Source organism: Catalinimonas alkaloidigena, assembly GCF_029504655.1.
In the GTDB taxonomy this organism is placed as follows: Bacteria; Bacteroidota; Bacteroidia; order Cytophagales; family Cyclobacteriaceae; genus Catalinimonas; species Catalinimonas alkaloidigena.
Window position 1 is genome coordinate 1,273,771 of record NZ_JAQFIL010000001.1, and the last position, 57,671, is coordinate 1,331,441.

53 protein-coding genes and 2 tRNA genes (2 of these 55 only partly in view) are annotated in these 57,671 nt (G+C 40.8%); 30 read left to right on the plus strand and 25 right to left on the minus strand.

Annotated features, from left to right (window positions below):
* The 5 genes from OKW21_RS05380 to OKW21_RS05400 all read left to right on the plus strand — a co-directional run.
* Positions 1-1,615, plus strand: partial view of a hypothetical protein gene (locus OKW21_RS05380; protein WP_277478019.1) — the 3' portion only. It extends 584 nt beyond the left edge of the window; 1,615 of the gene's 2,199 nt are visible here — the last part of the coding sequence; the start codon falls outside the window, past its left edge; its stop codon occupies positions 1,613-1,615.
* Positions 1,608-2,981 (plus strand): histidine--tRNA ligase, encoded by a 1,374-nt coding sequence (gene hisS / locus OKW21_RS05385; RefSeq protein WP_277478022.1) that lies wholly within the window; start codon positions 1,608-1,610, stop codon positions 2,979-2,981. Before OKW21_RS05380 ends, hisS begins: the two co-directional genes overlap by 8 nt.
* 52 nt (positions 2,982-3,033) lie before the next feature.
* Complete coding sequence (locus OKW21_RS05390; protein WP_277478024.1) at positions 3,034-4,713, plus strand: T9SS type B sorting domain-containing protein; 1,680 nt, start codon at positions 3,034-3,036, stop codon at positions 4,711-4,713.
* 77 nt (positions 4,714-4,790) lie between these two features.
* A complete protein-coding gene (locus OKW21_RS05395; RefSeq protein WP_277478026.1) occupies positions 4,791-5,123 on the plus strand; it encodes a YbaB/EbfC family nucleoid-associated protein in 333 nt (110 codons plus the stop codon).
* On the plus strand, positions 5,123-6,139 hold the full coding sequence (locus tag OKW21_RS05400; protein ID WP_277478030.1) for a glycosyltransferase family 2 protein: 1,017 nt from the start codon (positions 5,123-5,125) through the stop codon (positions 6,137-6,139). Before OKW21_RS05395 ends, OKW21_RS05400 begins: the two co-directional genes overlap by 1 nt.
* Here OKW21_RS05400 and OKW21_RS05405 read toward each other — a convergent pair.
* A complete protein-coding gene (locus OKW21_RS05405; protein WP_277478032.1) occupies positions 6,136-6,351 on the minus strand; it encodes a PspC domain-containing protein in 216 nt (71 codons plus the stop codon). The two genes, OKW21_RS05400 and OKW21_RS05405, sit on opposite strands and share 4 nt — an antisense overlap.
* Positions 6,352-6,487: 136 nt before the next feature.
* Between OKW21_RS05405 and OKW21_RS05410 the strand changes: the two genes are divergently transcribed.
* Together OKW21_RS05410 and OKW21_RS05415 are read left to right on the plus strand one after the other, a co-directional pair.
* Positions 6,488-8,296 carry a tetratricopeptide repeat protein gene (locus OKW21_RS05410; protein ID WP_277478035.1) on the plus strand — a complete coding sequence of 603 codons (1,809 nt, stop codon included), beginning with the start codon at positions 6,488-6,490 and terminating at the stop codon, positions 8,294-8,296.
* A 151-nt stretch (positions 8,297-8,447) separates the two neighbouring features.
* Positions 8,448-9,431 carry a pyruvate dehydrogenase complex E1 component subunit beta gene (locus OKW21_RS05415; RefSeq protein ID WP_277478037.1) on the plus strand — a complete coding sequence of 328 codons (984 nt, stop codon included), beginning with the start codon at positions 8,448-8,450 and terminating at the stop codon, positions 9,429-9,431.
* Positions 9,432-9,511: 80 nt separating this feature from the next.
* Here the strand turns inward: OKW21_RS05415 and ffh are convergent, their stop codons facing one another.
* A complete protein-coding gene (gene ffh / locus OKW21_RS05420; RefSeq protein ID WP_277478039.1) occupies positions 9,512-10,837 on the minus strand; it encodes a signal recognition particle protein in 1,326 nt (441 codons plus the stop codon).
* A 737-nt stretch (positions 10,838-11,574) separates the two neighbouring features.
* On the opposite strand from ffh, the gene OKW21_RS05425 reads away from it, so the two are divergent.
* Both OKW21_RS05425 and OKW21_RS05430 read left to right on the plus strand, forming a co-directional pair.
* On the plus strand, positions 11,575-12,021 hold the full coding sequence (locus tag OKW21_RS05425; protein ID WP_277478041.1) for a tellurite resistance TerB family protein: 447 nt from the start codon (positions 11,575-11,577) through the stop codon (positions 12,019-12,021).
* A gap of 140 nt (positions 12,022-12,161) precedes the next feature.
* Positions 12,162-13,367, plus strand: a complete 1,206-nt coding sequence (locus OKW21_RS05430; RefSeq protein WP_277478042.1) for a DEAD/DEAH box helicase — start codon at positions 12,162-12,164, stop codon at positions 13,365-13,367.
* Positions 13,368-13,370: 3 nt separating this feature from the next.
* On the opposite strand, the gene OKW21_RS05435 is transcribed toward OKW21_RS05430, so the two are convergent.
* On the minus strand, positions 13,371-14,582 hold the full coding sequence (locus OKW21_RS05435) for a bifunctional alpha/beta hydrolase/OsmC family protein (protein WP_277478044.1): 1,212 nt from the start codon (positions 14,580-14,582) through the stop codon (positions 13,371-13,373).
* Positions 14,583-14,746: 164 nt separating this feature from the next.
* Positions 14,747-14,820 (minus strand) — tRNA-Met (locus OKW21_RS05440).
* Positions 14,821-15,046: 226 nt separating this feature from the next.
* On the opposite strand from OKW21_RS05440, the gene OKW21_RS05445 reads away from it, so the two are divergent.
* From OKW21_RS05445 to trxB, 6 genes are all read left to right on the plus strand, one after another.
* Entirely contained in the window at positions 15,047-15,463 is a 417-nt protein-coding gene (locus OKW21_RS05445; protein WP_277478046.1) for an START-like domain-containing protein, read from the plus strand.
* Between the two features lie 86 nt (positions 15,464-15,549).
* Positions 15,550-17,241, plus strand: coding sequence for an LptF/LptG family permease (locus OKW21_RS05450; protein WP_277478048.1), 1,692 nt, complete (start codon positions 15,550-15,552; stop codon positions 17,239-17,241).
* Between the two features lie 163 nt (positions 17,242-17,404).
* Positions 17,405-17,680, plus strand: coding sequence for a 30S ribosomal protein S15 (rpsO, locus tag OKW21_RS05455; protein WP_277478050.1), 276 nt, complete (start codon positions 17,405-17,407; stop codon positions 17,678-17,680).
* Positions 17,681-17,858: 178 nt separating this feature from the next.
* On the plus strand, positions 17,859-19,988 hold the full coding sequence (gene pnp / locus OKW21_RS05460; protein WP_277478052.1) for a polyribonucleotide nucleotidyltransferase: 2,130 nt from the start codon (positions 17,859-17,861) through the stop codon (positions 19,986-19,988).
* A 138-nt stretch (positions 19,989-20,126) separates the two neighbouring features.
* Positions 20,127-20,990, plus strand: a complete 864-nt coding sequence (locus tag OKW21_RS05465) for a sigma-70 family RNA polymerase sigma factor (protein WP_277478054.1) — start codon at positions 20,127-20,129, stop codon at positions 20,988-20,990.
* Positions 20,991-21,132: 142 nt separating this feature from the next.
* Complete coding sequence (gene trxB, locus OKW21_RS05470; RefSeq protein ID WP_277478056.1) at positions 21,133-22,107, plus strand: thioredoxin-disulfide reductase; 975 nt, start codon at positions 21,133-21,135, stop codon at positions 22,105-22,107.
* A 52-nt stretch (positions 22,108-22,159) separates the two neighbouring features.
* Here trxB and OKW21_RS05475 read toward each other — a convergent pair whose 3' ends face one another.
* Both OKW21_RS05475 and OKW21_RS05480 read right to left on the minus strand, forming a co-directional pair.
* Entirely contained in the window at positions 22,160-22,591 is a 432-nt protein-coding gene (locus OKW21_RS05475) for a GNAT family N-acetyltransferase (RefSeq protein ID WP_277478058.1), read from the minus strand.
* 51 nt (positions 22,592-22,642) lie between these two features.
* Complete coding sequence (locus tag OKW21_RS05480; RefSeq protein WP_277478060.1) at positions 22,643-23,599, minus strand: PhoH family protein; 957 nt, start codon at positions 23,597-23,599, stop codon at positions 22,643-22,645.
* Between the two features lie 103 nt (positions 23,600-23,702).
* Here OKW21_RS05480 and OKW21_RS05485 point away from each other — a divergent pair, with 103 nt between their 5' ends.
* From OKW21_RS05485 to OKW21_RS05530, 10 genes are all read left to right on the plus strand, one after another.
* Positions 23,703-24,467: an SAM hydrolase/SAM-dependent halogenase family protein gene (locus OKW21_RS05485; RefSeq protein WP_277478061.1), complete on the plus strand. Its 765-nt coding sequence runs from the start codon at positions 23,703-23,705 to the stop codon at positions 24,465-24,467.
* A 64-nt stretch (positions 24,468-24,531) separates the two neighbouring features.
* Positions 24,532-24,615, plus strand: a tRNA-Leu gene (locus OKW21_RS05490).
* Between the two features lie 147 nt (positions 24,616-24,762).
* Positions 24,763-25,929: an endo-1,4-beta-xylanase gene (locus tag OKW21_RS05495; protein WP_277478063.1), complete on the plus strand. Its 1,167-nt coding sequence runs from the start codon at positions 24,763-24,765 to the stop codon at positions 25,927-25,929.
* Between the two features lie 131 nt (positions 25,930-26,060).
* Positions 26,061-26,477 carry an Ohr family peroxiredoxin gene (locus tag OKW21_RS05500; protein ID WP_277478065.1) on the plus strand — a complete coding sequence of 139 codons (417 nt, stop codon included), beginning with the start codon at positions 26,061-26,063 and terminating at the stop codon, positions 26,475-26,477.
* Positions 26,478-26,628: 151 nt separating this feature from the next.
* Positions 26,629-27,861, plus strand: coding sequence for a metallophosphoesterase family protein (locus OKW21_RS05505; RefSeq protein WP_277478067.1), 1,233 nt, complete (start codon positions 26,629-26,631; stop codon positions 27,859-27,861).
* Positions 27,862-27,864: 3 nt separating this feature from the next.
* Positions 27,865-30,942, plus strand: a complete 3,078-nt coding sequence (locus tag OKW21_RS05510; protein ID WP_277478069.1) for an SbcC/MukB-like Walker B domain-containing protein — start codon at positions 27,865-27,867, stop codon at positions 30,940-30,942.
* A 174-nt stretch (positions 30,943-31,116) separates the two neighbouring features.
* Positions 31,117-32,235, plus strand: coding sequence for an alanine/glycine:cation symporter family protein (locus tag OKW21_RS05515; RefSeq protein ID WP_277478071.1), 1,119 nt, complete (start codon positions 31,117-31,119; stop codon positions 32,233-32,235).
* Complete coding sequence (locus OKW21_RS05520; RefSeq protein WP_277478073.1) at positions 32,225-32,815, plus strand: alanine:cation symporter family protein; 591 nt, start codon at positions 32,225-32,227, stop codon at positions 32,813-32,815. The genes OKW21_RS05515 and OKW21_RS05520 overlap by 11 nt, the downstream gene beginning before the upstream one ends.
* Positions 32,816-32,990: 175 nt before the next feature.
* Positions 32,991-33,983, plus strand: coding sequence for an NAD-dependent epimerase/dehydratase family protein (locus tag OKW21_RS05525; protein WP_277478075.1), 993 nt, complete (start codon positions 32,991-32,993; stop codon positions 33,981-33,983).
* Positions 33,946-35,205, plus strand: a complete 1,260-nt coding sequence (locus OKW21_RS05530) for a hypothetical protein (protein ID WP_277478077.1) — start codon at positions 33,946-33,948, stop codon at positions 35,203-35,205. The genes OKW21_RS05525 and OKW21_RS05530 overlap by 38 nt, the downstream gene beginning before the upstream one ends.
* A 15-nt stretch (positions 35,206-35,220) precedes the next feature.
* Here OKW21_RS05530 and OKW21_RS05535 read toward each other — a convergent pair whose 3' ends face one another.
* From OKW21_RS05535 to OKW21_RS05580, 10 genes are all read right to left on the minus strand, one after another.
* A complete protein-coding gene (locus OKW21_RS05535; RefSeq protein WP_277478079.1) occupies positions 35,221-36,231 on the minus strand; it encodes an ABC transporter ATP-binding protein in 1,011 nt (336 codons plus the stop codon).
* Between the two features lie 144 nt (positions 36,232-36,375).
* Positions 36,376-37,029 (minus strand): hypothetical protein, encoded by a 654-nt coding sequence (locus tag OKW21_RS05540; RefSeq protein WP_277478081.1) that lies wholly within the window; start codon positions 37,027-37,029, stop codon positions 36,376-36,378.
* 435 nt (positions 37,030-37,464) lie between these two features.
* Positions 37,465-37,869: an Hsp20/alpha crystallin family protein gene (locus tag OKW21_RS05545; protein WP_277478083.1), complete on the minus strand. Its 405-nt coding sequence runs from the start codon at positions 37,867-37,869 to the stop codon at positions 37,465-37,467.
* Positions 37,870-37,988: 119 nt separating this feature from the next.
* The gene (locus OKW21_RS05550; protein ID WP_277478085.1) at positions 37,989-39,377 is read right to left on the minus strand and encodes a sodium:solute symporter family protein; all 1,389 of its coding nucleotides are present in this window, start codon (positions 39,375-39,377) and stop codon (positions 37,989-37,991) included.
* A 2-nt stretch (positions 39,378-39,379) separates the two neighbouring features.
* Positions 39,380-39,604 carry a hypothetical protein gene (locus OKW21_RS05555; protein ID WP_277478087.1) on the minus strand — a complete coding sequence of 75 codons (225 nt, stop codon included), beginning with the start codon at positions 39,602-39,604 and terminating at the stop codon, positions 39,380-39,382.
* Between the two features lie 76 nt (positions 39,605-39,680).
* Positions 39,681-40,451, minus strand: a complete 771-nt coding sequence (locus OKW21_RS05560) for a 3-ketoacyl-ACP reductase (RefSeq protein WP_277478089.1) — start codon at positions 40,449-40,451, stop codon at positions 39,681-39,683.
* A gap of 94 nt (positions 40,452-40,545) precedes the next feature.
* Positions 40,546-41,709 (minus strand): Gfo/Idh/MocA family protein, encoded by a 1,164-nt coding sequence (locus OKW21_RS05565; protein ID WP_277478091.1) that lies wholly within the window; start codon positions 41,707-41,709, stop codon positions 40,546-40,548.
* A gap of 39 nt (positions 41,710-41,748) precedes the next feature.
* Positions 41,749-42,567, minus strand: coding sequence for a sugar phosphate isomerase/epimerase family protein (locus OKW21_RS05570; protein ID WP_277478093.1), 819 nt, complete (start codon positions 42,565-42,567; stop codon positions 41,749-41,751).
* 141 nt (positions 42,568-42,708) lie between these two features.
* Positions 42,709-43,089, minus strand: a complete 381-nt coding sequence (locus tag OKW21_RS05575; protein WP_277478095.1) for a hypothetical protein — start codon at positions 43,087-43,089, stop codon at positions 42,709-42,711.
* 1 nt (position 43,090) lies between these two features.
* Positions 43,091-43,576, minus strand: coding sequence for a GNAT family N-acetyltransferase (locus tag OKW21_RS05580; RefSeq protein ID WP_277478098.1), 486 nt, complete (start codon positions 43,574-43,576; stop codon positions 43,091-43,093).
* A 148-nt stretch (positions 43,577-43,724) separates the two neighbouring features.
* Between OKW21_RS05580 and OKW21_RS05585 the strand changes: the two genes are divergently transcribed.
* Positions 43,725-44,282: a hypothetical protein gene (locus tag OKW21_RS05585; RefSeq protein WP_277478100.1), complete on the plus strand. Its 558-nt coding sequence runs from the start codon at positions 43,725-43,727 to the stop codon at positions 44,280-44,282.
* Here the strand turns inward: OKW21_RS05585 and OKW21_RS05590 are convergent.
* Positions 44,250-44,402: a hypothetical protein gene (locus OKW21_RS05590; RefSeq protein ID WP_277478102.1), complete on the minus strand. Its 153-nt coding sequence runs from the start codon at positions 44,400-44,402 to the stop codon at positions 44,250-44,252. The genes OKW21_RS05585 and OKW21_RS05590 overlap by 33 nt on opposite strands.
* 188 nt (positions 44,403-44,590) lie before the next feature.
* On the opposite strand from OKW21_RS05590, the gene OKW21_RS05595 reads away from it, so the two are divergent.
* Positions 44,591-44,986, plus strand: a complete 396-nt coding sequence (locus OKW21_RS05595) for a single-stranded DNA-binding protein (protein WP_277478104.1) — start codon at positions 44,591-44,593, stop codon at positions 44,984-44,986.
* Positions 44,987-45,098: 112 nt separating this feature from the next.
* Here the strand turns inward: OKW21_RS05595 and OKW21_RS05600 are convergent, their stop codons facing one another.
* Positions 45,099-46,481, minus strand: coding sequence for a glycoside hydrolase family 88 protein (locus OKW21_RS05600; RefSeq protein ID WP_277478106.1), 1,383 nt, complete (start codon positions 46,479-46,481; stop codon positions 45,099-45,101).
* Between the two features lie 181 nt (positions 46,482-46,662).
* Positions 46,663-48,381, minus strand: coding sequence for a M61 family metallopeptidase (locus OKW21_RS05605; RefSeq protein ID WP_277478108.1), 1,719 nt, complete (start codon positions 48,379-48,381; stop codon positions 46,663-46,665).
* A 127-nt stretch (positions 48,382-48,508) separates the two neighbouring features.
* On the opposite strand from OKW21_RS05605, the gene OKW21_RS05610 reads away from it, so the two are divergent.
* Both OKW21_RS05610 and crcB read left to right on the plus strand, forming a co-directional pair.
* Positions 48,509-48,964 (plus strand): hypothetical protein, encoded by a 456-nt coding sequence (locus OKW21_RS05610; RefSeq protein WP_277478110.1) that lies wholly within the window; start codon positions 48,509-48,511, stop codon positions 48,962-48,964.
* 33 nt (positions 48,965-48,997) lie between these two features.
* Positions 48,998-49,372 (plus strand): fluoride efflux transporter CrcB, encoded by a 375-nt coding sequence (crcB, locus tag OKW21_RS05615; RefSeq protein WP_277478112.1) that lies wholly within the window; start codon positions 48,998-49,000, stop codon positions 49,370-49,372.
* A 161-nt stretch (positions 49,373-49,533) separates the two neighbouring features.
* Here the strand turns inward: crcB and OKW21_RS05620 are convergent, their stop codons facing one another.
* From OKW21_RS05620 to OKW21_RS05630, 3 genes are all read right to left on the minus strand, one after another.
* Positions 49,534-49,689 (minus strand): hypothetical protein, encoded by a 156-nt coding sequence (locus tag OKW21_RS05620; protein ID WP_277478114.1) that lies wholly within the window; start codon positions 49,687-49,689, stop codon positions 49,534-49,536.
* A 75-nt stretch (positions 49,690-49,764) separates the two neighbouring features.
* Entirely contained in the window at positions 49,765-50,019 is a 255-nt protein-coding gene (locus tag OKW21_RS05625; protein WP_277478116.1) for a peptidase associated/transthyretin-like domain-containing protein, read from the minus strand.
* A gap of 10 nt (positions 50,020-50,029) precedes the next feature.
* A complete protein-coding gene (locus OKW21_RS05630; protein ID WP_277478118.1) occupies positions 50,030-50,530 on the minus strand; it encodes a DUF4864 domain-containing protein in 501 nt (166 codons plus the stop codon).
* Positions 50,531-50,841: 311 nt separating this feature from the next.
* Between OKW21_RS05630 and OKW21_RS05635 the strand changes: the two genes are divergently transcribed.
* Positions 50,842-53,445: a hybrid sensor histidine kinase/response regulator gene (locus OKW21_RS05635; RefSeq protein WP_277478120.1), complete on the plus strand. Its 2,604-nt coding sequence runs from the start codon at positions 50,842-50,844 to the stop codon at positions 53,443-53,445.
* Here the strand turns inward: OKW21_RS05635 and OKW21_RS05640 are convergent.
* From OKW21_RS05640 to OKW21_RS05650, 3 genes are all read right to left on the minus strand, one after another.
* Positions 53,442-54,836, minus strand: a complete 1,395-nt coding sequence (locus OKW21_RS05640; protein ID WP_277478122.1) for a sigma-54-dependent transcriptional regulator — start codon at positions 54,834-54,836, stop codon at positions 53,442-53,444. The genes OKW21_RS05635 and OKW21_RS05640 overlap by 4 nt on opposite strands.
* A gap of 170 nt (positions 54,837-55,006) precedes the next feature.
* Positions 55,007-55,840 carry a 3-methyl-2-oxobutanoate hydroxymethyltransferase gene (gene panB, locus OKW21_RS05645; protein ID WP_277478124.1) on the minus strand — a complete coding sequence of 278 codons (834 nt, stop codon included), beginning with the start codon at positions 55,838-55,840 and terminating at the stop codon, positions 55,007-55,009.
* 812 nt (positions 55,841-56,652) lie between these two features.
* Positions 56,653-57,671: the 3' portion of a P1 family peptidase gene (locus OKW21_RS05650; protein ID WP_277478126.1), read on the minus strand. It continues 115 nt past the right edge of the window; only the last 1,019 of its 1,134 coding nucleotides appear in the window; its start codon lies off the right edge, out of view; its stop codon occupies positions 56,653-56,655.

Below are 57,671 nucleotides of genomic sequence, written 5' to 3' on the forward strand. Positions count from 1 at the left end.
GTTTATGCTTGAAGATAAACAGTACGGAGATAAAATCCCCGGTAAACTGGAAGTCGCAGCTTCTCCCGAAGCTGCTCAGCCCGTGGCACAAACGCCTGAACTTAAGTTGGTATTACCGAAGGGTAAAAGCTGGAACGTGGTTAGCGAAGGCAATACACTTACTTTCCAACTGAGTGCCAGTGGAGGTAAAGACAAGCAGTATACTTTCAATATGATTCAGGGGTCTTCCGAAGATGTGGGTATAATCTTTGACGAGCAGGGGAATTTTTATTGGACCCCCTCCTTTGATTTAGTAGACAGGTTGGAAGAAACGAAGACGTTTCAGGTTATTTTTGAGGTAAATAATAGTAGCGGTGAAAGTGACCGCCAACAGGTGAACCTGCTGGTATACCATACCAATCGTGCTCCCGAGATTGCGGACCTGAAGACATTCTATGTGCAGTATAATGTGCAGAATGTATATCAGTTAGGTACTGCCAATGCAATCACTGACCCTGACAATGACCCTCTGGTGTTCAAGCCTATTTTGGCACAGATGCCTCAGGGAATGACACTTTCAGGACAGGGAGAATTAAGCTGGAAACCTTCCTATGGGCAATATACTCGTCTGCAGAAAGAACCTATGGAGTTGGAGTACATTGTGGAGGATCAACCGTATAAAGCACAGACAAAAGGCAAGATTCGCATAGCTGTTACGCAACAGGATCATCCACCAGAAATTTCAATGGTGCCTAATGAGGATGCGTTTAGTATTCGTGAAGATGAAGCATTGAATCTCAAATTTTACCTTTCTGATCCTAATGGGGATCAGGATATTGCGAGCTTTGATTTCGTATCTGAGACCAACAGAATCCCTAAAAGCTCATTAATCAAAAATGACATGACCCAGTGGGAATTCATCTGGAGTCCGGGCTACGATTTCTTTTTGGAACCTGGTATGAAAGATACTTACGAAATTACTTTCTTTGTGGTGGATCAAACCAATCAGCGAGCGCAGCGTTCGGTAAGCGTAACGGTAGAGGATGCTGAAAACCTGGAGGAGAAAGACAGACTTCTCTATAACCAGTATCGTACCAGCCTCGTCAGAATCTGGAATTTGATGGAACAGCTTAAGGAGAAACAAAAAGAGTTGCAGAAAGAGTACAAGAAGGCCAAAAAAACCAAGAAACATCGGGCGGTGACAACCGCCTCCCTGGGGGCTATCACCGGACTTTCTCCGGTAGTACTATCTGATAATCAGGATACCCAAAAATATGTGAGCGGTGTGGGAGGAACCACCTCCATGACGCTTGGCAGTCTGGAAGCCAGCAATGTGATTGGTCAGGACCCCAGCGGCGTATTTGAAAAGCTGAGCTACATTACCCAGAAGCTCAACGCGCTGGAAACCCAGGGCAATGTATTCGCTGGAAAATACGCGCTGTCAAATACGCGAAGACAAGGCTCTTTCAATGAGGATTTGAAAAAGATTATAGAAATGATCAGCCTTAAAGATGTGACTACGTTGGAGTTAGACCCTACATGGGAAAACCCTAAAAATCCTTCTGATAAAAACATTCAGGATACTTTCAAAGATTTTAATCCTGACCCTGAGAAATCATCAATCATTAATGAGTAAACAAAAACCAAGTATACCTAAAGGTACCCGGGATTTCGGGCCGGCCGAAATGGCCAAACGTAACTATATTCTAGATCATATTCGTGAAGTATACCGTCGCTACGGCTATCAGCAACTGGAAACCCCCAGCATGGAAAACTTATCCGTACTCACCGGTAAGTATGGAGATGAAGGGGATCAATTGCTGTTTAAAATTCTGAATTCAGGAGATTTTCTCTCTAAGACCGAACCCACTGACTACAATAATGGTTCGGCTGGTTTACTTCCCAAAATTGCAGAAAAAGGCCTCCGTTATGATCTTACTGTGCCTTTTGCCCGTTATGTGGTGATGAACCAGAGCCAGCTTACTTTTCCTTTTCGCCGCTTTCAGATACAGCCGGTTTGGCGGGCTGATCGGCCTCAGAAAGGACGTTACCGTGAATTTTATCAGTGCGATGCCGATGTAGTGGGCACGGATTCCCTTACCAGCGAAGCTGAGATTGTGCTGATGATTGAAGAGGTTTTTGAGCGTTTAGGCATCAAAGACATAAGCATCAAAGTCAATAATCGTAAAATTCTGGCAGGTTTGGTAGAAGCAGTAGGGGCACAGGGTAAAGAAAGTGACCTTTTGATTGCGATTGACAAACTGGATAAAATAGGGCAGGAGAAAGTTATCGCCGAACTGCAAGAGAAAAGTTTCGGTCAGGAGGCTATAGATAAGCTGATGCCCATTTTCAATGTTGAAGGGAGTAATCAAAGCCGGCTGGATAGCATACGTACCTTACTTGCTGGTTCTGAGACTGGCTTACAAGGGGTAAGTGAAATTGAGGAAGTCATTGAAAGAGTACAAATGATGGGTTCAGAGGCTGCTTCTCTGGAATTTGATATCACATTGGCCAGAGGTTTATCGTACTATACCGGGGCTATTTTTGAGGTAAAAGCCAATCATGCGGTGATTAGCAGTAGCATCAGCGGAGGAGGACGTTATGATGATCTTACCGGTGTTTTTGGCTTGCCCAATGTCTCCGGTGTAGGCATTTCATTTGGGGTGGACCGTATTTATGATGTAATGGAAGGTTTAGGACTTTTTCCCGAAGAAAACCTTGCCGCGACGCAGGTCTTATTCATTTGCTTTGATGAGGAGACCGAAAAACATGCGCTTGCTTTGCTTAGCCAGGTTCGTAAAGCAGGTATAAGCGCTGAGATTTATCCCGATAGGGTAAAACTCAAGAAGCAGTTTGCTTATGCTGATAAGAAGGGAATTCCCTATACCATCGTAGTAGGTGTGGAAGAAATACAGCAAAAAGCTTACGGGCTAAAAAATCTTAAAAGTGGAGAACAGGAAAACTTAAGCATTGAAGAGATCATTGAGAGGCTCAAACAATGAATGTTGATCATCTGCGTTTCATATAACAAACCGAAGCCCAACCATCACTGCATTGCGAATTTGTAAACTCTTAAGCTTAATCCTATGCTGCTGTAGCCTGGCATTCACTGCTTATGGGCAGACATTAAGTACCAAGGAACGCTTTGAAGTAAATGTCACCCAGGGTTGCGCTCCCCTTACTGTCACTGCCAGCAACCTTTTTACTGCTATACCAGATGTGCCTATCGTATGGAACTTTGATTGGGATGGAGATGAGGGCAACATTACGGTTGATCCCGACGCCTCTCCTCAAAGTGCAAGTTTTGAATATACTGAGCCAGGTACATACAAACTTTTGCAGGTGATAGGAAACATCAATGATCCTATTGATACGATTATTATCGAGGTGATGGAACCCAGAGAACCCAGGTATAAAGTATATAACTGTATTAACAATACGGTTTTTATTGACTTTAGCGAAGAGGACTATTATGACCAATTATTTTTTGATTTTGGCGACGGGGGCATCCAGACCGTCTCCACAGATCAGGAATCTATATCCTACCAATATTATGATCAGGGGGAATATACCATAGCTGCAGAGGGGCTTTTTGATGATGCGGCTCCTAATTGCGGATTGGCTGATACAACGATTAATACCGTTGAAAACCTGGATATCGCAACCCTCTCACGAGTACAGGTAGAAAATGAGCAGGAAATTCAACTGGCTTTTGAACTTGCTGATAATGACGTGTCATACCGGCTGGAAGTAGCTGAAAATGGAAGTAGTGATTTTAGTTTTGCTTCACTTGATTTGGATGGTAAGGCTACTACTTTTATCTGGAATGATCCTGATGTCAATGCCCGAGATACCTATTACTGTTTTCGTATAGTGGCGGTAAATCGCTGTGATGAAAGTCTTAACCAATTTTCAAACATGGTTTGCAGTATAGCTTTACAAGCCACAGCAGAAGATCTTCAGAACCAACTGGAATGGCAAAGCGATGGGTTTGATCAATATCAGGTTATTCGGGATGGAAATCAGATTGATGAGATCAACGCTACATTATATACCGACACTGAGGTCACGTGTCAGGAAGATTATACATATAGTATTGTAGCTGAACAAAACGGAGCAGTGAGTATTTCTCTAGGAGAAGATATTACCGCTATTTCAACCACTGTTCCTCCTGCGCCTGATAATCTGGATGCAAGCCTAGCGGGCACTGGCGCTGATTTACAATGGCCGGCAGAAAATGAAGCGGTTCAGTATTATATTTATAGAGCTGAAGATGGAGGCAGCAGCCAATTGTATGACTCTCTCTTACAGAGCACTTCTGTAAATCTTAGGTACACTGACCCACAGGAGCTTACAGTAGATATTGAATATTGTTATCAAATAACATATGTCAACGATTGTGGAAACGAGTCTGAGCGGAGCGAAGAAGTATGTGTTACACTTCCAAGACAGGCCAGGGTATTCTTTCCCAATGCTTTTACTCCCAATGGAGACGGGCTGAATGATATTTTTGTTTATAAGGCTGAGCTTCTGGAAACTGTACAATTTCAGGTGTATAATCGCTGGGGCGAACTCTTATTTTCAACCACGGACATAGGAGAGGGGTGGGATGGAACATATAAGGGGGGACTTGCTCCGCAGGGCACATATATGTATGTACTTCAGGTGGTTGATCAGTTGGGAAACGCTTTCAGCAGATCAGGAAATTTTACATTGCTCAATGCTGCGCCCTGACTAAACAACAGGCTGTAAATTACGTTGAATAAATTCTATATTTGCGAAGTCTTAGTTTACACAAAATCGACAAAGCTATGTTTGACATGAATAAAATGATGGAGAAGGTAAAAGAAGTGCAGGAGAAGATGAAAGAAGCACAGGAAAAGCTGGAGGAGATCACCGCCACAGCGGAAGCTGGCGCAGGTATGGTGAAGGCTACTGTAAACGGTAAAAAAGAAGTGATAGATATTGAGATTGACAATGATATAATAAAGCCAGAAGACAAAGAGATCATTCAGGATTTGGTAGTAGCGGCAGTCAACAAAGCATTAGCAGAAGTTGATCTTAAAGCCAAAGAAGAAATGAAAAAATCAACTCAAGGTTTTATGCCTAATATACCGGGCTTTGATTTTGGTAATATGGCCTGATGGAACAGGCGGCAGTAATAATATTAAATTATAATGGGCTTCATTTTCTGAAGCAGTTTTTACCCTCAGTTATCAAATACAGCCGGGGGCACCGGCTTATCGTAGCGGATAATGGTTCCACTGACGATTCACTTACCTATTTAAAAGCACATTTTCCGGAAGTAGAAATTATTGCTTTTCAAGAGAACCATGGTTTTGCTAAGGGTTATGATTTAGCTCTTAGCCAGATTAGCAATAAGTACAGTATACTCCTGAACTCAGATGTAGAGGTTACAGAAAACTGGATTAACCCGATTATAGAGTTCATGGAGTCAGATGAAAAAATTGCTGCCTGTCAGCCAAAGATCAGGGCTTATCATCAGAAAGACTCTTTTGAGCATGCTGGTGCTGCGGGTGGGTTTATAGATCTTATCGCTTATCCATTTTGCCGAGGTCGTATATTGGATACGCTGGAAAAAGACCACGGACAGTACGATGATGTCAAACAGATTTTTTGGGCGACAGGAGCCTGCTTTTTTGCCAGAACTGAAGTTTATAAACAGTTAGGTGGTTTTGACGATATTTTCCATGCTCATATGGAAGAGATTGATTTATGCTGGAGGATAAACGCCTCTGGATATAAGATTTTTTACCATCCTGCAAGTACAGTTTATCATGTGGGCGGAGGGACGATGCCAGTAACAAATCCTAAGAAGACTTATCTGAACTTTAGAAATAGCACTGGAATGTTGTTTAAGAATACACCATTATCAAGAGTTTGGTGGAAAATTCCGGTTAAAATTATGGTGGATACTGTGGCAGCCTTAAAGTTTTTTCTGGATGGAAAAATAAAAGATGGGAAAGCAGTTATGCTGGCAAATGCGCATTTTCTTCTTAACTTGAAGCGCTGGAACAAAAGGCGTGCAATAGTTAAGAAATTACATTCAGTAGAGACAAAAGAAATCGTTTACCCCAGACTACTGGTTTTTGAGAGGTATCTGAAAAAGAAAAAATTGTTTAGCCAACTTAATTTTTAGTTCCAGATCTGATTATACTGTTTCCTGAGGTGTCTCCTTAAATTCATGATAAAAGCTAATCCCATATAAATAATCAATGGAGAACCAAAGGTGAGAAATGAGGCATAAATAAAGAATAGTCTGATGCTTGAAGTTGAAATACTCAGTATTTCGCCCAGGCGAGTACATACACCAAACGCCTGTTCTTCAAAGAAATGCTGTAACTTTCTCATATTCATAGGTAAAAACTAAACAAAAATGTTATCATTTTGTTCAAATCTTATCAAAAATAACTATTTTTTCGCCAAAATTGTAATATTGGTAATAACCTAATAATTTCGCATCACCAACTAACCAAACTTTTAAATTATGAATCAAGTGAAAAATTTACTATTTACTTTTATACTTCTTGGCTTGGTCGCTTTTTCGGGCTGTAACTCCCTTAAAAAGATGGTTAAGATGGCTGAAGATCAGGAACTGACTGTGGAACCTTCTCCTTTAGAAGTTCATGCAGATCAGGTTGATTTTGAAATGTCAGCTGTACTACCGGTCAAAATGCTTAAAAAAGAGAAAGTTTACACTGTTAATACTTTCTATAAATATGGTACTGATAGCGTAGAAGTAGGAAGTATTGAGTTCCGTGCAGAGGATTTCCCTAACGGAGCAGAACAACAGCCTAGAAAATCCGAATCTTTTTCTTTTGCTTACGATGGTGAAGCTATGGATGATGGATATCTTATGGTACAAGGTGTAGCATCAGATCCTAATTCAGGTAAAACTGCTTCAACTCCTATGTTACAAGTAGCTGAAGGTTTAATTACTACTTCACAACTTGTTCAAGTCCCTTCAGGATTAGATGGCGTTTTGTATGCAGATCATGGATACAATACAGCAGAAGAATTAGAGCCAACTTATGTAAACTTCTATTTTGCTCAAGGTAGCTCTTACCTGAGACCTTCTGAAGTGCGCAGCGACCGCGGTGAAAGATTCAGAAACTTTATTGCTGAGAAAAATGTGACCCGTTCAGTTACTATCACAGGTACTCACTCACCTGAAGGACCTGAAAGAGTAAACGAAAACTTATCAAATGATCGTGCCGCTCGTATTGAGGAGTATTACAGAACTCAAATGGACCGTTACGACTATTCTGATGCTGCCGATGAAATCAACTTCATCCTGAAGCCAGTAGTAGAAGACTGGAGTGGCTTAAGAGAAGCTCTTCAGGAGTATGATGGCTTAGACCAGTCTGAAAAGCAGGCTTATTATGATATAATTGATGGTTCTGGTTCTTTTGAGGAAAAAGAAGATCAGATGCATCAGTTGCCTACTTATAATGAAGTATTCAGAGAATTGTATCCTGATTTAAGAGCTGCCAAAACAGAGGTATTAACAGTAAAAGAAAAGAAAACTGAATCTCAGATCTCTGTGCTTTCAAAGCAGGTTTCTGAAGATGCAGTAAAATCTGATACGCTTTCTGAGCAGGAACTTCTTTATGGTGCTACTTTAACGCCATCATTGGATGAGAAAGCTGCTATCTACGAAAAAGCAATTGAGTTGCACAACAGTTGGGTTGCTCATAATAACCTCGGCGCAGTTTACTTGCAACAGGCTATGGAAGCTAGTAGCTCTCAAATGGAAGACTATCTCGGACAAGCTCAGACTCAACTTGAGACCGCAGCACGTATGAATGATAATGCGGAAGCACATGCTAACCTTGCTATTATCTATGCGCTTCAAGGAAACAAAGAGAAAGCAATGGATGAAATCTCTAGCGCCAGCGGCATGCAACCTACTATGCAGGGAGCTACTGCTTCTATCAACGGAATTAAAGGCGCGGTAGAGATCATGCTAGCTGAGTACGACCAGGCAGTTTCTTCTCTTTCTAATGCTTCTGAAAGTGCAGTAAACCTATTTAATTTAGGCTTAGCTCAGGTGCTTTCTGAGAACTATGAAAATGCGATTACCAGCTTTGAAGAAGCGCTGAACGAAGATAGCGAGATGGGATTAGCGAGCTACGGTATTGCGATAGCTAATGCCAGACTTCAGAATGAAAGTGCTGTTTATGAAGCCTTAGGTAATGCTGTAAGTGCTACATCTGATCTGAGAGAAAAAGCAGTTACAGATCTTGAATTTGTAAATTATAATGAATCTGAGCAATTCAGAGAAGCACTTCAATAGTTCAAGTTTAAGATTTGGTGATGAATTTATTAAGCCTTCCTGCGTTAGGAAGGCTTTTTTCTTAATATTCATGCCTTCAAGCTACTTGTTATTTTGTTAATTAGTAGTTGAAATACTAATTTTAGGCTCTTTATACAACTAAGCATAAAGCATGAGAGAAATACAATTCAGAGAGGCCGTACAGGAGGCCATGTCAGAAGAAATGCGCAGGGATAAAAATGTGTTCCTGATGGGTGAAGAAGTAGCAGAATATAATGGCGCATATAAGGCCAGTCAGGGAATGCTGGACGAGTTTGGGCCTGAGCGAGTAATAGATACACCCATTGCAGAATTAGGCTTTACCGGTATTGGTATTGGGGCCGCAATGAACGGCCTAAGACCGATAATTGAATTTATGACATTCAATTTCTCGCTGGTAGCTATTGACCAGATAATCAATGGCGCTGCAAAAATGATGTCAATGTCAGGTGGCCAATTGCCTGTGCCTATAGTATTCCGTGGTCCCACTGGTAACGCGGGGCAGCTTAGCTCTCAACACTCTCAAAACTTTGATAACTGGTATGCTAATACGCCGGGACTTAAAGTTGTAGTTCCCAGCTCACCCAAACAGGCTAAAGGCTTGTTGAAAGCTTCAGTCCGCGACAATGACCCGGTTATTTTCATGGAGTCTGAGTTGATGTATGGTGATAAGGGTGATGTTCCTGAAGATAATGAGTTTTTACTTCCTTTAGGTAAGGCTGAGGTAGTTCGTGAGGGCAGTGATGTTACAATCGTCTCTTTTGGAAAAATGATGAAAGTTGCATTTGAATCGGCTGAAGAGCTGGCAAAAGATAATGTAAATGCTGAAGTCATAGATTTGATGACAATTCGCCCGATTGACTATCAAACTGTTGTTGATTCTGTTAAGAAAACCAACCGATTGGTCATAGTAGAAGAAGCATGGCCCTTGGGAGCTATATCATCCGAAATTACTTACCATATTCAACGTCATGCTTTTGATTATTTAGATGCTCCGATCAGAAGAATTAATAACTGGGATGTGCCTCTACCTTATGCCCCAACTTTGATTGAAGAAATTTTACCAAATGCCAAAAAAACTGTGCAAGCTTGCAAAGATGTTATGTACATCTCTTAGACTTGTTACGTATATACAAAAGCAGAAAAGAGCAGCTTAACAACTGCTCTTTTTTTATGTTTTTTTTTAACCTTTAATTTTTAAGAAAATGGATTGATGTTCGCTAAACCTTTGTTTTTGCCCATCTTATTCATTTTCTTCATCATTTTACGCATTTCCTCAAACTGCTTTAGCAGGTTATTAACTTCCTGTACAGAGGTACCACTTCCACTAGCTATCCTTTTTTTACGGCTACCATTAATTACACTGGGCGTGCCTCTTTCTTCAAGGGTCATTGATCGGATTATTGCTTCAATGGGCTTAAAGGAATCATCATCAATATCAATATTTTTAAGGGCTTTATTCATCCCAGGCAGCAAACCCAATAAGTCTTTGATGTTACCCATCTTTTTGATTTGCTGAAGTTGAGATAGAAAGTCGTCAAAATCAAATTGATTTTTGCGGATCTTTTTGTTTAGACGCTCTGCTTCTTCTTCATCAAAAGCCTGCTGAGCTTTCTCCACCAATGTAGTAACGTCACCCATGTCCAAAATACGGCGAGCCATACGGTCCGGGTAAAAAATGTCAATAGCGTCCATTTTTTCACCATTACTCACAAACTTGATAGGCTTCTCTACTACCTTTCTGATGGAAAGAGCAGCACCGCCTCTTGTATCTCCATCAAGTTTAGTCAATACTACACCATCAAAATCAATCTGCTCATCAAAGGCTTTGGCAGTATTAACCGCATCCTGACCAGTCATGGAGTCAACCACAAAAAGTGTCTCGGAAGGCTTTAATGTTTGCTTGAGAGAGGAAATTTCATTCATCATTGCCTCATCAATAGCCAAACGCCCGGCAGTATCTACAATCACGATTTTTTTGTGATTCTGCTTAGCATAAGCAATAGCATCCTGAGCTATTTTTAAGGGGTCTTTTGTATCCTTATCTGCATAAACCTCAACACCTACCTGCTCACCTAGTACTTTTAACTGATCAATGGCGGCGGGGCGATATACATCACAGGCAGTAAGCAATACTTCGCGATTTTGTTTTTTTAAGTGATTCGCGAGCTTACCCGAAAAAGTAGTTTTTCCAGAACCTTGCAAACCAGAAATTAATATAATAGCGGGTTCGCCACTCACTTCAATACTACTCTGGGAGCCACCCATCAGGTCAGTCAGCTCCTCCTCTACAATTTTGGTAAGTAACTGTCCGGGAGAAACAGAGATTAACACTTTGCGGCCAATTGCCTTTTCTTTAATGGAATCAGTGACTTCTTTAGCTACCTTAAAATTAACGTCGGCATCAATAAGAGCCCTTCGTATTTCTTTTACGGTGGTGGCTACGTTTACTTCAGTAATGGCCCCCTGCCCCTTGAGAGTTTTAAATGCCCTATCTAATCGTGTACTTAAACTATCAAACATATATTTTTCTCTTTTATAGTTTGTTCTATCAGGAGTTTGCTACCCAAGGATAACAATTAAGAACGCTTTTCCAGTAAATATGAAAAACATAAACTAAAACAAGTGCTATTATTGAAGTCAATAACACCTCATTTTAACAAACTCCAAAGTTAATCAACTTTCAAAGTTCGTGAAAAAATAGGCGCGATAAAAGACTCAAAAGAACGAATAATAAGAATTATAGGCTTTCTTTTTAGTATGATACGAGTAGAATAGGCTGGTGTTCTTTGCCTTGAAGAGAGAAGCTTTATCACATCTGCATGTTGAAAAATGCACTATGCAGTAAAGTGAGGGCTATGCCTTTGAACAGTACATGTGTATTTTATATCCCTACCTGTTGACAGTATTTGTGTGTTGACTTCCGTACAAATAGCAAAGAGAGTTTGGCCATAGGTTCAGAGCAATTCTTTTTATTTAATATTATCCCTCCTGAGTAAGAAAGTGATACTTTTCTAAAAGATAAGTTTCAGTAAATCATGTTTTTTTGTTGTGTTAGCTGTTTTACAATTTTTTATATGGGTAATGCAGACCCATATGACTGTAATGCACATATGTAAAATGTGAAGCTTTATGTGAAATTATTTCCGTGTTCTATAAATAAAACAACCATAAAATTCATTTTATGAATATTTATTATTAATAAAACAATATATTACTATATTTGTTATAATAATATTTATAAAAAATAAAAATTATCTATGAGTATCCTAGAACTTCTTACTGGCAAAAAGAAAAAAAGAGCTAAGGGTCACCTGAGTAATCTTTTTGCTGTTGCTGCCTCCGACGGGTCATTTGATGGAATGGAGATAGATTATTTACTGTCTATGGCTCAGAGATATAATATTTCGGAAGAAGAAGTAAAACTTATAAAAGATAATCCTCAGGCATTTGAGTATGAACCTCCGGTAAATGACCGTGAGCGATTTGATCATTTACATCATTTAGTTTGTATGATGATGATAGATGGTGAGGTGCATGTCAATGAACTGGAAATCTGCAAAAGACTAGCATCTACACTAGGATTGAAAAAAGAATTCGTTGATGATTTTATTCAAGTGATTCAGGAAGACCACAAAAGAGAAGCGCCAACAGAAGTCATTATAGGAAAATTACTCAAATTGGCTCAGGAAAGAGAGAGTAATTAAGTTATACTAGTGTAATTCAAAAGATTAATTGGAAGATACGGTTGCTTCGCTCTACAATAGCGAAAATAGCCGTATTTTTTTTTATATATTTGTTGAACTGTAAAATCAAAGTTTTAAAAAATACCAATTAATCAGAAAATTTGAGTTTCAAGAATTTTAAATTTCAAGCTGAACTTCAGGAAGGAATAAGTGCGATGGGTTTTGAAGAACCAACACCTGTTCAGCAACAAGCCATCCCTCCCATATTATCAGGAAAAGACGTAATTGCCTGTGCACAAACAGGTACAGGAAAAACGGCGGCATACCTTTTACCCATCCTTAACGATCTGGTTATGCAGCCGACAGAATATATAAGCTCCCTAATAATTGTTCCCACACGTGAGTTAGCTGTTCAGATTGATCAACAGCTTGAGGGGTTTTCATATTTTACGTCTGTAAGTTCAATTACTATATACGGTGGAAGTGATGGGGCTACTTTTGACAGGCAGAAATCAGCTCTTAAGAAAGGTACAGGTATCATTGTTGCAACGCCAGGTAAGTTGATGTCTCATTTAAATCTAGGTTATGTTGACCTGAAGCACCTTCGGCATTTTATATTGGATGAAGCTGATCGCATGCTGGATATGGGTTTCTATGAAGATATTATGCGTATTGCCAGCTACCTGCCCGAGAAAAAACAGACATTGATGTTTTCAGCGACTATGCCTCCAAAAATAAGGCAGTTGGCTAAAAATGTTCAAGTAGATCCTGAAGAGATCAACATTGCCATCTCCAAAACCGCATCAGGAATACTCCAAGCAGCTTTTATATTGTATGATAATCAAAAACTACCATTACTTGAACACCTGCTAAAAGCTAAAAAAATAGGCTCACTTATCGTTTTTTGCGCTCGTAAAGTAACTGTAAAAGAAATTAGTAAGGCATTAGACAAACTTGATTATCAAATTTCTGCCATTCACTCTGATCTAGAACAAAGTGAAAGAGAAGAGATTATGCGCAAGTTTCGTAATAAACAGATACAGGTGCTTGTCGCTACGGATATTCTGTCCAGAGGGATTGATGTTGAGGGAATTGAGCTTGTTATCAATTATGATGTTCCAAATGACGCTGAGGATTACGTGCATCGTGTAGGGAGAACAGCTCGCGCTGATAAAAAAGGAGCTGCTTTTACGTTTGTAGGACCTAAAGAACAGCGTTCTTTTAGTCAGATTGAAAGTCTGATAGAAAAAGAGATCACTAAAGCAAAATTACCCGATTATATCGGTGATGGACCTGCTTATAACCCCGGCTCTTTTGGAAAAGGAAAAGGTAAGAGCTTTAAAAAAGGCAGGAAAAAGAATAAATAAATTTTAGCGTTCCCTTAGTTTGGTAACAACCTCAGTTGGAGTATGCAGAGTTTTATGAACCGGGCATTTGTTCGCGATTTCTATCAATCTCTCTTTTTGCTTTCTACTGAGATCTCCTTCTAATTCAATTACTCTTTCAATCTGATCTATTTTTTTTGCGTCATCTTCGCAAGCTTCACAGTCTTTTGAATGAATTTTCTGATGTTGCAAGTGTACTCTAACTTCTCTGAGCGGCCATTTTTTATGATCAGCATACATCCTGAGTGTCATACCCGTACAGGCTCCCAAGCTAGCAGACAACAATTCGTAAGGAGAGGGCCCTAGATCGCTTCCTCCTGCATCAATTGGTTCATCTGCAATAAGCGCGTGCTCATCAGTCATAATCTCAGTGACGAAGCTTTCCTGGGTTCTGGCGACTACCTGCTTATCAGAGGTTAAACGGCTAGCGTTTTGTGTTCGGATGTAGCGACTCACCCAGCTTGCAATCATACTTCCTGCATATAAGGAATCTTCCTTATTAGTAAGTAAATGGTCAGCCTGATCTAAGGAAACAAATGATTTGGGGTGGAATGTATGTCTGTAAATGTCAGACGCATTGTCAATAGAAACAATGTTGTCAATTGGCGAATGCATAATTAATAAAGGCTTTCTGATATTTTTTAACTCATGGCCTTCTTGGAACTTACTTATATCATCAAGAAATTGCTTTTTTATAAGAAATGGTCGCCCTCCAATATCTACTTCGGCCTTACCTTCTCTTTCGATGACAGCTTTATCTTCACGAAAAAGTTTTGTGACATGAGTAGGAGAAGAGGGAGAGCCAATGGTAACAAGTGCTTCTGCTGATTTAATGTGTAAGCTGGCAATTAGTACCGCAGTACCTCCCAGAGAATGGCCTACCAGTAATTTTGGTGCTTCGTAGTTTTCATTCAAATAATCAGATGCAGTTATCAAGTCCTGAATGTTAGAGGAGAAGTTAGTATCAGCGAAATCCCCTTCACTTTCACCCAGGCCTGTAAAATCAAAGCGGAGCACCGCAAACCCCCTTTGCACCAATGCGCGGCTGATGTTGCTAATAGCAGTAAGGTTTTTTCCACAGGTAAAACAGTGTGCAAGAATAGCATACGCCTTGGGATGACCATTGGCAGGTTTCTCTAAACGGGCAGATAGTTCCTGGCCTTGTGGGTTTTCAAACGTAATTTTAATAGCGGTCATGGTGTTTTATTTTGGATAAGGTAAGCAGATTAGGCTCATTTAAAAAGTCCGGGGAATGACAAAATTAAGAGAGAGCTGAAGTATGAGTTTCATGCTCTACTGATCCTGAAAAAATTGCATAAAAAAAGACAGATCAATTACTGATCTGTCTTATTCAAGGGTAGTAGCGAAGACGGGAATCGAACCCGTGACCTCAGGGTTATGAATCCTGCGCTCTAACCATCTGAGCTACCTCGCCATACGGTATCATTCACTTTCAGCAGCATAACAATAAAGCTGAATTGCTAATGTGTATGCTACCTGTTGCGAAATGAGTTGCAAAATTACGAACTTACATTTTAAGTACAAGTTTCTTAAGGATAAAAATTTGTCTGGTAAATAAATTTTGGTTGTTGGTCTAATAAAATAATTATACATTGCATAAAGGCGTATCTGCGCAAGACAGGCCTATAACCGTATTCTATATGGAAAATGACCATTTTACGGCCGAATTTGAATTTAAAGCATCTCAAAAAATGCTTTATCCTTATCTGAACACCCCAGGGGGATTGGCACAGTGGTTTGCTGATGATGTTATAGTCAATGATGACAAAGTGCTTATATTCTTTTGGGATGAAGAGCAACATAAAGCTCGCATTGCTTCTCAACGTTTGAATAAGTCAATTAAGTTTGAGTTTTTAGATGGTGAAGAAGGAGCTGCAAATAATACGAGTAATGGATTAACTGATTCTCCTTTCATTGAAATAGACCTAGATTCCAATGAGCTTACGGGTACAGTATTTATGCGCATTACTGATACTGCTACTTCTGATGACTCAGAGGAACTCCATGAAATTTGGCAGCAGCTTACCGACAGCCTTAAGGAAATAGTAGGTGGGTAATAAAATTACACCTGGGTTTTATCTTTTCTTTGCCAAATCTTTTGCAAAGTGAATATTTGCGCAACTTCTTGCGTTAAATGATAAGAATGAAAAAACTCGATAAATTTATCATATCGTCATTTGTTGGGCCATTTCTGCTCACCTTTGTGGTGGTAGTCTTTATACTGCTGACGCAGTATATGCTCAAGTACTTTGATGATTTTGTAGGCAAAGATTTAGGAATGGACGTTTTTGCCGAACTCATCATGTATTTTAGCATTAATATGACCCCTGTAGCCTTGCCATTGGCAGTACTTTTGTCATCCTTGATGACGTTCGGGAACATGGGAGAACATTTTGAGCTGACTGCGATCAAAGGTGCAGGGATTTCTTTGACCCGTGCGGTAAAACCTCTTTTCTTTTTTGTGCTATTGATATCATTTCTAGGCTTCCTTTCCAATAATTACGTAGTTCCAAAGGCTAACCTCAAAGCATATAGCTTACTTTATGATATCAAGCAGAAAAAACCAGCCTTAGATATTCGTGAGGGAGTTTTTTATGGTGGTATACCCCAATATGAGATTAAGGTAAATAAAAAATACCCAGACGGGGAAACGCTAAAGGAAATTATCATTTACGACCACCGAAACGGCCTGGGTAATAAAAACGTGATCCTGGCCGACTCCGGACGTATGTATACCGTAAATAACGATCGTTTTCTAAAACTTGAGTTGTATAATGGAAATCGTTACTCTGAAGAAAATATGCCGGGAACGAGGGGGAGCGTGAGCAATGACACCCGCTTTACACGCAATAGTTTTGAGGCTACTACAATGGTGTTCAGTCTCGCTTCTTTTGATATGCAGAGAACAAAAGAAGAATACTTTGCTCAGCATAGAAGAATGAAAACCATGGGGGAACTCGCTACAGCTATAGACTCACTTTCAGGAGAGAAACTAGCCATAGAATATCAGGCATTTGTAAGCTCTCCCACATTCTATACGTACCATTTACGTTATGATTCCCTTATGCCTGAGAATATTCGCCAGAAAGCATTGGCGATGGCTGAAAGTGATACCAGTTTGCTTACTTACGAAACTGACACAATAGCAGATGATAGTCTCCGTGTGAGTATTGAACGCCATCAACAGGAAATGAACGAAGTTTCTAATTCTGCCCGTCAGCGTATGCTTCGTCAGGTAAAAGAACAGGCTAGACAGCAAAGGCTAAGAAATAGCGGCAGCCCACTTAAAAAAGAAAAATATATCCCAAGCGTAGTAGATTCAAGTCTTATTCAGCGGGCTGATACCTTTATTTCAGATACAGAATACAGCTCTGTAATTGCCAAGGCATTAAACCAAAGCAAAACAATCAATAATACATTACAAATAAATACTTCCAAAATTCAGAAACTTGAACGGGAGGTTAATAAAGATCTATACGAAAGCCGCAAAAAAATTGCCCAGGCTATATCTTGTATTATCATGTTTTTGATAGGAGCACCTTTGGGAGCTATTATCAAAAAAGGGGGCTTAGGCTTTCCGGTGTTGATTTCTATTTGCTTTTTTATTGCTTTTTATGTGCTGACTGAAATGAGCAGGAAATGGGCGGATGAACTGTTGATGGATGCGGAAGTCGCGGTGTGGTTTCCAAATATTGTACTGTTGCCTTTTGGCATTCTGTTTATGCTTCAGGCAAGGCTGGATACGCGTATATTAGAACCAGACTTTTATAAAGTTTGGCTGGATAAACTGAGCAAAAGGTTTCAGTTGGTTCGCAAAAAAGTCTCTTTGCAGTAAAAGTATGCCGGAAAAGATAAATACGTTTATCTGAACTAGTTAAAAGAAGGGGCAGTTTATTATGCATAAAAAAAAATAATATTAAATTGCGGGCTATTTTGAAAAAATACTTAATAGTCTCTACCTTTGTGCAAATTTTTGAAGAACCATACTTTATATAGGCATGTATTTAACCAATGAAAAAAAGCAGGAGATATTTGAAAAGCACGGCATTGATAAGTCGAAGACTGACACTGGCTCTCCTGAATCTCAAATAGCGCTTTTTACGCACAGGATTAATCACCTGACTGAGCACCTTAAAATTAACAAGAAAGATCACTCTTCTCGTCTGGGTTTATTGAAGTTGGTAGGTAAGAGAAGAAGACTGCTCGAGTATCTTCAAGCAAATGATATTGAGCGTTATAGAGCAACTTTAGCTGATTTGAATCTGAGAAAATAATAACATCTGGGGAATCTTTGAACGATTCCCCTTCTGCATTCCATTCGTTCCCTTTTTTTTTTCTTATCTTTTGTTGATAACTCTTTTTTAGCTTGCCAAGCGGTTTTTAACCATTTCAGCTTACCGTAGTTATCATCTTCACTAGATGGAATCACTTTTAGAAATTTAGATTTTAGATATGCACCTTAACGCAATTACAAAAGAAATTACACTTGCTGACGGCAGAACGATTACCATAGAAACAGGTAAATTGGCAAGACAGGCTGATGGGGCCGTAGTAGTACGTATGGGCGATACGATGTTGCTCGCTACTGTGGTAGCTAACCGTGAAGCCAGAGAGGGCGTAGATTTTCTTCCTTTATCAGTAGATTATCAGGAAAAATTTGCCGCTGCAGGTAGAATTCCTGGGGGATTTATCAAGCGGGAAGGAAGGCTCTCTGAACATGAAATTCTGGTAAGCCGACTGGTTGACAGGGCTTTGCGCCCCATTTTTCCTGAGGATTTTCATGCTGAAGTGCAGGTAAATATTAACCTGATCTCAGCTGACAAAGAAGTGATGCCTGATGCACTGGCAGCGCTGGCTGCATCTTCAGCAATCGCGGTTTCTGATATACCTTTTGGTGAACCAATTTCAGAAGTTAGGGTAGTAAAATTTAATGGTGCTTATATAATTAACCCAAATGCCCAGCAAACTGAAGAAGCTGAGCTTGATATGATAGTTGCTGGATCCAGCAAAAATATTATCATGGTAGAGGGGGAGATGAACGAGGTGAGTGAAGCTGAAATGCTAGAAGCTATCAATGCTGCACATGAGGCTATTAAAATTCAGTGCCAGGCTCAAAAAGAGCTTTCCGATCAACTTAACCCCAACAAGCGTGAGTATGAGCATGAAGTGCATGATGAGGAGTTAAAGAAAGAGCTTTTTGAAAAATATTATGACCAGGTATATGCTATCTATGCAGAAGGTATACCCAGTAAGGATGTGCGCAGAGAGCGTTTTAAAGAAATTAAAGACAGCTATACCGAAAGTCTGCCTGAAGAGCACGAAATAGATTTAGGACTGGTAAGCAAGTATTTTGGAGAGATCCAGAAAAAAGCTGCCCGCAACCTGGTACTAGACGAACAGAAAAGATTGGATGGACGTAAATTAGATGAGGTTCGTCCTATTTTCTCAGAAGTAGGATACCTACCTACTGCACATGGCTCAGCGGTTTTTACCAGAGGAGAAACGCAGTCACTTACCACAGTAACTTTAGGTACCAAACTGGATGAGCAGATGATTGATGGTGCTATGGTTTCGGGAAGTAATAAGTTTATTCTACATTATAACTTTCCTGCCTTTTCTACAGGTGAGGTTAGACCCAACCGTGGTCCTGGCCGACGCGAAATTGGTCATGGAAACCTTGCTTTTAGAGCACTGAAAAAAGTTTTACCTAAAGATGAGGATAATCCTTACACCATTAGAGTCGTATCAGATATTCTAGAATCCAACGGCTCTTCATCAATGGCTACTGTATGTGCAGGATCGCTGGCACTTATGGATACTGGTATACCCATAACTGCTTCAGTATCAGGTATTGCCATGGGCCTAATTACGGATAATGAATCAGGGAAATATGCCGTATTATCTGATATTTTAGGTGATGAAGATCACTTGGGCGATATGGACTTCAAGGTCGCTGGTACGAGCAAAGGTATTACTGCCTGCCAGATGGATATCAAAATAGACGGACTTTCATTCCAAGTATTGGAAGAGGCACTGAAGCAAGCCAATCAAGGGCGACTGCATATCTTAAATGAGATGGACAAAACCATTTCAGCTCCCAACGAAAGTCTTAAACCAAATGCTCCACGCTCGGCATCTCTTAAAATTGAGCGAGACATGATTGGTGCCTTAATAGGCCCCGGTGGTAAGGTAGTACAGGAAATTCAAAAAGAAACCAACACAACTATAGTTATCGAAGAAGTGGGTGACAAAGGGCATGTAAACATATTTGCTTCCGATGAGCAGGATATGAACAAAGCACTTTCTCGAGTAAAAGCGATCGTTGCTGTACCTACCGTAGGTGAAACTTATGATGGTACTGTGAAGTCAATTATGCCATTTGGTGCATTCGTTGAGTTTATGCCTGGTAAAGACGGTCTGCTACATATATCAGAAATTAAGTGGGAGCGCGTTGAAAGTATGGATGGGGTAATGGAAGTAGGAGAGGAAGTAAGAGTTAAGCTGGTAGATGTAGATAAAAAGACTGGAAAGTATCGTTTGTCAAGAAAGGTACTTCTCCCAAAACCAGAAAAAAAGCAATAGCACAGAAATTGCAGCATTTCATTGGTTTTTAGAAAAAGTAGCATATTAGTTTGATATCCTACGTCCTTAAGGAACTAACAAATCACCTATGCTTGTTGCATGCTTGTACATCACAAAAATCACTCAAACCCTAAGTGAATGAGACAACTAAAGATTAGTAAACAGATTACTAATAGGGAAAGTCAGTCGCTGGACAAATACCTGCAAGAGATTGGAAAAGTTGATTTGCTTACGCCAGATGAAGAAGTAGACCTGGCAAAGAGAATACGGTCAGGTGACCAACTTGCGCTTGAAAAGCTTACTAAAGCCAATCTAAGGTTTGTCGTGTCAGTAGCAAAACAGTATCAGAATCAAGGTTTAACTTTAGGGGACCTTATTAACGAAGGTAATCTGGGCCTAATCAAAGCCGCACAAAGGTTTGATGAAACGCGTGGTTTTAAGTTTATTTCTTATGCTGTCTGGTGGATTCGCCAATCTATCCTTCAAGCCCTGGCTGAACAATCCAGGATTGTAAGATTACCACTCAACCGTGTAGGATCACTCAACAAGATCTCGAAAACATTTTCCGAACTTGAGCAAAAATATGAGAGAGAACCTTCTCCGGATGAACTCGCTGATGTATTGGAAGTGACTACTAATGAGGTGGTAGACACTATGAAAATCTCGGGAAGACACGTTTCTATGGATGCTCCCTTTGTGCAGGGTGAGGAAAACAGTCTACTTGATGTACTGGAAAATGACACTGAAGAGACTCCTGATTCATCACTAATGAATGACTCTCTACGTAGAGAGGTTCAAAGGGCTCTTTCAACCCTCACACAACGTGAAGCAGATGTAATTACCCTTTATTTTGGCCTCAATGGAGAACATGCCATGACATTGGAAGAAATTGGCGAAAGGTTCAACCTGACCCGTGAGCGCGTAAGACAAATTAAAGAAAAAGCGATTCGTCGTCTACGTCACACCTCTCGTAGTAAGGCCCTGAAACCTTATTTAGGCTAAGATATTTCATCTTTAAAATTTTAGAAGGTCTCTTACAGGAGACCTTTTCTGTTTTACAGGAAAGCGATAACTTTGTCCGTAAGCCAGTCGTATTAATAAACGAATATCTATATTTTTATATATACAAACTAATTAAGAAGAAATGACGAAAGAAAAAGTCAACTTATTGATATTGGGATCTGGTCCTGCAGGTTATACTGCTGCTATTTATGCATCTCGAGCCAATCTTAACCCTGTACTTTATCATGGTGACCAGCCCGGAGGACAGTTGACAATCACTACAGATGTAGAAAACTACCCTGGCTATCCTGAAGGAATTATGGGACCGCAGATGATGATAGATTTCCAGAAGCAGGCAGAACGTTTCGGCACAGACATTCGTAATGGGCTAGCCACATCGGTAGATTTTTCTTCCTATCCTCATAAAGTTATTATAGATGAGCAGCATGAGGTTGAAGCAAATGCTGTAATCATTGCTACCGGTGCTTCTGCCAAATGGTTAGGCTTGCATTCTGAAGAAAGGCTGAATGGTAGAGGAGTTTCAGCCTGTGCTGTTTGTGACGGCTTCTTTTTCCGTGGACAGGAAGTAGCTGTAGTAGGGGGCGGTGACACGGCTGCGGAAGAAGCCAGTTATCTCTCAAAACTTTGCAAGAAAGTGTACATGCTAGTGAGACGAGATGAAATGAGAGCTTCTGCGATCATGCAACAACGTGTTGAAAATGCTGAGAATATTGAAATACTATGGAATACAGAAACTGAAGAGATTCTTGGTGAAGAAGAGGTGGAAGCTATGCGTATAGTAAACAATCAGACCGGGGAGAAAAAAGAGATTCCTGTTCAGGGTTTCTTTGTAGCGATTGGTCACGAGCCCAATACATCCATTTTCAAGGATTATATTAATATGGATGAAAGTGGCTACATCAAGACTGTTCCGGGAAGCGCCAGAACCAATGTAGAGGGTGTATTTGCTTCAGGTGATGCGCAGGATCATATTTATCGTCAGGCAGTTACTGCAGCAGGTACTGGCTGCATGGCAGCATTGGATGCAGAACGCTTCCTGGCGGCAAAAGAGTTAGGTATTGTGGAAGGAATTCCAACAATTTCTATGAAAGAATAGGTGACTATAGTATGTCAGCAAAATAAAAAAGGGATTAATGCTAATCTCTTTTTTATTTTTCCATCGTAAAGTGTTTGATACCACATTCTACGAATTCATTTCCTACCACTTCAAAACCAAACTTTTTGTAAAAATCAATAGCAGCAGTCTGGGCATGCATATATATTTTTTGCTGACTGACATTAGGGTCATTTTCAATATCGCTTAATACAGCTTTTACAATACTTTGCCCAACACCTGTCATCCGACAGGAACTTAGTACTGCAAACCTTTCCAGCTTAATGCCATGTTCGGTTACTCTCCAGCGGCCTGTTCCACACGGATTGCCATCTTTATCAAAAGCCAGGAAGTGGGTTGAACTGTTTTCAAACTCATCAAACTCCTCTTCGGGGTTTACTTCCTGTTCTTTAATAAAAACTTCTTCTCTGATTTTGAACGCCTGCTCAAGCTCTTCCTCATTAACTACTTTTCTGACTCTGGTCAATGTAAATCTGATTAATTGATAATGTAATAAATAAAACCGCCTGGTGAAAAATTATTCATTAATCTGAAGGTTATCAGCTCGTTCATAAGCTTCAATGATATCTTTCACCAATTTATGTCGTACTACATCCTCTCCACCAAGTTCAACAAAACCTATTCCCTTTACGCCTTTCAATACTTCCAGCGTTTCAATAAGTCCGGACTTATGATTTTTAGGCAAGTCGATCTGTGAACGGTCCCCGGTTACAATCACCTTGGAATTTGGCCCCATACGCGTAAGAAACATCTTGATCTGCATAGGAGTAGTGTTTTGCGCTTCATCCAGCAGAATAAATGCATTCTGTAAGGTACGTCCTCGCATATAGGCCAGCGGAGCAATCTCAATTACCTTATTTTCTTCGTAGAACTTTAGTTTTTCGCTAGGCACCATGTCAAATAGCGCGTCGTAAATGGGGCGAAGATAGGGGTCTATCTTTTCTTTAAGGTCTCCGGGAAGAAAACCCAGGTTTTCACCTGCCTCTACTGCCGGACGGGTAATGATAATTTTTTTAACCCGCTTATTTTTTAAGGCTTTGACTGCCAGAGCCACTGAAATATAAGTTTTTCCGGTACCGGCAGGACCAATCGCAAAAACCAGATCATTTTGGGCTGCTGACTCCACCAGTGATTTCTGATTAGGTGTTTTGGGCTTTATTACTGCTCCACGCGTTCCGTAGATAAGAATATCATCGTCTGTCGCAATAAAGTCCGGTTTGTTTTCACTATTGATTAGTAACTGTACGCTCTCTTCAGTGAGCTTTCCATATTTGTGGTAATGCGTCAGCAGTGAATTCAGGATATCATTGATTTTGATAATTTCTGGAGTGCTTCCCTGTATCAATATCTCATTACCACGAGACACAATTTTACTTTCAGGAAAAGCGTTGGAAATCTTTTTAATGTTTTTATTTTCCACTCCCAGAAAATCTAAAAGTGAAATGTTTTCTAGTGTAATAACTTTTTCTACCAAATGCTCAAGGGTCTTGTTGAATAATTTATCTATCTAACGATTAATGTCTTGAATAATGTTTACTTTTGCTACCTAAAATTAGAGAAATTTTTAGACCGTTTCCATGCCGCTGATCACATTTATGTCAGATTTTGGTCTGACCGATTATTATATCGCTGCGGTCAAGGCTAAGCTTTATACGAGTGACTCTTCTCTTCAGATAGTTGATATTAGCCATCAGATCGACAGTTTTGACCTTTCACATGCATCATTTATACTACGTTCAGTATATAGGGATTTTCCTCAAAATACTGTCCATTTGATAGCAGTAGGTGCTTCTTCTTTCGCAGAAGAATATATTGCTGTACAACTGGATAATCATTTTTTTGTTAGTGCAGATAATGGCATCATCAGCCTGTTAAGTGAGCAGGAACCACAGAAAATCGTGCGTCTATCTGCTAATACTTCTTCTACTTTTGCTGCCAAAGATATACTGGCGCCTGCTGTTGCTGCCATTGCCTCAGGCAAAAAGCTGGAGGAAATCGGGCAAGTTGTCAATAGCATGAATCGTAAGATTCCTCGACAACTGAAAGCCAATAAAAAGATGATATCCGGAAACATCATTCATGTAGATAATTATGGGAATCTCATCACCAATATTGATCGCTATACTTTTGATGTACTGAGTAAAGATATCAACTATGAAATCACTGTAGGCAGAGAACATTTTAGCGAAATACAACAAAATTATTTTGATGTAGATTATGGAGAATGTGCTTTATTTTTTAATCATCAGGGACTTTTAGAAATTAGCATCAATCACGGAAGTGCCTCAGTGCTGCTAGGATTAGCATTTGACAGTCCGGTTCATATCCGTTTTGAACGATAGTAGGAAAAAATATCCGGCAACCTTTGTTATTTATGCATACATACATAATTTTGCAAACCTTTAAGCCTGGATGGCGGAATTGGTAGACGCGTTGGTCTCAAACACCAATGGGGTAACACCCGTGCCGGTTCGACTCCGGCTCCAGGTACTTAAGCCTGTAAGTCTTTGATTTACAGGCTTTATTTTTTTGCTTCCTACTTCCTTCCTGATACTTTTTTTTGAGAGGCAGGATTACTTAATTGTATTTGCCAAACGCAATAGCAAAGAACTTTTTGAGTTTAATGCGCAAAGACCTATGAGAAAAAACTTTAATTCATCAGGATGCCGGAAAATTGTAAGTATAGCCGCTCTTGCTTGTTTTTCTTTAATTCACGTGGGCTCAGCTCAGCATCTCAGAGAACTCGCTGATCAGCATGACTTACTTATAGGTTGTCAAACAGGGTGGGGGGATTTTGCTACTGACAACCCTTTGAATAATGCTCGCAGAAAGTTAATAGAAAGGGAATTCAATATTCATACGGGTGGAGCCAGCTTTTCACCGAAAAACCTGCAGCCTATCAAGGGTGTATTTTCTCTGGAACGTACCGATCAGATAGTATCGGCCATACATGCAATGCAGGGTGGTGTTAAAATCCATGCAGCCCATCTACTTGGTCGTAATACATACATGCCAGGCTGGTGGGTGAAGGATACGAATGCTGCATCTCAGCAAAAACTCTTAGAAAGCCATATAGACAAAGTGGTGGCTCATTACAGGGGAAAAATAGATATCTGGGATGTGGTGAATGAATCTTTGAATGCGGAAGGGCATTTTGGAAGATGGCACTGGGGAGCAAATATGGGTTTAAAGAAAATAGGTATGGAGCCTATGTCAAATACAGATGACCATATCCCTGTCTTCATTCGCCTGGCTTTTGAGCGGGCAGAAGTAAATGATCCTGAGTCAGTGAAGATCATCAACGAAAATCAAAATGCTGCTCTGGGAGAAAAACACACGGAAATTTGCTATGAGATGGTAGAAGATCTAAAAAATCGCTCAGTGCCTATTGATGGTGTCGGCTTTCAGCTACATTTAAAAGTGGACGAAGACGGAAGCTTGCTCAATGCGAAAGGAGATACCTTCTCAATCAATGGCTTCAAAGAAAATATGAAAAGGTATGAGACACTGGGGGTAGATATTTACATTACAGAAATGGATATTCAGATACCGGACACTTCTGAATCTTCTTACGAACTCCAGCGTAAAGCGTATTTTGATGTGGTAACCGCTTGTTTGTCACAGCCTCGCTGCCGCGCAATAATGATGTGGGGATCGGATGATGGCAACTCCTGGCATGCGGATAATTTCCCTACCCTATTTGACGCAAACCGGCAAAATAAGCCTGCTTACTATGGGTTTCAGGAAGCATTGCAATCATTTGGGGAGAGGAAAGTAATAAAAGGTCAAAATTCAGAGCCATAATTTTTATGCTCCTAACCGCTATAACTATTACACACCTTTTAATCTGTGTAAGTAAATCTGTATCTATTTAAACAAAAATGCTATGATTTACCTTGTATTGGTACACATTGTAAATCAAAACTTTTTAAACTATGAATACGATTTATTCAAGCAAAGTTACTTCCAAAGGAGGGCTATATGGGCACATTTCTTCGGAAGATAACGCTTTAGACATAGATGTTTATATGCCTACAGGCACTCAGGCTGACCAACCAAAGGGAAGTACACCTGAGCAACTTTTCGCCGCGAGCTATGCTGCCTGCCTGGAAGGTACACTGTATCATATCGCAAAGTTACATCAGGTTGAGATCAGTAACACTGAAGTAAGTGCTAAGGTAAATGCTGTACAGGTAGAAAAAGGTGACCTGCGCTTCTCTTTGGACATGGATGTAGTAATACCTGAGGTAGACAGAGAAAAGGCTCAAAAACTGCTGGATGATGCATATAGAAATTGTCCACTTACCAAGGCTACCAGTGGAAATATGGAAGTAAATGTAAATTTACGATAGTAAGCATACTTTGATCGTACAGCCTGATATTCACAAACAAGATGTTGAATATTGGGCTTTTTCATACTAGCAACAGGCGCTTCAGGGAGTATATGTTGTGATCCCTTTTTCTTTTCTTGACAGCCTGAATCCCCTTTCTTATTTTTAGGCGATGAAATTGCTACACACTGCCGATTGGCACCTGGGAAAGCGTCTGGGTGATTACATGCGCCTGGAAGAGCAGAAAGAAGTGCTGGAAGAAATTTGCGAGATCGCGGAAAGGGAGGAGGTAGATGCGGTTCTCATTGCAGGTGATTTGTTTGATACTTTCAACCCCGGAAACGAAGCGGTAGAGCTGTTTTACAAAATAATTCATCGCCTCGCTGACGATGGCCGCCGGGCTGTGGTGGCAATTGCCGGTAATCATGACTCTCCTGACAGGGTAGAAGCTCCGGATCCGCTGGCTCGTGAGTTAGGCATCATCTTCCATGGAAAACCATCCACACAAATTCGCCCATTTGAGACCCGAAAAGGCCTCAGATTAATGCATGCAGACGAAGGTTTTGTAGCATTAAAACTCCCTGACTACGATTATACCCTACGCCTGCTGCTTACCCCCTATGCCAATGAGGTGATACTGCGCCAGTATTTAGGCACCGATGATAAAGAAGAAGCTTTACGCAACATATTGAGAAAAAGCTGGCAGGAGATGGCTGATCGGTATTGTGATGATAAAGGTGTTAATTTGTTAATGGCGCATCTTTATTTTATGCAAAGGGGAGGCGAGGCACCCCAGGAGCCGGAAGATGAAAAACCTATTCTACATATGGGGGGCGCACAGGCTATCTTTACTGAAGATATTCCTCAACAAATGCAATATGTTGCCCTGGGCCATTTGCACCGGTATCAGCATGTAGGAGGCACCAGCTGCCCTGTCATTTATAGCAGCAGTCCTCTAGGCTATAGCTTTAGTGAAGCCCATCAGCAAAAGTATGTGGTGTTGATTGAAGCTGAACCCGGACAGCCGGTAGCAACCCAAAAAGTTTCTCTGCAAAAAGGAAGAAAACTGGTCAGAAAGACCTTTAAATCTAAAGAAGAGGCAGTAAGCTGGCTGAGAGAAAACCCTGATACTTTTGTAGAGCTGACTTTCGTCAGTGATACATATATAGAAAGTGAAACAAAAAAAGCGCTTTATGATGCGCACGATGGCATCGTAAGCATTATCCCGGAGCTTCACTTACAGGAAGAGCAAAAAATAAAAACGAAGGTAAATTTGCAGCAGGACATCCGTCTCCTCTTCAAAGATTTTTTTGTTCATAAAAAAGGGCAGCAACCTTCAGATGAGCTGATGGACTTATTCAATGAAATATTGGAAACTGATGAAGATGAGGATGAAAGGGGATAAACAATGATTCCAGAGAAGCTTACGCTAAAAGGACTCTATTCTTACCGTGAACCACAAACGATTGATTTTGGTAGATTAACTTCTTCTCAATTGTTTGGAATTTTTGGCGCAGTTGGCTGTGGCAAATCTTCTATACTGGAAGCCATAATATTTGTGCTTTTTGACCGTAGCGACCGTCTCAATTTAAAAGATAACCGCTACTATAACATGCTCAACTTACAGAGTGATGAGATAGAAATTGATTTTACCTTCAGGGCCGAAGTCAACAGTAAGTCAGTTTATCGTTTTTATTTTAGGGCAGGTCGTAATCGAAACAACTATGACCAGGTAGTAGTACGAGATCGCAACTACTATAAGGATGAAGAAGGCAACTGGCTGCCGATTGCGGTCAAGGATGCATCCCAGTTGCTAGGTATGAATTACGAGCACTTCATGCAAACCGTAATCATACCGCAGGGTAAGTTCAGGGAGTTTGTAGATCAGGGCGCTGCCCAACGGACCCAAATGCTAAAGGAATTATTTAACCTGGGCCAATATGAGTTGGGTAGCAAGGTTAAAATCCTGCAGAGTAGAAATAAAACCGAGCTTACTGAGATCCAGGCAAGGTTAGCTGAGATAGGTGGAGTGAGTGAAGAAGAAATCAGAGAAATAAAGCAAAAGCAAAATGTGCTGGCTACCAAACTTAAGTCAGCAGCGAATGAAGCAAATGAGATAGAAAGAAAATGTCAGGCGCAGGATGCCCTTCACAAACTGTTCAGTGATATCCGTATTGCTGAAGAAGAAATAAAGAAGCTTCATGAACAAAAAACTCATTTTGCTCAGAAAGAACAGCAGCTTAGGAATTACAACCGTGCATATACGTATTTCAAAGAAAGGTTTCAGCTACAGATAGAGACGCAGGAAGAAGTTCATGCTGTCAAAGAGAAACGTAAGCACCTACTGGCACAGATAGATGAGCAAAAAATAAGACTAGCTTCAGCGCTCGAAGAATTACAAATACGACAAAAAGCATATGAGCAGCGCGAAACGGATATTCTCAAGTGCCAGGATCTGGAATATGTGATCAAGGTTAGAGAGTTCAAAGACGAGTTAATGCACGAAACAGAACAATTAGCTAAGCTCCAAAGAAATGTCAAAGCCATTGAGCAGTCTGTAGCGCAAAATAAACAAGAGCTTGTTCTGGAGGAGAAGCAACTGGATGAGATGGATACTAAGTTGCGTTTCAGATCTACGCTTCATGATATATACCACTGGCATCTACAACAAAGCCGGCTGTTAAGAGAAAAACAATCCTGTGAAGATTATCACAAACAGTATATTGCTCAGATTGATGAGTTGAGAGCTAAAAAAGCTCAGCGCATTGAAAGTTTTAGCTGGGCTAAAGCAGCTCCGGATATTGATGCGCTGAAAGTACTGATTCGTGAGCAGCTCAAGCATAACCAAGAAAAGCAGGCTAAAGCCGCTGAAAAGATGCGAGAGCTACAAATCAAGGAGAAGTTGGCAATCTATGCTGATAATCTAATAGAAGGAAAAGCCTGTCCGCTCTGCGGCTCTGAGCACCATCCACAGGCAGCACATGACGACTCAATACATGAGGAATTACAATCTCATGAAGAACAGCAAAAGGTTTTACAGCAAGAGGAGCATCAGCTAAGGCAGCTCAATGATGATATTATGCAATTGGAAAGTGACTTTAAAAGTACGGCCACGCTAATGCAAAAAGCCAAAACCGAACTTGAAGATGTGCAGAAAAAGATAGGACAGCATCAGCAGCAGTTTCACTGGGAGAAATTCAAAGGATATGACATTGAAGACATCAATGAATTTATCCAGAAGCTGGAAGTATTGGATAAAAAAGCGCATGAGCTACGTCAGCACATTCAACAGAGAAAGAAGCAACTTCCCGAACTAGAGCAGAAGTATCAGTTGGTTCAGGAGCAACTGAGAGCACACCAGCAAAAAGAACATGCGCTAAAAACCAGCATTGACAACCATCTCTCCTTACTCAGAGTGTACAATTACGAGGGCTGGAAAAATTATGAGTTGCCCGTACTCAAAGAAAGCCTGGAAAGAGGGCAGCGCCAGGTAGAAGAGGCGGCTGAGAAGTATAATCATGCGGTGAAAAACTTTAATGAGTGTGAAAAAGAACTGCATGGCACACAAAGCAAAGCAGACACCGAAAAAGAGAGGCTGGAGCAACAGGAACAAAAACAACAAAAACTAAATGCTGAAATAGAGACCCTCTGTAAAGAAAAAAACTTTGAAAGCCTGGCTCAGGTACATCAATTGCTTAGCCTGAAGCTGGATGTAGAAGAAGAGCAGCGACAGATACAATCCTACAATACCCGACTTAGTAGTCAGGAAGACCAGCTGCAAAAGCTGCGTAAAGAAGCGGAAGGAAAGACTTATTTGAAGGAGGAGCATGAAGGGTTAGTACAAAAAAAAGAGGAAGAAAAGCAAAAAGTACAACAATTACAGGAGCAATTGGCTGTGACAGGTGAGCAGCTTAAACGGATGGAAGAGCGACTGCAAAATAGTCTACAGCTCCAGAATAAGCAGGAAAAGCTACTTATCAGGGAAGGTAATTTAAAGGAACTGGCATCGCTATTTAAGGGGAGTGGCTTTGTAAGGTACGTATCTTCCGTATATTTGGATAATCTTTGCCGTACTGCTAATGAGCGATTTATGAAGCTCACCCGCAACAACCTTAGTCTGGAGCTTAACGAAGATGGAGAATTTATCGTCAGGGATTTTCTTAATAACGGCAAAACCCGCTTACTCAAAACCTTATCCGGTGGACAAACTTTTCAGGCAGCATTGTGCCTGGCTTTGGCGCTGGCAGAAAATGTAAAAACGCTCAATCAGGCGGAGCAGAGTTTCTTTTTCCTTGATGAAGGCTTCGGTTCGTTGGATAAAGAATCGCTCAGGCTAGTCTTTGATACGCTTAAATCTTTGCGCCAGGAGCAAAGAATAGTAGGCATCATTTCCCATGTGGAAGAGTTGCAGCAGGAGATAGATGTATACCTCAAAATCGTCAATGACAAAGAACGAGGCAGCCTGATCAGTCGTAGCTGGGAATGAAATGGTGCAATGTTCTAATAGTGCAGTGTGATAGTTTTACATCAAAGTGTAAAACTTTCTTCTGTTGTAATGATAAAATATATAATAAAATTTTGAAAAAAAATAAGTGCGATCCATAACATCGCTCCACGGGCGACCATAAAATCATAATACTAAGAACCATAACACCATTTCATGCAAGAGTTAAACGATTTCTTAAGCACCATTGATGGCTATATCGGTGGAGGCCAGTGGTTTGTCTTTGTACTTTTAGGTACCGGGCTTTTTTTTACGATCTATCTTAAATTCCCTCAGATACGTTATTTTGGTCATGCGCTCCGCTCAGTAAGAGGGAAATATGATAAGGAAGGCGATGAGGGTGATACATCACACTTTCAGGCACTTACTACAGCACTATCGGGTACGGTAGGAACCGGTAACATCGCCGGGGTAGCTTATGCCATCCACCTGGGTGGTCCTCCTGCCATCTTCTGGATGGTGGTCACTGCTTTCTTGGGTATGACTACCAAGTTTGTGGAGGTGACACTTTCTCACAAATATCGTGAAGTAGACGAAGAGGGCAGAATCGCCGGTGGACCTATGTACTACATGAAGAACAAGCTTAACTATCGTTGGCTGGCTGTCATATTCGCTGTAGCTACGATCCTTTCTTCATTCGGAACAGGTAATATGCCCCAGATCAATAGTATTTCCACTTCCATGTATGCTACTTTTGGAATCAACCAGATGCTGACAGGAGCCGTGCTGGCGATTCTACTTGGTTTTGTGATCATCGGAGGCATTACCAGAATTGCCAAGGTGACTGAGCGTTTGGTGCCCTTCATGGCAACTGTTTATGTCCTGGGTGCGTTGGCGGTAATTTTTTATAATATAGGAGAGATCCCTTCGGCCTTTTCCGCCATCTTCTCCGATCTGTTTACCGGTACTGCCGCAACCGGAGGGTTCCTGGGAGCCAGTATTGCTTATGCATTCAATCGGGGGGTAAACCGGGGTTTGTTTTCTAATGAAGCAGGCCAGGGATCAGCACCGATTGCACACGCTGCTGCCCGTGCCCATGAGCCGGTTTCAGAAGGTCTGGTAGCAATTCTGGAACCCTTTATTGACACCATCATCATCTGTAGTATTACGGGATTGGTGATCCTGACTTCGGGGGTATGGGATGATAAGATGCTCAACCGTTTTGAGAGTGCAGACTTGCTTATTATTAACGGAAGCCTGGAGGAAAGTAATGAAGCTGACCTGGATAAGCTCTATGGTTTACTGGTAAGAGGAGACGAAGTGGATGCTTTTTGATGGTCAATTACAGGTACAAAATGGTGAAATACAAAGTGATGTGACGGTAGTGCATGCCCGCTCAGTTGCCGAAAATATTGAAGTGTATCAGAATGGTAAGCCATTTAGTGGCGAGATCAATATTAGTTATGGTAAGCTTGATTTTGAGAAAGAGGAGAATCTAGGTGTAGAGATGCGGGGAGAGTCACTGGTCCACAGCGCACCGCTAACTGCTGAAGCCTTTACCCGTTCCTATCTGGGCAGCTATGGTCAATACATCATCTCTATCGGTCTCTTGTTATTCGCTTTTTCTACCGCCATTTCATGGTCCTACTACGGTGACCGGGCTACCACTTATTTGTTTGGCGTAAAGTATGTCAACATCTTTCGTATTTTCTATGTGGTAGGCTTTTTCCTGGCTTCCTTTGCTGATACTACCATCATCTGGACCCTCTCAGGCATCGCCATTGCCCTGATGACCCTGCCCAACCTGCTGGGTATATTGCTGCTAAGTAAGGATATGAAAAATACTGTAAAAGAGTACTGGACCGGCTTCCATGAAGAATATCCTGATGAAAAGATACCGGAGAAATTGAAATGATATCATGGTATTTAGAAAGTCAAAGATTCTAAGAAATGCAGTGATAAAATTTACCGTAGCCAATTCTGAATTCGATAACTAACACAAAGTCTGGAAACTCAATTTTTTTTATAGTTTTGCGACTGGACATTTTTTATTCTATAACCATATCGCCGTAGCGAAATAATATAAGCTTGTGAAAGTATTTTTAACAGGGACCAGCGGTCTGCTCGGTAGTAACACAGCCAAAGAACTATTAATGCGGGGGCATCATGTAAGAGGCTTATTTCATAATTCTATAGAAGCTGAACTTTTGGAGAAGCATCCGAACTTTGAGGAGTTTCATGGCGACATTACTGATCCTGACAAAATGATTGAGGGAGTGGCAGGATGTGATGCCGTAGTTCATGCGGCTGCGGATACCAGCCAATGGCCGGATCGTTCCCCCGACTATATCAATACCAATGTAAAGGGTACGCTAAACGTAGTAGAGGCTGCTAAGAAAGCTAAGGTAAGACGCGGTATTTTTGTGAGTACTGCCAACTCAGTAGGCTTCGGTACTAAAGCGCATCCCGGAGATGAAACTTCACCCCCCAAATTTCAGCAGTACGGCATTGGTTATATGGAGACCAAGTATCAGGCGCAGCAGATCGTCCTGAACGAAGTAAAAGAAGGTGGATACCCCTTCATTGTAGTCAATCCTACATTTATGATAGGTCCGAATGACTTTAAGCCCAGCTCCGGAAAGATGGTAATCGCAGTGGCTAAAGGCAAAGTGCCCGGCTATCCGGTAGGGGGGAAGAACTACGTATACGTAGGCGATGCTGCTAATGCCATTGCCAATGCCCTGACCATGGGAAGGCCGGGAGAATGTTATATTCTGGGAAATGAAAACCTTAGCTACCAGGAGATGTTTACCAAGATAGCTGAAGTAGTAGGTGCGAAACCTCCAAAGTTGGCGATTCCCCCTTTTGCCACTAAAGCTTTTGGGATGTTAGGAACAATCGCCGGAAACATTTTTGGAATTACACCTAATGTCAGCTATAAAATGGCTGTCGTTTCCTGTGATGGACATTATTTTTCAGCAAAAAAGGCAGTTGAAGAGCTCAACATGCCACAAACACCGATAGAAACCGCAATCAAAGAATGTTATGAATGGTTCAAAGAACACGGCTACCTCGACCAATGATACTCAGACTGTCACACAGAAATATTTTTTAGAGGAAGTAAAGACTAAAGCACAGAAAGAAGAGTTTCGTAAGCTGCCTTTCAAGATTTATGAGGGTGATCCTAACTGGATTCCGCATATCAGGCAGGAGGTAGAGCAGGTTTTTGACAAAAATCACAATACCTATTTTGGCCATGGAGAGGCTACACGCTGGATCATGCGCAATGCGGTAGGTAATGTAGTTGGACGTGTAGCGGCTTTTATCAACTGGCGAAGAGCCAAAACCTATGATCAGCCTACCGGTGGTATGGGCTTCTTTGAGTGTATTGATGATCAGGAAGCCGCTAATGTTCTCTTTGACCAGTGTAAAGCCTGGTTGGAAGAAAGAGAAATTGAAGCCATGGATGGACCCATAAATTTTGGCGAGAACAATAAATACTGGGGCCTGATTGTAGATAATTTTAACAAACCTCCCTATTACGGCCAAAACTATAATCCTGAGTATTATGTCAGGCTTTTTGAGAACTATGGTTTTCAGGTCTATTATCGCCAGATCGTTTTTGATAAGACCTTCTATGATCCGTTACCGGAAATTTATCAGCGCAGGGCTGACCGGCTGAAAAAAGAAGGGCACTACAAAGTAACTAACTTTAAAAAATCACAGGCGGAATTGTTTGCAAGACATTTTATAGAGATTTACAATGACGCTTGGCAGACGCATGATGGGTTCAAGGCAATGAAAGAGGAGCAGGCGCTGGCTATGCTAAGGCAGATCAAACCAGTAGCTGATGAAGACCTGATATACTTTGTATACTATGATGATGAGCCTATCGCTTTCATGGTAGCATTGCCCAATATCAACGAAGTGTATCAAAAAGTAGGAGACAATATGAATCTCTGGGGTAAGTTGAAATTCCTTTATCATAAAATGACCATGAAGTTTCATTCCTGCTATGGCGTAGCTTTTGGGGTGAAGCGCAAATACCAGGCGAGAGGTGTAGAGGGACTTATCTTTGACGATCTGCAGACCAAAGCCCTTACAGAGAAGAATTACAAATACGATAACTATATCGTAACCTGGGTGGGTGATTTTAACCCCAAAATGATTCGTGTGATGGAAGCGCTGGGATGTGTGAAGAGCAGAACCATGGCCACTTACCGCAAGCTTTTTGATGAAAATGCAGTTTTTGAGCGTTCTCCAATTATTGGGGTTAAGAAAGAAGATAAAAAAGAAAATAGTTGACCTTATATTTCTGAATTATGCCAGAATAGTAATGATTTTATCTTTGGGTATGTTGAGCCTGACCTGATCACCTACTTTAATATGGTTGGTCCGGTGATAAAGTACCCAGTTCTGCTGGGCATACTCCACTGCGACTTCATAAAAAGCACCCATAAAACGGATGTTTTTTATGGTAGCTTGATGTTTGCTATCCTTAACGTCAGGCTCAATCAGAATATCTTCTGACCGTATACAAAGGGTGCTTTGCCTTTTTGTTGGCAAGTTCAGCGCTGATTTTGCTTCATGGGTGCTGATGATATTGCAGTATCCAAAAAGCCCGGCAATATAGGTATTGGAAGGTTGCTTATAAATTTTTTCTGGTTTATCCAGTTGAAGTAACTTTCCCTGACGCATTACGGCTACCTGGTCGGCCATGGATAGCGCATCCTGTGGATCATGAGATACAATAATAGTAGTGATTTCAAGGGCTTCTAAAATATCAATAATTTCACGCTTCAGATGCGCTTTAAGGCTCAAATCAATATTACTGAAAGGTTCATCCATTAATAGCAGTAGCGGCTCTTCAGCGAGCGCTCTTGCCAATGCTACTCTTTGTTTCTCACCGCCGGATAGTTCCCGGGGAAAAGAATCTCTGAGGTGTTGCAATTTGCATATTTCCATAAGTTCTTCAGCTCGCTCCTCCTGATACTCTTTTACATAAGCTCTTAGAATACGCTTGATATTTTGTGCTACATTAAGCTTGGGAGATAGCTCATAATGTTGATATACCATCTTGATCTCCGGGTGCCCGGGAACCAGTCTGCGTGATGGCCCCTTCACCCATTCTCCGTTGAGGTAAATCTTTCCTTCATCAGGTTCCAGCAATCCGGCGATGATTTTGAGCAAACTGGTTTTTCCTGAGCCACTTTCTCCGGTAAGCGTCAATATTTGACCTTTATCTAAACTAAAACTGATATTCTTAACAGCATTTTGATCTTTACCTTCATAGGCTTTGCTGACATTTTTTACTTCAAGGATTGTAGACATATTTGGCTGCTTAACTATCTTAAGTTAAATGGTGTAGACTGATAAAAGTTGCGAAATACATGAAAAAAGCTCCAATTTCAGGAAACTGGAGCTTGAGCTGTTAATAAATCAACATTTTATCTACAATCGCGACATGCGTTACGTTTATCTTAGCGAAATTTTTTTAGCAGTCTGTTCTCTCATGTCTGAAGTAAGGTTAAAATATTCAACCAGTTCTATCTGGTCACCAATGTCATAAGGCCTAAGTTGATTCTTCTTCATATAAGTATGAAGGCTTCTTTCTTTATTTTGCATAATAGGTAGTACTTCACGCTTGAAACTTTTAGATTTTATAAGTTCGTTTTCGTAGTGCACAAAGTACTCATAGCAAACCTTATGTTGGTTGAGACGTTTGTTTCTGTTTGCCAAATAGCCTTCCTTGGCATTATAGGCTGGATATTTATTGCGTTTTCTGACGTAACTGATATCACCTTCCAGCACCACTTCGTAAAAAGCTTTTTGCTGATATCTGGGGTTGATGTAATTGGTTAATGTTACAAAATCATGAAAGAGGTTTTCACTCTCCTCATAATACTTGAACGCTGTTACCTGATGGGGTGTAAATGTTTTGATGACATCATCAATTTTGCACATGACAATATCGTGAGAGTAATCGTAACTGATGTCACCTTTTACAACTTCGGTGTTTTCTAGTATTATCACTCCCGGATACCAATCAGTAGTACTATTGGAAAGTTGTGCATTAGCAGATACAGCGAGGGTAAAAATAAAAGCAGAAAAAATTGAAATAGTCTTCATATTAATCAGTGGTTTTGAGCTTACTTACCAAATTATATTTGGTGAATTGTAAGCAATTTATCTATTCTATCATGCATTTGTGCTACTGAAAAATGACAATAATGCTGATGTAAGAACTAACCAAAAAAATTATTAAAATGTTAAATTTTCTGATTAATAAATATTTATTATTGCCATTTTTTGAATATACGAAATGATTTTATATAAGATTTGATTTCTAAAGGACTTTTTTTTGCATGATAAAATGGAATACTATGATGCATTTTACTTGATAAACAGAATATTATTCTGATAAATATGGGTGAGGCAAAGGAAAAATTACATACGGAATGGAGTGCTGAATATTCTTTAAGTCAGAAGGAGGGGAAAAAGAAAAAAAAAGCATAAAAAAAGCCGAATCTTACGATCCGGCTATCATTTTTTTTAAGAAAAGTATTAGTATTCTCTAATATCAATTTTCTTGACTTTCATCGTGTCCTGCTCACCATTGTATGGCATATGCACTTTGAGTAATCCTTTATCAAATATGGCATCAATCTGCTCTTTATCCACAAAGGGTGGTATCTCAAAGGTCTGATTGAATACAGGTACCGTATATCGGGCTGCTTTCTGAATATCATCCTCAAATAATTCAGAGCCCTTAAGTACCGCATATACTACTAACTGATTTCCTCTCAAAAATATATTGAACGCATCACTACTCACACTTGGAGCATGGATTACTATTGTAAAATGATCTTTCTGTCTATCTATATTTACTGAGGCAGCAGTACTACCACCACCAATGGTATTCATCGCATCAAACTGATGAACAAAGTCTTTTAGTACATTTTTCATCATTTCCTCCTTTTGTTTAACCTATAAGGATCAAATCTTATACCATAGCCAAAAATGTACATTTCACAAGGCCTTTAATGTCAATTTGTCTTGCCTCTGTAAAAATAAAGACTTTATGTCATCTATTTTCTAATTTGATATGAAATGATACTGAATAAGCCTAGTGCCATCAAAAGGAAAAGGTCCATTCTAAGGAAACCTACTTCTGATGGGATGAGCCCTAACAATGAAAGGATAAAGATTATCAAAGCAGCAGCAGTTGCCACAATTATTTCATTACCCAATGTCTTCTTGCTCAATACTCCAGTGAGTATCATCGGAGCCAGCATGGAAGTACCGGCAAAGCTTACCCTGGCTAACATGACCAGCTGATCGCCGGCAAGCACTGAGAATATGAGCGCGACAACTGCAAAGCCAAAGATAGAATAACGGGTAATGCTCAACACCTTTTTTTCATGCCCCTTCAGCAGAGAGCGAACTTCCGTACCCAATGCAAATATTTGCGAGTCAGTAGTAGAAAGCCCGGCGGCCAATAGTCCCACTACGGCTACAGCAGCAACAAAATCAGGTTGTTCATAGAGTAATACTCGTGAAAGAAAGTCAGCTGTAGGAAGATCAGGGTACCTGACTGCGCCGTACATACCGATAAATGCGGTTGGCAGGATGATCAATATGGCGAATATACCTACCGCAACTGCCATCATGTGCGTGGTTTTCAGGTTTCGCATGATAACCAGCCTGATTGTAAGCTGAGGCTGTGTGACAGGTATAAAAAGAATTACCATAAAAGAGGCAATTAGGAATTGCACACTAAATAAGCCTGTGGGACCTGGAGTGGAAAGCAGAGCCGCGTTGGCAGCTTCTACCTGGTCAAACATATTTCCAAGGTCTCCAAAGTATTCTACACAGCGGATTCCAATAATCCAGGTCACGATCAGGAGCGTCAAACCTTGTATGGCATCTGCATTCATGATGGCTTTCAACCCTCCGATTTCACTATAGGTAAGCATGACCGCGACTATAATAATTGCCCATCCCCAGAATGGCATGGCATCAGGAAATACCGCGGTAAGGAAGATAGCAATACCCCTGATCTGAATGGCCACATACGGAACGAGGAAAAGAAAGACACCAGCAAAGCTGACATATCCCGCCCATTTGTTCTGATAGCATTTCACCAAAAGTCCGGCTACGCCATTGAAACCTTTTTCGGCTACTTTCTTGCGTAAATGATAACCCCACCAAAGTATAAAAAATACCATTCCTCCATCAGATACCGCCAGAAAAAGCCATGCTCCAATACCATTGAGGCGAAAGAAATCAGGCATACCCAAAAGTGTAAATGTACTGAAAAGTGTGGCAGCAAAAGTCAAGAAGCCCAGGATAATACCTATGTTAGAGCCTGCTAGAAGATAATCCTCCGCGCTTTTGTTTTTCTTAAATGATCGTGTAGCTACAAAGGCCAGCATGCCCAAATAGAGAGTGCCTAATATAATAATCCAGGTAGTCATAATTATTTGTCAGTATCTTTTCCGGGATGAACTCTAGTGCCAATGAAAGTAAGCACTACATACAATATGGTTACTAAAATTGATATCCAAAGGGTGTAGGGCATCCCGAATAACTCGGGTTTAATTACTCCCTGAGGAATTACCAGCGGAGAAAAAGTGATAATGGTAAGTAATACAGCGCAGACGATGAGTACTCGCCATACCGTCATTTTCTTGGAAGAGTCCATATATTGGTTGTGATTAGTTTGGTTTTAGTAATGGTTATGTCTTAAGCAATCGATTGTTCTCTGTTAAGAAAAAACTTTAAAGTCTGGGGACCGCCAATCCGCCGTCAACCATGATGGTTTGTCCGCTGGAGTAAGGAAAATAGCCCTGGGCCAGTGCGGAAACAGCTTTTCCTACATCTTCAGGCATTCCCCAGCGTGGTTGTGCGCAGAGGCCATCTTCTATCAATTTATCATATTTTTCTGTTACTGCGGAAGTCATATCCGTTTTGATGAGCCCGGGGCGAACATCAAATACAGGGATGTCAAATTCTCCCAGGCGAGAAGCAAAGAGAAGTGTCATCATGCTCATGCCTGCTTTGGAGATGCAATATTCACCCCGGTTGACTGAAGCGATGCTCGCAGAAATGGAAGAAATATTGATTATGGAAGCATCAAAATCAGCGTTAGCCTTTTTCAGCTCAATCATCCAGTTAGCGGCTTGTTGGGTCAGAAAATAAGGACCCTGCAAATTGGTTTTGACCACGTATTCAAAGCTCTCTTCGCTCGCATCCAACAGGTCTTTTCTTTCTTTTGGTGCTACGCCAGCATTGTTGACCAATACGTTAAGTTGGCCGTAGTGCTCTTTGATGGCTGACAGCATATTTTGTCTGGCTTCGGTAGAACCAATATCGCCCTGGCAGTACAATGCATCTACTCCATACGATTTGATTCCCTCCAGAACATCACGAACTGCTTCAGCAGGACGCATTCCGTTGATAGCAATATCAAAGCCTGCTTTGGCAAGCTCTTCCGCGATTCCCAGTCCTATACCCCGGCTACCGCCAGTTACAAATGCTACTTTTTTCATGAATGTAGTTGAAAGTTGAAGGTTAAAAGTGAATAGATAAACGAATAGCTTAAGGTTAAAAGCTAGCCAGCCTTTAACCTTAAAAGTATAGCATTTAACTCAGCGAAGGAATATCTACCCAGCAGCGTTTCTCCCAGCTTTCCAGCCCTTTTTCCGCCAATTGAACGCCTTTGGCTCCTTCTAGCAGGGAATATGGAAACGGCTCATCTTTCACGACATGACGCAGGAACATCTCCCACTGCACTTTGAAAGCATTGTCATGAAATTCCTGATCCGGTACTTTTGCCCAGCCTTCATAAAAGTTGATAGGCTGCGGAATATCAGGATTCCAGACCGGCTTGGGGGTATTGCCATAGTGCTGTATCCAGCAATCACGCAGGCCGGCCACTGCTGAGCCTTTGGTACCATCAATCTGCAGGGTGAGCAGATCGTCACGGCGGACACGTACGGTCCATGAGGAGTTGAAATGTGCGATGATACCACCGTCTAGCTCAAAAGTAGCATAGGCAGAATCATCAGCGGTGGCTTTGTAAGTATTGCCTTGTTCATCCACACGTTCAGGAATATGCGTAGCGCCGAGGCAGGAGACAGCTTTTACATTACCAAAGATACCATCCAGTACATAGCGCCAGTGGCAAAGCATATCTACAATAATACCACCATCTTCTTCTTTCTTGTAGTTCCATGAAGGGCGTTGTGCGGGAATAGTGTCTCCTTCAAATACCCAGTAGCCAAACTCTCCACGGATAGAAAGAATTTCTCCGAAGAAGCCATTCTCAATGAGTCGCTGCACTTTGCGCATACCTGGCAGAAAGAGCTTATCCTGAACTACACCATTTTTCACACCTTTTTCCTGGCAGAATTTGTAGATGTCTAAGGCAGTGGCTGTATCTACGGCAGTAGGTTTTTCACAATATACGTGCTTCCCAGCCTCAGCAGCCTGCTTTACGGCAGTGGCACGGCGGCCGGTAGTCTGTGAGTCAAAATAAATGGAGTAGTGGTCATCATGCATCACCTCATCCAGATTAGTGGTATATTTTTCAATACCTGACATCTTGCACAGCTTCTCCAGTTTTGCTGCATTACGACCTACTAAAATAGGATCGGGCATGATCGTCTCAGTAGGGCTGATCCTGACGCCACCTTGCTTGATAATTTCAACGATAGAACGCATCAGGTGTTGGTTGGTGCCCATGCGTCCGGTCACTCCGTTCATAATAATACCTACCGTATGGGTAGTCGTGCTCTTTTCGCTCATTTCAATTCAATAGGTTAGTATATATTTAATAATTATAGTTTAGCTTTTTTCCAAATAGGCTTTGATGATCTTGTCCAGAAATTCCTGCTGGTCCATCCTCCAGTAGCGCTCAGAGAATATTTCTACTTCATACATGCCTGTAAATCCTGCATCTTCTACCCAGCTCCGGATTTCTGGTACATTGATACAGCCTTCACCCATCAGTCCTCTGTCCAGCAGCATATCTTCAGTAGGTGATTTCCAGTCACAAATATGGAATGCAAACAGGTTTCCGTTACGACCACATCGCATTATTTCTGCCTGTAAAAGATCGTCCCACCAGAGGTGATACACATCTACCGCTATACCCACCCAGGGTGAGTTGATAGACTCTGCCATGTCATTAGCCTGTGCCAGGGTATTGATGGCTGAGCGGGTGTCCGCATACATGGGATGCAGCGGTTCTATGGATAATTTTACTTGATTGGCTTCCGCATGAGGAATGAGGACTTCAATAGCCTCCTGTATCTGCTTGCGAGATGTTGATAAAGGCTGGGCAGGATCAGCGCCACAGACCAAAACGACCGCTGGCGCTCCCAGCGCTGCGGCTTCGTCTATGGCTTTTTTGTTGTCGTCAATCGCTAGTTTTCGTTTGTCAGCAGAAGTAGCAGGAAAGAAACCCCCACGACAAAGCGATACAATTTCCAGCTTGTGCTGCCTGAGCATGTCACCGGTCTGTTGAATATCGCGTCCGTCCAATGCATCTCTCCAGACTGTAATCCCACTGACTCCAGCCTGAGCAAACTTTTCTGCGGCTATTTCTATCGGCCAGGGCTTGGTTGTGACCGTATGTACACAAAGTTGATTTAAGTTTTCCAAGAGTAAAAAATTGAGGTTGCTGTCTAATCAATCAAGCCTCAAATTAATAAAAAAATTAAACCTAAATGAATGAATATTGAACAATGTGCAATGATTGACCAATAATGGGATGCTTTGCACTATTGATGATAAAGTCTGAAGCTAGTCAATGTAGTCTTTTTTTACGACCAAGGTAAAATAATCATCATCGGATACGATATAGCCCTGATCGTAGCAAAAGTGATAAATCGTGCCACTTTTGGTCTGGTACACATTCGTAATATAATTGAAATTGAAACCTTTCCGGTTGAGTTGATCCCGGTGTACTCTGGCTTTTCCCTGCGGATTGAGCTCGGCCAGGATATGGCGGTTTTTACGCAGCGTATAGTTTACATTACGCATCAGGTTATTGGCATCGCTGGTATGCTTATTATGATAGGCGTTGCGACAGGCATCAGAACAATATTTTTTATCTGCTCTGCCCCGAATAGGCGTGCCGCATTCCAGGCAGACCTTTTCGCTTTCTTCAACAGATTCGTTCATATCAGTTCGTTATTTTTTTTTCAAAAAACATGGCATTGTCAAAAGGATTATAACAGTAAGCCGGTATTTCGTAAAAGCCTGCTTCCCGATAAAGATGGATGGCCGGCAGCATGCTGGAAAGTGTATCCAGACGGATAAGGTCATAACCCAATGTTTTGCTGATAGCTAATGCGCTTTGCAAAAGTTTTTTGCCCGCACCATTTCCTCTGCATTGCTCGGTCACATACATTCTTTTGAGCTCAGCTACTTTAGGTTCCAGCGGACGAACAGCAACACAGCCAAGTGTCTGCCCATCATCTTGCTTTGCCAATAGCAGTACGCCCTTGGGACGTGCATACATGCTTTGCAAATGGGCTAGTTCGTCTTCAAATTTTTGAAAATCCAGAGGAAAGCCTAAGTGCTCTGCATACTGCATAAATAATAACCTGCCCAGGGTGTAATCCTCTTCCGATGAAGCTTCTGTGATTTGGATGGGTTTCGTATGCATTTTTAGAAAGGTTACTTATGTGCCAGTGCACATTATTTCTTATTAGCCAAAGTGGCATGAGTATTAAAGAATGCTTTTATCTTACTGTAATTTTTTATTACAAATGAACATATTAAAGTTTTTCAAAAAGGATGATGAGCCCTCATTCATGGTTTCAAACAAAGATTTCTCAGTCAAACACCCATTCTCTTCATCTATTGAAGAATTACAGTTTGTTTTTAGCCAAATTGAAAAGCGATTAGACGAAAGCGGAAAAATTTATGATGCAACTACTAACAAAACAGTTGTTTTACTTTCTATTAGTATTGGTTTAATGACAACATTGACAGCTTATTTCTTCATAAATAACGAATTAAAAGGTGTATTTTCCCCGAAGCTTTTTACTGTCTTTGTCATGAGTTTTAAGTCTTTTTTTATTCTTTTTTATCTATCAAAAAATATTTTGCCAACCAATTATCACCCCCTTGGCTCGAAAGCAAGTCTGTTGCTGAATAAAGAATTCTATATCGACATGAAAAATAATGAAACTTTAAAGTCAATGATTTATTCAGAGATTGTTAATTATGATTCAAGGGCTAATGACAATTTTCAGATAAATGAAAAAAGATTAAAAAGGATCAAAAACGCTATTATATCTTTAATCATTCTTCCGCTACTTGGTTTAGTAATTTATTTATTGTCCTCTCTTTTCTGTTTTTTCATTTGACTTGCTCTTTTTTTCATATTGGCTTGTGTCAATAATCACAGCTTGTCTCCCTCCTGATTGTTGGTTGAGTTGATTGTTTTGTTGATTCTGCTGATCACTTGAATTATTTTGCTTAGCCATAACATCAATTTTTGATTAGTTGGTATTTTATAAAAGTGATATAAATATACAAATAAAATTAACCGTTAGCAAACGTTTACAAACGACTATACACGACTGTAAACGCTTAACAACCGATTAAAGTTTGCCTGCTGTAGTTACTTTGCTGATGTCAAACGACAATTTGTTTAACTCAAAATTTTACAGACATGAATGCAATGAAAAATCGCGTACAATTGATTGGAAGGTTAGGGCAGGATCCTGAAGTGAGAACTTTGAACAGTGGCAGGATGGTCGCGCAGTTTTCTTTGGCTACTTCTGAAGTTTACAAGAATAGTGCTGGCGAACGTGTACAGGATACGCAGTGGCATCAGGTAATTGCCTGGGGCAAGCTTGCCGAGATCAGTGAAAACCTGCTGATCAAAGGGCAGGAAGTAGTGGTAGAAGGTAAAATCAGCTACCGCAATTATGAAGATAAAAATGGTATCAAAAGATATGTGACTGAAATCATCGCTTCGGATATCATGCTGGTAGGTAAGCGACTGAAAGAAAAAGGCTCTGAAGTAGCTGAGCAGGAAGCCGCTTACGAAGAACTACCCTTTTAAATAAGCATGAGCGAATAAAGCAAAAGTGTTTAATATATGGTTTAGTTATAAAGGCGAAAAGCCGGATCTTCTGGGTCCGGCTTTTGTCATTTCTAGGATTTATTAACGTGATTTATTCTCCGCAGCGATAGAATGTATAGTAAGGCTCATTTTTAGCGAGTCGCTGGACATACAGTGCTACTTCACGGGCATGGTAATCTCCCCACATACTGGACTCTCCATTGGCAATTTTGCTGCCTTCCGGTACATAATCCCAGCCATTGGGTTCATGGTAAATAGAGTGCAGCAGTAACCCCTGGTGGTTTTCATCTACACTGATGTAAGGCTCTTCAAAAAGCGAGTCCAATACAGTCAGACCTGCCTGATAATATTTCTTGCCAGCCTCGTCTTTACCTTTAGACATTAGGTATTTGCCAAGCCTTAATAATCCTTGCGCACCTATGGCTGCTGCCGAACTATCAATGGGTTCATAATCATTATATGGGTCGGAAGGACGATTGAGGTAGTCACCTAACTTATGCAGTTTAGGGGCACCAGTATCCCAGTAAGGAATGCCATCGGTGGGAGTGTTTTCAATGAAAAAATCGCAGGCAGCCTGGGCTGCTTTCAGCATGAAGCCTACGATTTCGTCTCTTTCCCCATAGGCTGACAGGTCCTCATCACTGAGCGTATCAACAAATTCTAACTCTTCCGGGAAGCCACACATCGCCCAGGCAAGTCCTCTGGTCCAGGTACTGAATCCGGTATAGCCTTGCTGAGAGTTAGGGCAGCGGTAGTTGCCATCTTTGGTATTGAATATCTGTTCGTGCGCAGTACGTCCCCGTACATCGTAGCTGTCCCTCCCTTCTCCGTAGTACACTGAGTAGTCGGCCGTAGCTTTGATATGCATCAGGGCTCTTTTCAGCAAATTAATCTTAACATCATTCTCAGTTTGCAATACATGTCCAAACTGATGACCTACCATAAGAGAACGGCAGGAGCGAATGGTATCTACGAAAAGGGAGTGAGGACCGTTGAAAGAGTGGATAAATCCGCCGGTTTTGATAGGCGTCCAGCGGGTAGCCTGTACCGCTCCGGAGATTTTGAGCGCCAGCTCGTAAAAATTTTGCTCCCATTCGTTATGCGCAATTTTGCCTTCCTTCATCAGGCGGAGCAGGTTACCGTAGGTACTTACATTATTGAAGCCATGGTCATGCACCCCAATGTGGCTGACATGAGGAGCCATGAGTTTAACAGTATTTTCCTTTCCGCTTTTCAAAAATTTTTGATCACCGGTAGCATCAAACTGTAAGATGGCAGAGCCGTACTGAAAACCCTGTGTCCATTCCGTCCAGCCACGGGTGGTGTATCTGCCTTTTACAGTAAATACCGGAGAACCTTTGGATTTATCGTACTTGTCTTCAATGTTCTGAATTTTAGCAGCAGAAAGCTCCCAAAGACGTTCAATTTTAGGTAGAAGATCTTCTGCTTTAAGTTGTTGATTGATTTTTAGCATGCTTAATTATCGGTTAGAAAAAATTAATACTTGAATGTTTAGTTTGCGATTAGTAATCATAGCGGTGGTGAAATCGATTGTTTGCGAATTTACAAATTTGAATGAAAATAATAGGAAACATCTTTCTAAGTTCAAAAAGAGTCTGCCATCACAGTAATCCTATGGATAGCCTTTAATTGCTCTACAAAGCTATGTTTAACCATTTCTCAAAACTCTGCTTCTCAGCTTCTGAAGCATCGCCTCTTTGTGCAATGGTGTACTGCTTAAAATAAGTTTTGCTATCCTGTACCAAAGTCACGGTCATCAGTTTTTGCCTTCTCACCACCGTGATTTCCACCTGGTGGCTATCATCCAGCAGTTCATCGGGAGACTCATTGTATTTTTGACCATTGATGGCTATAATCTCATCCTCTTTAGATAGGGCCTTATCCGCCGGAGAGTCGGGTTCAATAGTACCCACCAATAATTTTCCTTCTTTCTGCATAGCTCTGAATCCGTACCATCTCTCACTCAGACTTCCGGAATCATTCACTTTCAGCTGGCAGCCTACCGTACGGAGGAGAGCGTTTAGTTCTTCTTCTACTGGCACTACACCTTCTACATATTTGTTGAAAAAACGATCCAGAGGTTTGCCGGCCAGTCGGGAGGCTATTTCTAGGATGTCCTGAGGCGAGTAGCCTCTTTTTTCTTTTCCAAAATTGATCCACAACTCTTTCATCAGCGTATCCAGGGAATGCTGGTTTTGCGTATGCTTACGTAGTGTAAGGTCAAGCATCAGGCTGATGATGGCTCCTTTTACATAGATGGAGACTTTACGATTGGGAATACCAGCTACGTAGCCATCCAGCCAAAGGTCAAAAGAAGAGGCCGCCAGCGAATAATAGAACCTCCCGAAGTTTTCAAAGTGCCGCTTAAAGATCTTATTCAGTTCGTCAAAATATTCCTGCTTGCTGATCACTCCTCCGCGGGCCAGGAATAAGTCACCATAGTAAGTTGTAGCCCCTTCAGCTACATAGCCGGTAGTAAAGTAATTTTCCCGGCTGTAGTCATAGGGCATCATTTCTTTGGGACGAATGCGGATGATATTCCAGGTATGAAAAAGTTCGTGTGAGCTTACTCCGATAAAATCGTGATAAAGCTTACTTCTTTGCCTGATCTCTTCTGCCGGGCCGAGGACGACGAGCGTGGAGTTGAAATGCTCCACCCCATGATAAGAACGATAGGGAAGGAACTGATAAATAAAATGATAATCTTCACAAGGGAAGTCTCCCATAGCGTCTATCTGTACTTTGGTGAAGCGCTCAAAATCCCGCAGTGTAGCTTCTTTATCCAGGTGTACATTGCCCTGAAACCAAAGGTGAAAGCGTGAGCCATTTACTTCATACTGCCAGTGCGTTGGTTTGCTGCTGGCGATCATGGGTGACTCAGCAAGCTGGTAAAAATTAGGCGCTTCCAGCACAAACTTTTTTACTTCTTTGAGGCCACAAACAATTTTGTAGTGCTCAGGGAGATTAAGTTTGATACGGTAAGGTTCTTCCAGTCTCTCCAGAGGAAAAATAATACAATTTACAAAGTTGATGTATATTTGCTCCTCGTCAAGCCAGCAGGAGCCGGCGGTCATCTCAGCGGCATAGTAGCTGTATCTTACTGTCAGGGTTTGGATATTATGTGTACTGACCTGCCACTGATCTTTGCTGACTTTACGGAAGGCGACAGTCTTACCTTTTTCATCCTGCATGCTCAGGCTTTGGATGTTTTTGGCGAAGTTGCCTAACTCATAGCGTCCTGGCCTCCAGGCAGGCAGTTGTAGCAAGGTGGTTTTTTCCTGAGGCGTAAATTCAAGCTCAAAATCTATTAGCTGGCGATTGGGATATGTATAAGATATGTTATAATGAATCATAGCAAATATTTTCAGAGAAGAAAATTAGTAATTATACAGACAAGCTTACAGCAGATGCTTGAAAATACTAAATTTTGCTCCGCTTTTTTGAGTATAAAAAATTGCAAAACCATTAAGCCAAAAATTCATGATTGTCACTAAACCCAAATTCAATACATTTTTCGCGATAGGGGTATTTTTGATTCTGAGCTATGGTTCGGCAATCTATCTTCTCAGCGATATCATGACCAGCGCTGAGGTTTCTGTGTGGATGTATGTATTGCTCGTGCTGGTGCTGATTATTGCATTCTTCGTAACTATTAAAATGCTTGCTAGTTACAAGAAGGTAATCATTGATAAAAACAGAGTTGATGTTTTCAGCTTGTTTGGCTTAGTCAGAAGACGTTTGTATCTCAAAGAACTTGAGCACTGGAAGGAAGAAAGTGTGAAAACGGCAAATGGTACTTTTAAACAACTGGAGGTCAACTTCGCAAACAGAAAAACTTTTCGCATTGCGAATCAGGAGCATGATAATTATGAAAAAGCGGTGAATTTTTTTCGCAAACATTACCGAAAAAATGAGATGAAGTCTGATTCAGCATAGTACCTTGCCATGATGTTAACTTGGAAATAATATATGTTATCAAATCTATTACTTGTAGGCATTGGAGGCTTTTTGGGTAGTGCTCTACGTTTTCTGATTTCAGTAATGATCAACCGCCAGGTAAGTACACATTTTCCGTTTGGTACTTTTACGGTAAATATTTTTGGAAGCCTTTTGATAGGTATACTCTATGGTTTGTGGGTGCGTGAGTTTGTGGATGATAATGCCAGTAGAATATGGATATCGGGTTTTTGCGGGGGCTTTACCACCTTTTCTACCTTTTCTTACGATAGCCTCACCCTTATCAATCATGGTCAGTACCTCACCTTTATTATTTATGCTGCCGCCAGCGTAGTTTTAGGTCTGGCCGCGGTCTTTGCCGGCATGTCACTCGTACGCTTCACTTAATTTTTATTCCAGATTGTGGACACCCAGATTCAGTTGCTGCAGCTCGTTGACACTACGAGGCCAGCGGGCAGGGTTAAGAAAATTATTTTTTGGAATAGGACCTTATTGGTTATTATACATTCTTCCCTAGCCAAAGTTAATGTCCATAGGTTGGTATTTACTCAGAAAATTTCTTCATCTTCCATAGTGTCAATAAGCGCAATGTTTCCACGCATAGCTTCATATGTATCGGTATATATGGTTCCCGGATCTTTAAAAGAGTTGACAAACTCATCGGCAGAAGGGGGCGAATAGATGGTTACTTCATCCAGCCGCATGGTGTCAGGTACGAGTGTTTCTCCGAGTAAGTAATTTTTATCTAAAGCCCTTCAGGAACCACAAATTTTCTCCCTCTATAGCAATGAAGTAAAAGTGATGGTGTCGTAGAGCTGTGCAAAAATTGAGAAATAACCACTCGTATCAGTAGCAAAACCAAACGGTTGGCCATTGACTAAAATGCTGGCGTTAGGTATCTGTTGCAAACTATCCGCATAGGTGACCAATCCCGCTGATCTGTACGCTATCCGCAACATTGAGGGCATCAGGCTTCCTTGTATAGGCGCAAAATTGGTAGATAGTAAAAGCATGGCTATATAATATCTGATCATACTTAAAAAATTAGTAAGGGATTACGCCGTCGGTCATCCAGCAGTCAGCATAAGGCTCTTCCTGCTGACGTGATAGCTTAAAATAGAATACCGCAGGCTTGTCATCTTCGTTGATCAGTGTCACTTTCTGAATCGCTTTATCACCTTTAACATCTACGTCATCCAATCCGTACTGCTTGAAGTTTAGTAGAGATGAATAAGTATCATTTTGTACCAGTTTTATAAATTGGTTTAGCGGACCGGTATTTTCTTTGTTAGAGGGTGAAGCAAAACGAAAAGCTACTTCAATACCATGATTTTCATAGGGTTGATTATTATTTTGCATAGCTTGCAATTGGATGTTAACCACTTCCTGCGGGCCTAAAGAAGGTAATGGGACCAATTCTTCTCGCACACTCTTAACGGAAATAGATTCAGGCTCAGTAGAAGTTGGCTCATTATTATTCCAAAGAATATATGCTAAAAACAGCACCGTTAGCACTGAAAAACTGATGAGTAAAGTTCTTTTCATGGTCTTACATTTTTTTAATCAAACTTAGAGAGGTGCAATGATGTTTAACAATATGTTAATCATTTGATAGTGAAACGATTACCCATACATTCCTGGCTTAGGAACAATGCTGTGCTTGAACGTTACTTAGAGATTTAATTTTTCACAATACCATCAATGAGTTAACATACCTGATAAGGGGAGGTAATTAAGGCAATGCCCCAATTTTGGAAAAAGTCAACAATACTTATTTAATAAAAGGTTGATGAAGCCCGTTTATTTATTGGTATTGGTATTGGTATAATATTTTCCCTGTTTAAGTATTCTATCTTATGCGTATGAACCGTTCTTTTTACCTCAAGTCAAAAGTACTCCTTGGTTTCGGTTTTATCCTCATAGCTATTGCGGTGGCATCAGGGATAGCATACAATAGCTATGACCAATTATCATATGCGGTGCAGACAATCTCAAATCCGGATGCTAAGCTTCAGCAGATAGATAGTATTATGTTTATGGTTGACAGGTCTGAGAATAGTCTTCAGGAGTATACCATTACCAAAAGCGCCAGAAAGCTTCGTGAGTACGATTCCAGAGTTTTGGAAATTCGCTCCAGAGTCCAGGCCCTTAAAGAAATGAGTGCATTTGATGAAAGTGAGCTAGACTCTATTCTCGCCTTAATCAATGCTAAACTGGTAAGTATGGATGATTTTATGAGGATCAAAGAGCAGCGTGATGCCTTTCAGTTTTATGATAAAGCCTTGGCGCAGCTTAATGCTGAAGCTCCACAGAAAAAAGATTCAACCCAACTAGCCGTAGCCAGTGATACTGTAAATGCAAACGATAATGCCCCAAATAAAGTAGAGCCTAATCGTATAGATAATGAAGCAGATAAAAAATGGCTTCAGAATTTGAAAAAAAGTGTTGTTGGATTTTTTAGTAAAAAAGATCAAGAAACAGATAGTACCTCATTAGCCACGGCCCAAGATTCATTGTCCGTTGATACCACCTCCTTAGCAAATTTAAGTGTAGATTCAGTGCGACAGATGCTGACTACACTTAAAAGTGAGCAGGCTGCTACTGAAAAGTACCTGGACAAGCAAGAGTTAAAATATTTGTCTAACAATGCTGAGGTGATGAACCGAATCAATGACCTGATTAGCAGAGTGAAGCAAGCCCAGCAGGAAAAGTATCAGGCACAGTCGGCTGAAGCCAGAAATATACTACAAAGCTCTTTGTCACGACTAGGAATTATCTTGCTGGTAGCTTTAGGCAGCACTTTTATCTTCATCTATCTTATCTTTTCTGACATTGCCAAAAGTGACTCTCTAAAGTTACAGCTGGAAAAAGCCAAGGCGCAGGCCGAGCAGCTTGCCAGCGTGAAGGAAGATTTTCTCGCCAACATGAGTCATGAAATCCGTACCCCTCTCACGGCTATCCTTGGCTTTACCCATCAACTGAAAAAAACCAGCATGAAAAAAACGCAGGAAGAGTACCTTTCTGCAGTTGACAGTTCTTCTTCTCACCTCCTGGCACTGGTCAATGATATCCTTGATTTTTCTAAAATTGAAGCTGGGCAACTAAATTTTGAACACCAGCCTTTTGACATTAAGGAACTCATTGAGCAGGTACAGCGCGACATGAGCTTCCAGGCTGATAAGAAAGGTTTACAGATTCACATTGAAATAGAAGGAGAAAACTATCGCTATCTGAACGGAGACGCATTTCGGCTTAGACAGGTTTTATATAATCTGGTTTCCAATGCGATTAAATTTACCGAAGAAGGAGGGGTAATTATTCGTTGCAAACTGAAGTCAATGAGTGAGGGTAAAGTGAAGGCTCAGCTAGAAGTAATTGATACTGGAATTGGCATTCCTCAGGAAAAACAACAGCATGTTTTTGAAGCCTTTGTTCAATCTGATGTATCTGATACCCGAAAGTACGGAGGTACTGGTCTGGGATTGTCTATCAGTAAGAGAATCGTGGAGTCACAAGGGGGTGAGATGGCATTAGAAAGTGAGGTAGGAGAGGGGGCTACCTTTTATGTAGCTTTACCATTTGATGTATCTTCTAAAGAAGAGGTAGAAAGTACTGTCAAAACTTCAGATTCCTCAAGAGAGTTTATGTTTTCGGACAGTAAGATACTAATTATTGACGATGACCAGCTTAATACCAAGTTACTAACCTTGCTCATGGAAAAGAGGGGGGTGCAGAGCTATATAGCCCATAGTGGTGAAGAAGGATTGCAAATACTAAAAGATAGGTCCGTAGATCTAGTTTTCACCGATTTGCAGATGCCGGGTATGCATGGTGATGAGGTGGCCGCGCATATCAGGGCTTCTGAAAAAGCTGATCTTATAATTGTGGCTTTTACAGCCAGGGTGACTGAGGATAAGCATTATTTTGAAGACCGAGGTTTTACGGATGTCTTGCACAAGCCTTTCAATGAAAAGGAGGTATATCAGCTTCTTGATAAATATCTTCTTCCTATACCGGAAACCTCAGAGACAGCTTCAACAATAAATGGGTTTCAGGAAGTAGAGAGTTTAGATAAAGAAGCTAACGATAAGTTTTACACTCTTGATAATATTGTTCGCTTTATAGGTGATGATCAGGATGCGCTTTTAGGATTCATTGAGAGTTTTAGTGGCGTATTACAGGACTCTAGTGAAAAAATGAAAAATGCTATTGAATCAGGTGACTATGAAGCTGTGGCTTATCATGCGCATAAGTTGTTTCCTAATATTCAGCAACTTCAAGTACAAGAACTCACACCGCTCCTGAGAAAACTAGAACATCAGGGGCAGCAGTTGAAAGATGGAGAGGTAGAAAACAAATTTCCCTGGAAAGAAAAAGTAAGTGAGGTACTAAAACTAACCGAAAAGTTGTTAGCAGCTCTTAATCAAAAGAAAGAACTGCTAAAAACGCAAGTAAGTTAGTCAAGATTGTACCGCTTTAGTTTATTATAAAGTGTTTTGCGGTCAATATTAAGCATCTTGGCGGCCAATGTTTTATTATATTTTACCTTAATAAGGGTTTCTTCTATCAGTGCTTTCTCGGTTTTTTCCTGTATTGCTTTTAGGTCAGGATTGTGTGGATTCACTGATGAAGTGTGGTTTTGTTGCTCCATTTCATTACTAACAGGACTGATAATTTCAGGAGGTAGCGTTTCTAGAGACATCTTTTCTCCAGTAGTAAGCAGCACAGCCCGACGAATGACATTCTTAAGCTCTCTGATATTACCTGGCCAGTGATACTCCTCCAGTTTTTCTAAAACTTCAGGCTCTATTCCCTTTACTTCTTTTCCCAGCTCATGATTAGACTGATTTAAGAAGTGATCTACAAACTCTGGGATATCAGCTTTCCTTTCTCTCAAGGCAGGCACCTTAATTTGAAATTCATTAAGCCTGTGATACAGATCTTCCCGAAATTCCCCTTCTTTTACGGCTTGGTCAAGGTTTTCGTTGGTAGCAACGATAAGCCTTACATCTACATCTAGATTTTTATTACTTCCTATCTGACGTATCGTACGCTCCTGAATTGCTCGCAGTAATTTAACCTGAATGTCGTAAGACAGGTTACCTATTTCATCTAAGAACAGGGTACCTCCATTTGCGGCCTGGAACTGGCCCATCTTGTCTTGTAATGCCCCAGTAAACGAGCCTTTTAAATGACCGAAAAGCTCACTGCCGGCCAGATCTTCGGAAAGTGCTCCACAATCCAGGGCTACAAAAGGCTTCTTCCTGCGTTCACTTTTTTCATGAATTTTTCGTGACACATACTCTTTACCGGTCCCGCTTTCGCCCTGCACTATTACCGACAGGTTAGTAGGTCCCACCAGGTCAATGTGTTTTTTCACCTGCTTTGCGAGCGGGCTGTTACCTTCCACAAACCTAAACGAAGGGGAAGGAGACTTAGGTTTTTCAGCTTCTTTGGCATTTGGACTGCTAGAATTTTCATGCACAGACTTGAGTGCATTACCAATTGTCAGCAGAATTTCATCCGGATTGATCGGTTTAGTCACATATTCAAATGCACCTAACTTCATCGCATCTACCGCTGTTCTGATATTGGCGTAATTAGTCATGATAATGACAGGCAGATGAAAATACTTCTTCTTAATATTTTTCAATAACTCTAAACCATCCAGATCGGGTAGGCGATAGTCTATCAAAACCAGGTCAAAATTATGATCGTATACAGCCCTCAGCCCCTCTCTTGCCGTATGGGCTTCTTCTACTTTGTAGTCATTCTTTGATAAAAAAGATTTTAACAAAGAACAAAAAGAAGGGTCGTCATCTATTACTAGTACTAGAGGTTTATCGCTCATACTTATGTTCTATGGGTAAACAGTTTTGTTCAGTTACAAAATTAACAAGTTTGTAAAAGAGGTATTGCACATCAATAAATTTAAGCATCTTCAGTATTCATTGATAGCGATACATGAATCAAATGAAAATGGTTTAGCTGAATTTTCAAAGAGGTATTGAAAGTAACAATTTAGTAGCTCTCATCATCATTGGGAAACTGCGTATCTTTCACGTCTTTAATATAGTTTTTTACTGCTGATTCCATAATAGTGTTCAGGTCAGCATAACGCCTGAGAAAGCGAGGCTGAAAATCTTTAGTGATGCCTAACATATCATGTACCACCAGAACTTGACCATCAGTTCCGCTACCCGCACCAATGCCTATGGTAGGTATTGTTATATGCTGAGAGACTTCCCTTGCCAGGTCGGCAGGTACTTTTTCAAGAACAAGACCAAAACAGCCGCTCTCTTCTAAAATTTTTGCGTCCTTCATCAATTTTTCTGCTTCAGCTTTTTCTTTGGCTCTTACTGTATAAGTTCCAAATTGATAAATGGATTGTGGGGTAAGGCCCAGATGCCCCATCACCGGCACACCTGCCTTTACTATTCTCTCCACCGATTGTTGTATTTCTTCTCCTCCTTCCACCTTTACGCCATGTGCTCCGGATTCTTTCATAATTCGGATAGCAGAGCGTAGCGCTTCAGATGAGTTGCCCTGATAGCTGCCAAAAGGTATATCCACGAGGATGAAAGCTCGCTGAATGCCTCTTACTACAGATGATGCATGATAGATCATTTGATCCAGTGTGATGGGCAAAGTAGTCTCATGTCCTGCCATGACATTTGATGCAGAATCACCAACAAGTATCACATCAATGCCAGCCTGATCAAGCACACGAGCCATGGAATAATCATATGCGGTTAGCATAGCTATTTTTTCCCCGCGATTTTTCATCATTTGTAGCTGATGCGTAGTGACCCTTTTTAGCTTGCCACTCTTGCTTTCTGATGGGTGTACTGACATGTTGATTATATGTTTTTAATTATTTCAAATTTTTTCTGAAAACAATTGCCCATGTTATGGGGTGAAAAAACCGTTAAAAATATGCAAATTATGATGGACTTAGGCTAATTTATGTTTCCGATATTCAACTTCATCCTATTTGATTTCAAGAGTAAGACTCTCAGAATAGTTTGACAATATAAAGGAAAGATACTAAATTATAATGTTTGGTATAGGCATATTCGTTTCTGAAATGCCTGTAATGGTCTCCATTTCATTATAGAACACTTTCGTCACCAAGTAATTTTTATGGTGTCTGTAGAGTTTTGTTACTCTTTTGGGTTTAACTTCTCAAAATCATAGCATGTTGCATTTAAGGGATTAGTATTTTTTTAATATTATTTATCTAATATATAATTGCATTATATAAATAACTAAGCAATCGGAACAAGATAATGCATAAGTATCCTGAATTATTGAGAATGCCAGAAACCGGGGCTAAATTCTATCAAGAATTTCATCAGATTTTGCCTAAGGATAAATTTTTTACAGAATACGGATTTGTAAACCACTGTGACAATTTCCAATGGGCTTTTAATAAATTCCTGAGCCAGGATAAAGGCAGCTTATATAAAACGAACTCATTGATCAGATCTTATTTTTATGATAACAAAGATCACGTCAAGAGACTGATGTTATTCTCTGTATTTGTAAAAGAATACTTGGTAAATATGGAGTCTGTGCTGCTTTATTATGAGTATTACGAACTCATGAGAAAGTTTCTTGAGGCAAGAGAAAAAATCAATAATTTAATTAATATGTTGTTCAGCTTTTCATTTGAGGAGCCCATGCTCATCAATTAGCTGAATCACTTTTTCTTCAGGCAATGCATTTACTTCTCCAAGATGCCCGCTTAAGGTTTCAGCCGTAAATAGAGCATTGTAGATGGCCTCTTCGGTGGCTTCAATAGTAGCCAGAAACAGTGAGCTGATGTTATCATTGCTCAGTACCTCCATATCAAGCAGATCGCTATCTGTTTTGTAGGGGATTCTTAAACTTTCGGCAGTGGAAAAGGCAATTACATAATCTCCACTACCATTGGAAGCAATACCGCCTGTACGGGCAAGCCCCAGCATTGCTCTTTTGGCTAATCTTTTCAGGTTTCTGCTATCCAGGGGAGCATCAGTAGCTACTACCATCATGCAGGAGCCATCCGTGTCTTTTTGGGCAGGCTCTTTCTTGGTTTTATTCATCAGCTGCTCAATAGGAAGACCTTTAATATGGAGTATGCCACCAAAGTTAGCTTGTACCAATACTCCCACAGTATATCCCCCGTTTTTTTTAGAAACCACCCGGGAGGAGGTACCGATGCCTCCTTTGTACGCAAAGCAACGGGTGCCGGTACCAGCACCCACATTGCCCTGGGCTACAGGACCGGAAGCTGCCTGTTCAAGGGCAGTAAATACATCTTCCTCTTTCACATGTTGACCACGAATGTCATTCAGGTATCCGTCATTGGTCTCACCAACTACGGCATTGACCGAGCGAACGTCTTCATTCCCAGCCAGCCCCAGCGTATATTGTACCAGTGCATTGATTCCAGTTGCGACATTCAGTGTATTTGTAAGCACAATAGGGGTTTCCAGATTTCCTAATTCTTCAACCTGAGAATATCCGGCAAGTTTACCGAACCCATTACCAATGTAGATAGCAGCAGGGACTTTGTATTGAAAAATATTGTCTGAATGTGGGATGATAGCCGTTACACCAGTTCTTACGCTACTTCCTTCAATCAGGGTTTTATGGCCTACCAGCACGCCACTCACATCAGTAATTGCATTATTTTCACCTG

Excerpts from the sequence above, each read along its gene's own strand:
- hisS (WP_277478022.1), top strand. The coding sequence starts at position 1,608 with ATGAGTAAACAAAAACCAAGTATACCTAAAGGTACCCGGGATTTCGGG.
- OKW21_RS05395 (WP_277478026.1), top strand. The coding sequence starts at position 4,791 with ATGTTTGACATGAATAAAATGATGGAGAAGGTAAAAGAAGTGCAGGAG.
- OKW21_RS05400 (WP_277478030.1), top strand. The coding sequence starts at position 5,123 with ATGGAACAGGCGGCAGTAATAATATTAAATTATAATGGGCTTCATTTT.
- OKW21_RS05405 (WP_277478032.1), bottom strand. The coding sequence starts at position 6,351 with ATGAGAAAGTTACAGCATTTCTTTGAAGAACAGGCGTTTGGTGTATGT.
- OKW21_RS05410 (WP_277478035.1), top strand. The coding sequence starts at position 6,488 with ATGAATCAAGTGAAAAATTTACTATTTACTTTTATACTTCTTGGCTTG.
- OKW21_RS05415 (WP_277478037.1), top strand. The coding sequence starts at position 8,448 with ATGAGAGAAATACAATTCAGAGAGGCCGTACAGGAGGCCATGTCAGAA.
- ffh (WP_277478039.1), bottom strand. The coding sequence starts at position 10,837 with ATGTTTGATAGTTTAAGTACACGATTAGATAGGGCATTTAAAACTCTC.
- OKW21_RS05425 (WP_277478041.1), top strand. The coding sequence starts at position 11,575 with ATGAGTATCCTAGAACTTCTTACTGGCAAAAAGAAAAAAAGAGCTAAG.
- OKW21_RS05435 (WP_277478044.1), bottom strand. The coding sequence starts at position 14,582 with ATGACCGCTATTAAAATTACGTTTGAAAACCCACAAGGCCAGGAACTA.
- OKW21_RS05445 (WP_277478046.1), top strand. The coding sequence starts at position 15,047 with ATGGAAAATGACCATTTTACGGCCGAATTTGAATTTAAAGCATCTCAA.
- OKW21_RS05450 (WP_277478048.1), top strand. The coding sequence starts at position 15,550 with ATGAAAAAACTCGATAAATTTATCATATCGTCATTTGTTGGGCCATTT.
- rpsO (WP_277478050.1), top strand. The coding sequence starts at position 17,405 with ATGTATTTAACCAATGAAAAAAAGCAGGAGATATTTGAAAAGCACGGC.
- pnp (WP_277478052.1), top strand. The coding sequence starts at position 17,859 with ATGCACCTTAACGCAATTACAAAAGAAATTACACTTGCTGACGGCAGA.
- OKW21_RS05465 (WP_277478054.1), top strand. The coding sequence starts at position 20,127 with ATGAGACAACTAAAGATTAGTAAACAGATTACTAATAGGGAAAGTCAG.
- trxB (WP_277478056.1), top strand. The coding sequence starts at position 21,133 with ATGACGAAAGAAAAAGTCAACTTATTGATATTGGGATCTGGTCCTGCA.
- OKW21_RS05485 (WP_277478061.1), top strand. The coding sequence starts at position 23,703 with ATGCCGCTGATCACATTTATGTCAGATTTTGGTCTGACCGATTATTAT.
- OKW21_RS05495 (WP_277478063.1), top strand. The coding sequence starts at position 24,763 with ATGAGAAAAAACTTTAATTCATCAGGATGCCGGAAAATTGTAAGTATA.
- OKW21_RS05500 (WP_277478065.1), top strand. The coding sequence starts at position 26,061 with ATGAATACGATTTATTCAAGCAAAGTTACTTCCAAAGGAGGGCTATAT.
- OKW21_RS05505 (WP_277478067.1), top strand. The coding sequence starts at position 26,629 with ATGAAATTGCTACACACTGCCGATTGGCACCTGGGAAAGCGTCTGGGT.
- OKW21_RS05510 (WP_277478069.1), top strand. The coding sequence starts at position 27,865 with ATGATTCCAGAGAAGCTTACGCTAAAAGGACTCTATTCTTACCGTGAA.
- OKW21_RS05515 (WP_277478071.1), top strand. The coding sequence starts at position 31,117 with ATGCAAGAGTTAAACGATTTCTTAAGCACCATTGATGGCTATATCGGT.
- OKW21_RS05520 (WP_277478073.1), top strand. The coding sequence starts at position 32,225 with ATGCTTTTTGATGGTCAATTACAGGTACAAAATGGTGAAATACAAAGT.
- OKW21_RS05530 (WP_277478077.1), top strand. The coding sequence starts at position 33,946 with ATGAATGGTTCAAAGAACACGGCTACCTCGACCAATGATACTCAGACT.
- OKW21_RS05535 (WP_277478079.1), bottom strand. The coding sequence starts at position 36,231 with ATGTCTACAATCCTTGAAGTAAAAAATGTCAGCAAAGCCTATGAAGGT.
- OKW21_RS05540 (WP_277478081.1), bottom strand. The coding sequence starts at position 37,029 with ATGAAGACTATTTCAATTTTTTCTGCTTTTATTTTTACCCTCGCTGTA.
- OKW21_RS05545 (WP_277478083.1), bottom strand. The coding sequence starts at position 37,869 with ATGATGAAAAATGTACTAAAAGACTTTGTTCATCAGTTTGATGCGATG.
- OKW21_RS05550 (WP_277478085.1), bottom strand. The coding sequence starts at position 39,377 with ATGACTACCTGGATTATTATATTAGGCACTCTCTATTTGGGCATGCTG.
- OKW21_RS05555 (WP_277478087.1), bottom strand. The coding sequence starts at position 39,604 with ATGGACTCTTCCAAGAAAATGACGGTATGGCGAGTACTCATCGTCTGC.
- OKW21_RS05560 (WP_277478089.1), bottom strand. The coding sequence starts at position 40,451 with ATGAAAAAAGTAGCATTTGTAACTGGCGGTAGCCGGGGTATAGGACTG.
- OKW21_RS05565 (WP_277478091.1), bottom strand. The coding sequence starts at position 41,709 with ATGAGCGAAAAGAGCACGACTACCCATACGGTAGGTATTATTATGAAC.
- OKW21_RS05575 (WP_277478095.1), bottom strand. The coding sequence starts at position 43,089 with ATGAACGAATCTGTTGAAGAAAGCGAAAAGGTCTGCCTGGAATGCGGC.
- OKW21_RS05580 (WP_277478098.1), bottom strand. The coding sequence starts at position 43,576 with ATGCATACGAAACCCATCCAAATCACAGAAGCTTCATCGGAAGAGGAT.
- OKW21_RS05585 (WP_277478100.1), top strand. The coding sequence starts at position 43,725 with ATGGTTTCAAACAAAGATTTCTCAGTCAAACACCCATTCTCTTCATCT.
- OKW21_RS05590 (WP_277478102.1), bottom strand. The coding sequence starts at position 44,402 with ATGGCTAAGCAAAATAATTCAAGTGATCAGCAGAATCAACAAAACAAT.
- OKW21_RS05595 (WP_277478104.1), top strand. The coding sequence starts at position 44,591 with ATGAATGCAATGAAAAATCGCGTACAATTGATTGGAAGGTTAGGGCAG.
- OKW21_RS05600 (WP_277478106.1), bottom strand. The coding sequence starts at position 46,481 with ATGCTAAAAATCAATCAACAACTTAAAGCAGAAGATCTTCTACCTAAA.
- OKW21_RS05605 (WP_277478108.1), bottom strand. The coding sequence starts at position 48,381 with ATGATTCATTATAACATATCTTATACATATCCCAATCGCCAGCTAATA.
- OKW21_RS05610 (WP_277478110.1), top strand. The coding sequence starts at position 48,509 with ATGATTGTCACTAAACCCAAATTCAATACATTTTTCGCGATAGGGGTA.
- crcB (WP_277478112.1), top strand. The coding sequence starts at position 48,998 with ATGTTATCAAATCTATTACTTGTAGGCATTGGAGGCTTTTTGGGTAGT.
- OKW21_RS05620 (WP_277478114.1), bottom strand. The coding sequence starts at position 49,689 with ATGCGGCTGGATGAAGTAACCATCTATTCGCCCCCTTCTGCCGATGAG.
- OKW21_RS05625 (WP_277478116.1), bottom strand. The coding sequence starts at position 50,019 with ATGATCAGATATTATATAGCCATGCTTTTACTATCTACCAATTTTGCG.
- OKW21_RS05630 (WP_277478118.1), bottom strand. The coding sequence starts at position 50,530 with ATGAAAAGAACTTTACTCATCAGTTTTTCAGTGCTAACGGTGCTGTTT.
- OKW21_RS05635 (WP_277478120.1), top strand. The coding sequence starts at position 50,842 with ATGCGTATGAACCGTTCTTTTTACCTCAAGTCAAAAGTACTCCTTGGT.
- OKW21_RS05640 (WP_277478122.1), bottom strand. The coding sequence starts at position 54,836 with ATGAGCGATAAACCTCTAGTACTAGTAATAGATGACGACCCTTCTTTT.
- panB (WP_277478124.1), bottom strand. The coding sequence starts at position 55,840 with ATGTCAGTACACCCATCAGAAAGCAAGAGTGGCAAGCTAAAAAGGGTC.